At 53.1% G+C, this 54,971-nt stretch carries 67 protein-coding genes (2 of these 67 only partly in view); 56 read left to right on the top strand and 11 right to left on the bottom strand.

Translation table 11 applies throughout. The annotated features are described in order from the left end of the window. A protein-coding gene (locus BN2106_RS12620; RefSeq protein WP_050698930.1) for a shikimate dehydrogenase family protein crosses the window boundary here: on the bottom strand, window positions 1-50 show its start. The gene continues 835 nt to the left of window position 1, outside the view; the window shows 50 of its 885 coding nt (coding positions 1-50); the start codon lies at window positions 48-50; its stop codon lies beyond the left edge, outside the window. A 222-nt stretch (window positions 51-272) separates the two neighbouring features. On the opposite strand from BN2106_RS12620, the gene acpP reads away from it, so the two are divergent. The 39 genes from acpP (at window position 273) to nagA (ending at window position 22,679) form a co-directional block, all read left to right on the top strand. Beyond that, complete coding sequence (acpP, locus tag BN2106_RS12615) at window positions 273-500, top strand: acyl carrier protein (RefSeq protein ID WP_050698929.1); 228 nt, start codon at window positions 273-275, stop codon at window positions 498-500. Window positions 501-651: 151 nt separating this feature from the next. Then, window positions 652-846 (top strand): hypothetical protein, encoded by a 195-nt coding sequence (locus tag BN2106_RS12610; protein WP_050698928.1) that lies wholly within the window; start codon window positions 652-654, stop codon window positions 844-846. A 26-nt stretch (window positions 847-872) separates the two neighbouring features. Then, a complete protein-coding gene (proS, locus tag BN2106_RS12605; RefSeq protein ID WP_050698927.1) occupies window positions 873-2,309 on the top strand; it encodes a proline--tRNA ligase in 1,437 nt (478 codons plus the stop codon). A gap of 65 nt (window positions 2,310-2,374) precedes the next feature. Continuing rightward, window positions 2,375-2,881, top strand: coding sequence for a PH domain-containing protein (locus BN2106_RS12600; protein WP_207641723.1), 507 nt, complete (start codon window positions 2,375-2,377; stop codon window positions 2,879-2,881). Window positions 2,882-3,309: 428 nt separating this feature from the next. Beyond that, entirely contained in the window at window positions 3,310-3,534 is a 225-nt protein-coding gene (locus BN2106_RS12590) for a hypothetical protein (protein WP_154666522.1), read from the top strand. 432 nt (window positions 3,535-3,966) lie between these two features. Continuing rightward, on the top strand, window positions 3,967-4,278 hold the full coding sequence (gene rpsJ, locus BN2106_RS12585; protein WP_038325938.1) for a 30S ribosomal protein S10: 312 nt from the start codon (window positions 3,967-3,969) through the stop codon (window positions 4,276-4,278). A 69-nt stretch (window positions 4,279-4,347) separates the two neighbouring features. After that, entirely contained in the window at window positions 4,348-4,980 is a 633-nt protein-coding gene (gene rplC / locus BN2106_RS12580; RefSeq protein WP_050698923.1) for a 50S ribosomal protein L3, read from the top strand. Window positions 4,981-4,997: 17 nt separating this feature from the next. Beyond that, window positions 4,998-5,621, top strand: a complete 624-nt coding sequence (gene rplD / locus BN2106_RS12575) for a 50S ribosomal protein L4 (RefSeq protein ID WP_050698922.1) — start codon at window positions 4,998-5,000, stop codon at window positions 5,619-5,621. Next, window positions 5,621-5,911 carry a 50S ribosomal protein L23 gene (gene rplW / locus BN2106_RS12570; protein ID WP_050698921.1) on the top strand — a complete coding sequence of 97 codons (291 nt, stop codon included), beginning with the start codon at window positions 5,621-5,623 and terminating at the stop codon, window positions 5,909-5,911. Before rplD ends, rplW begins: the two co-directional genes overlap by 1 nt. A 94-nt stretch (window positions 5,912-6,005) precedes the next feature. Further along, entirely contained in the window at window positions 6,006-6,839 is an 834-nt protein-coding gene (rplB, locus tag BN2106_RS12565; RefSeq protein ID WP_050698920.1) for a 50S ribosomal protein L2, read from the top strand. 26 nt (window positions 6,840-6,865) lie between these two features. Continuing rightward, entirely contained in the window at window positions 6,866-7,147 is a 282-nt protein-coding gene (gene rpsS / locus BN2106_RS12560; protein WP_050698919.1) for a 30S ribosomal protein S19, read from the top strand. A 20-nt stretch (window positions 7,148-7,167) separates the two neighbouring features. Beyond that, window positions 7,168-7,509 carry a 50S ribosomal protein L22 gene (rplV, locus tag BN2106_RS12555; protein WP_050698918.1) on the top strand — a complete coding sequence of 114 codons (342 nt, stop codon included), beginning with the start codon at window positions 7,168-7,170 and terminating at the stop codon, window positions 7,507-7,509. Between the two features lie 19 nt (window positions 7,510-7,528). Further along, a complete protein-coding gene (rpsC, locus tag BN2106_RS12550) occupies window positions 7,529-8,194 on the top strand; it encodes a 30S ribosomal protein S3 (RefSeq protein ID WP_050698917.1) in 666 nt (221 codons plus the stop codon). Then, the gene (gene rplP / locus BN2106_RS12545; RefSeq protein ID WP_050698916.1) at window positions 8,194-8,619 is read left to right on the top strand and encodes a 50S ribosomal protein L16; all 426 of its coding nucleotides are present in this window, start codon (window positions 8,194-8,196) and stop codon (window positions 8,617-8,619) included. Before rpsC ends, rplP begins: the two co-directional genes overlap by 1 nt. Then, on the top strand, window positions 8,619-8,825 hold the full coding sequence (gene rpmC / locus BN2106_RS12540; RefSeq protein ID WP_050698915.1) for a 50S ribosomal protein L29: 207 nt from the start codon (window positions 8,619-8,621) through the stop codon (window positions 8,823-8,825). The genes rplP and rpmC overlap by 1 nt, the downstream gene beginning before the upstream one ends. Before the next feature lie 19 nt (window positions 8,826-8,844). Beyond that, window positions 8,845-9,102, top strand: a complete 258-nt coding sequence (gene rpsQ / locus BN2106_RS12535) for a 30S ribosomal protein S17 (protein WP_195891844.1) — start codon at window positions 8,845-8,847, stop codon at window positions 9,100-9,102. Between the two features lie 32 nt (window positions 9,103-9,134). After that, window positions 9,135-9,503: a 50S ribosomal protein L14 gene (gene rplN / locus BN2106_RS12530; protein ID WP_050698913.1), complete on the top strand. Its 369-nt coding sequence runs from the start codon at window positions 9,135-9,137 to the stop codon at window positions 9,501-9,503. Between the two features lie 15 nt (window positions 9,504-9,518). Further along, window positions 9,519-9,839 (top strand): 50S ribosomal protein L24, encoded by a 321-nt coding sequence (gene rplX / locus BN2106_RS12525; protein ID WP_050698912.1) that lies wholly within the window; start codon window positions 9,519-9,521, stop codon window positions 9,837-9,839. Between the two features lie 13 nt (window positions 9,840-9,852). Then, window positions 9,853-10,392 carry a 50S ribosomal protein L5 gene (gene rplE, locus BN2106_RS12520; RefSeq protein ID WP_050698911.1) on the top strand — a complete coding sequence of 180 codons (540 nt, stop codon included), beginning with the start codon at window positions 9,853-9,855 and terminating at the stop codon, window positions 10,390-10,392. A gap of 12 nt (window positions 10,393-10,404) precedes the next feature. Continuing rightward, window positions 10,405-10,590 carry a type Z 30S ribosomal protein S14 gene (locus tag BN2106_RS12515; RefSeq protein ID WP_050698910.1) on the top strand — a complete coding sequence of 62 codons (186 nt, stop codon included), beginning with the start codon at window positions 10,405-10,407 and terminating at the stop codon, window positions 10,588-10,590. A gap of 24 nt (window positions 10,591-10,614) precedes the next feature. After that, complete coding sequence (rpsH, locus tag BN2106_RS12510) at window positions 10,615-11,013, top strand: 30S ribosomal protein S8 (protein WP_050698909.1); 399 nt, start codon at window positions 10,615-10,617, stop codon at window positions 11,011-11,013. Window positions 11,014-11,029: 16 nt separating this feature from the next. After that, the gene (gene rplF, locus BN2106_RS12505) at window positions 11,030-11,578 is read left to right on the top strand and encodes a 50S ribosomal protein L6 (RefSeq protein WP_050698908.1); all 549 of its coding nucleotides are present in this window, start codon (window positions 11,030-11,032) and stop codon (window positions 11,576-11,578) included. 14 nt (window positions 11,579-11,592) lie between these two features. Further along, window positions 11,593-11,952, top strand: coding sequence for a 50S ribosomal protein L18 (gene rplR / locus BN2106_RS12500; RefSeq protein WP_050698907.1), 360 nt, complete (start codon window positions 11,593-11,595; stop codon window positions 11,950-11,952). Between the two features lie 57 nt (window positions 11,953-12,009). Further along, entirely contained in the window at window positions 12,010-12,477 is a 468-nt protein-coding gene (gene rpsE / locus BN2106_RS12495) for a 30S ribosomal protein S5 (RefSeq protein WP_154666566.1), read from the top strand. Window positions 12,478-12,492: 15 nt separating this feature from the next. Further along, window positions 12,493-12,672, top strand: coding sequence for a 50S ribosomal protein L30 (gene rpmD / locus BN2106_RS12490; RefSeq protein ID WP_050698905.1), 180 nt, complete (start codon window positions 12,493-12,495; stop codon window positions 12,670-12,672). Between the two features lie 19 nt (window positions 12,673-12,691). Further along, window positions 12,692-13,132: a 50S ribosomal protein L15 gene (gene rplO, locus BN2106_RS12485; RefSeq protein WP_050698904.1), complete on the top strand. Its 441-nt coding sequence runs from the start codon at window positions 12,692-12,694 to the stop codon at window positions 13,130-13,132. A gap of 1 nt (window position 13,133) precedes the next feature. Continuing rightward, complete coding sequence (secY, locus tag BN2106_RS12480) at window positions 13,134-14,468, top strand: preprotein translocase subunit SecY (RefSeq protein ID WP_050698903.1); 1,335 nt, start codon at window positions 13,134-13,136, stop codon at window positions 14,466-14,468. 15 nt (window positions 14,469-14,483) lie between these two features. After that, entirely contained in the window at window positions 14,484-15,116 is a 633-nt protein-coding gene (locus BN2106_RS12475; protein ID WP_050698902.1) for an adenylate kinase, read from the top strand. Window positions 15,117-15,118: 2 nt separating this feature from the next. Further along, a complete protein-coding gene (map, locus tag BN2106_RS12470; protein WP_050698901.1) occupies window positions 15,119-15,871 on the top strand; it encodes a type I methionyl aminopeptidase in 753 nt (250 codons plus the stop codon). A gap of 12 nt (window positions 15,872-15,883) precedes the next feature. Beyond that, a complete protein-coding gene (locus tag BN2106_RS12465; RefSeq protein ID WP_242846326.1) occupies window positions 15,884-16,171 on the top strand; it encodes a KOW domain-containing RNA-binding protein in 288 nt (95 codons plus the stop codon). Beyond that, window positions 16,153-16,371: a translation initiation factor IF-1 gene (gene infA / locus BN2106_RS12460; protein ID WP_050698900.1), complete on the top strand. Its 219-nt coding sequence runs from the start codon at window positions 16,153-16,155 to the stop codon at window positions 16,369-16,371. The genes BN2106_RS12465 and infA overlap by 19 nt, the downstream gene beginning before the upstream one ends. A gap of 64 nt (window positions 16,372-16,435) precedes the next feature. Beyond that, entirely contained in the window at window positions 16,436-16,549 is a 114-nt protein-coding gene (gene rpmJ / locus BN2106_RS12455; RefSeq protein ID WP_022174947.1) for a 50S ribosomal protein L36, read from the top strand. A gap of 153 nt (window positions 16,550-16,702) precedes the next feature. Next, window positions 16,703-17,071: a 30S ribosomal protein S13 gene (gene rpsM, locus BN2106_RS12450; RefSeq protein WP_050698899.1), complete on the top strand. Its 369-nt coding sequence runs from the start codon at window positions 16,703-16,705 to the stop codon at window positions 17,069-17,071. Between the two features lie 19 nt (window positions 17,072-17,090). Beyond that, window positions 17,091-17,498 (top strand): 30S ribosomal protein S11, encoded by a 408-nt coding sequence (rpsK, locus tag BN2106_RS12445; protein ID WP_050698898.1) that lies wholly within the window; start codon window positions 17,091-17,093, stop codon window positions 17,496-17,498. A 33-nt stretch (window positions 17,499-17,531) separates the two neighbouring features. Further along, window positions 17,532-18,152, top strand: a complete 621-nt coding sequence (gene rpsD, locus BN2106_RS12440) for a 30S ribosomal protein S4 (protein WP_050698897.1) — start codon at window positions 17,532-17,534, stop codon at window positions 18,150-18,152. A gap of 72 nt (window positions 18,153-18,224) precedes the next feature. Next, window positions 18,225-19,178, top strand: a complete 954-nt coding sequence (locus tag BN2106_RS12435; RefSeq protein WP_050698896.1) for a DNA-directed RNA polymerase subunit alpha — start codon at window positions 18,225-18,227, stop codon at window positions 19,176-19,178. A gap of 33 nt (window positions 19,179-19,211) precedes the next feature. Further along, a complete protein-coding gene (rplQ, locus tag BN2106_RS12430; protein ID WP_050698895.1) occupies window positions 19,212-19,553 on the top strand; it encodes a 50S ribosomal protein L17 in 342 nt (113 codons plus the stop codon). Between the two features lie 229 nt (window positions 19,554-19,782). Then, window positions 19,783-21,360, top strand: coding sequence for a leucine-rich repeat domain-containing protein (locus tag BN2106_RS12425; RefSeq protein ID WP_050698894.1), 1,578 nt, complete (start codon window positions 19,783-19,785; stop codon window positions 21,358-21,360). A gap of 182 nt (window positions 21,361-21,542) precedes the next feature. Beyond that, complete coding sequence (gene nagA / locus BN2106_RS12420; RefSeq protein WP_050698893.1) at window positions 21,543-22,679, top strand: N-acetylglucosamine-6-phosphate deacetylase; 1,137 nt, start codon at window positions 21,543-21,545, stop codon at window positions 22,677-22,679. A 646-nt stretch (window positions 22,680-23,325) separates the two neighbouring features. Here the strand turns inward: nagA and BN2106_RS16240 are convergent. Beyond that, window positions 23,326-23,661: a hypothetical protein gene (locus BN2106_RS16240; RefSeq protein WP_154666521.1), complete on the bottom strand. Its 336-nt coding sequence runs from the start codon at window positions 23,659-23,661 to the stop codon at window positions 23,326-23,328. A 77-nt stretch (window positions 23,662-23,738) separates the two neighbouring features. On the opposite strand from BN2106_RS16240, the gene BN2106_RS12410 reads away from it, so the two are divergent. Further along, window positions 23,739-24,047: a helix-turn-helix domain-containing protein gene (locus BN2106_RS12410; protein ID WP_330379845.1), complete on the top strand. Its 309-nt coding sequence runs from the start codon at window positions 23,739-23,741 to the stop codon at window positions 24,045-24,047. Window positions 24,048-24,222: 175 nt separating this feature from the next. Here BN2106_RS12410 and BN2106_RS12405 read toward each other — a convergent pair whose 3' ends face one another. After that, window positions 24,223-25,383 carry a 3-phosphoglycerate dehydrogenase family protein gene (locus BN2106_RS12405; RefSeq protein ID WP_050699468.1) on the bottom strand — a complete coding sequence of 387 codons (1,161 nt, stop codon included), beginning with the start codon at window positions 25,381-25,383 and terminating at the stop codon, window positions 24,223-24,225. A 61-nt stretch (window positions 25,384-25,444) separates the two neighbouring features. Then, window positions 25,445-26,530, bottom strand: a complete 1,086-nt coding sequence (serC, locus tag BN2106_RS12400; protein WP_050698891.1) for a 3-phosphoserine/phosphohydroxythreonine transaminase — start codon at window positions 26,528-26,530, stop codon at window positions 25,445-25,447. A 401-nt stretch (window positions 26,531-26,931) separates the two neighbouring features. Between serC and BN2106_RS12395 the strand changes: the two genes are divergently transcribed. The 9 genes from BN2106_RS12395 (at window position 26,932) to BN2106_RS12355 (ending at window position 35,832) form a co-directional block, all read left to right on the top strand. Further along, a complete protein-coding gene (locus BN2106_RS12395) occupies window positions 26,932-27,243 on the top strand; it encodes a hypothetical protein (protein ID WP_050698890.1) in 312 nt (103 codons plus the stop codon). 36 nt (window positions 27,244-27,279) lie between these two features. Then, the gene (locus BN2106_RS12390; protein WP_050698889.1) at window positions 27,280-29,292 is read left to right on the top strand and encodes a V-type ATP synthase subunit I; all 2,013 of its coding nucleotides are present in this window, start codon (window positions 27,280-27,282) and stop codon (window positions 29,290-29,292) included. 2 nt (window positions 29,293-29,294) lie between these two features. Beyond that, window positions 29,295-29,777: a V-type ATP synthase subunit K gene (locus BN2106_RS12385; RefSeq protein WP_050698888.1), complete on the top strand. Its 483-nt coding sequence runs from the start codon at window positions 29,295-29,297 to the stop codon at window positions 29,775-29,777. A 49-nt stretch (window positions 29,778-29,826) separates the two neighbouring features. Continuing rightward, the gene (locus tag BN2106_RS12380) at window positions 29,827-30,426 is read left to right on the top strand and encodes a V-type ATP synthase subunit E (protein WP_050698887.1); all 600 of its coding nucleotides are present in this window, start codon (window positions 29,827-29,829) and stop codon (window positions 30,424-30,426) included. A gap of 1 nt (window position 30,427) precedes the next feature. Then, the gene (locus tag BN2106_RS12375; protein ID WP_050698886.1) at window positions 30,428-31,399 is read left to right on the top strand and encodes a V0D/AC39 family V-type ATPase subunit; all 972 of its coding nucleotides are present in this window, start codon (window positions 30,428-30,430) and stop codon (window positions 31,397-31,399) included. A gap of 10 nt (window positions 31,400-31,409) precedes the next feature. Further along, a complete protein-coding gene (locus BN2106_RS12370; RefSeq protein ID WP_050698885.1) occupies window positions 31,410-31,727 on the top strand; it encodes a V-type ATP synthase subunit F in 318 nt (105 codons plus the stop codon). 75 nt (window positions 31,728-31,802) lie between these two features. Beyond that, window positions 31,803-33,572, top strand: a complete 1,770-nt coding sequence (locus tag BN2106_RS12365) for a V-type ATP synthase subunit A (protein ID WP_050698884.1) — start codon at window positions 31,803-31,805, stop codon at window positions 33,570-33,572. Next, entirely contained in the window at window positions 33,573-34,943 is a 1,371-nt protein-coding gene (locus BN2106_RS12360; RefSeq protein WP_050698883.1) for a V-type ATP synthase subunit B, read from the top strand. Window positions 34,944-35,160: 217 nt separating this feature from the next. After that, entirely contained in the window at window positions 35,161-35,832 is a 672-nt protein-coding gene (locus BN2106_RS12355) for a V-type ATP synthase subunit D (RefSeq protein ID WP_050698882.1), read from the top strand. A gap of 231 nt (window positions 35,833-36,063) precedes the next feature. Here BN2106_RS12355 and BN2106_RS12350 read toward each other — a convergent pair whose 3' ends face one another. The 6 genes from BN2106_RS12350 to BN2106_RS12325 form a co-directional block, all read right to left on the bottom strand. Then, complete coding sequence (locus BN2106_RS12350) at window positions 36,064-36,633, bottom strand: GrpB family protein (RefSeq protein WP_050698881.1); 570 nt, start codon at window positions 36,631-36,633, stop codon at window positions 36,064-36,066. A 49-nt stretch (window positions 36,634-36,682) separates the two neighbouring features. Further along, window positions 36,683-37,033 carry a helix-turn-helix domain-containing protein gene (locus tag BN2106_RS15640; protein ID WP_074017521.1) on the bottom strand — a complete coding sequence of 117 codons (351 nt, stop codon included), beginning with the start codon at window positions 37,031-37,033 and terminating at the stop codon, window positions 36,683-36,685. 71 nt (window positions 37,034-37,104) lie between these two features. Further along, window positions 37,105-37,569, bottom strand: a complete 465-nt coding sequence (locus BN2106_RS12340; RefSeq protein WP_050698880.1) for a GNAT family N-acetyltransferase — start codon at window positions 37,567-37,569, stop codon at window positions 37,105-37,107. 13 nt (window positions 37,570-37,582) lie between these two features. After that, window positions 37,583-39,553: a fructose-1,6-bisphosphatase gene (locus BN2106_RS12335; protein WP_456236315.1), complete on the bottom strand. Its 1,971-nt coding sequence runs from the start codon at window positions 39,551-39,553 to the stop codon at window positions 37,583-37,585. Window positions 39,554-39,598: 45 nt separating this feature from the next. Further along, complete coding sequence (locus BN2106_RS12330) at window positions 39,599-40,414, bottom strand: TIGR03915 family putative DNA repair protein (protein WP_050698879.1); 816 nt, start codon at window positions 40,412-40,414, stop codon at window positions 39,599-39,601. Between the two features lie 10 nt (window positions 40,415-40,424). After that, a complete protein-coding gene (locus BN2106_RS12325; protein WP_050698878.1) occupies window positions 40,425-41,735 on the bottom strand; it encodes a putative DNA modification/repair radical SAM protein in 1,311 nt (436 codons plus the stop codon). Window positions 41,736-41,901: 166 nt separating this feature from the next. Here BN2106_RS12325 and BN2106_RS12320 point away from each other — a divergent pair, with 166 nt between their 5' ends. From BN2106_RS12320 to BN2106_RS12310, 3 genes are all read left to right on the top strand, one after another. Beyond that, on the top strand, window positions 41,902-42,342 hold the full coding sequence (locus BN2106_RS12320; RefSeq protein ID WP_050698877.1) for a C-GCAxxG-C-C family protein: 441 nt from the start codon (window positions 41,902-41,904) through the stop codon (window positions 42,340-42,342). Next, complete coding sequence (locus tag BN2106_RS12315; protein ID WP_050698876.1) at window positions 42,343-42,807, top strand: helix-turn-helix domain-containing protein; 465 nt, start codon at window positions 42,343-42,345, stop codon at window positions 42,805-42,807. A 367-nt stretch (window positions 42,808-43,174) separates the two neighbouring features. Further along, window positions 43,175-43,936, top strand: coding sequence for a hypothetical protein (locus tag BN2106_RS12310; RefSeq protein WP_050698875.1), 762 nt, complete (start codon window positions 43,175-43,177; stop codon window positions 43,934-43,936). A 70-nt stretch (window positions 43,937-44,006) separates the two neighbouring features. Here the strand turns inward: BN2106_RS12310 and BN2106_RS12305 are convergent, their stop codons facing one another. Continuing rightward, complete coding sequence (locus BN2106_RS12305; RefSeq protein WP_050698874.1) at window positions 44,007-44,399, bottom strand: hypothetical protein; 393 nt, start codon at window positions 44,397-44,399, stop codon at window positions 44,007-44,009. A 460-nt stretch (window positions 44,400-44,859) separates the two neighbouring features. Here BN2106_RS12305 and BN2106_RS12300 point away from each other — a divergent pair, with 460 nt between their 5' ends. From BN2106_RS12300 to BN2106_RS12285, 4 genes are all read left to right on the top strand, one after another. After that, window positions 44,860-51,756: a glycoside hydrolase family 2 TIM barrel-domain containing protein gene (locus BN2106_RS12300; protein ID WP_050698873.1), complete on the top strand. Its 6,897-nt coding sequence runs from the start codon at window positions 44,860-44,862 to the stop codon at window positions 51,754-51,756. A gap of 339 nt (window positions 51,757-52,095) precedes the next feature. Continuing rightward, complete coding sequence (locus BN2106_RS12295; RefSeq protein WP_050698872.1) at window positions 52,096-53,091, top strand: sugar ABC transporter substrate-binding protein; 996 nt, start codon at window positions 52,096-52,098, stop codon at window positions 53,089-53,091. Window positions 53,092-53,105: 14 nt separating this feature from the next. Next, window positions 53,106-54,617: a sensor histidine kinase gene (locus BN2106_RS12290; protein WP_050698871.1), complete on the top strand. Its 1,512-nt coding sequence runs from the start codon at window positions 53,106-53,108 to the stop codon at window positions 54,615-54,617. Continuing rightward, on the top strand, window positions 54,614-54,971 hold the 5' portion of the coding sequence (locus BN2106_RS12285) for a response regulator (RefSeq protein ID WP_050698870.1). It continues 1,238 nt past the right edge of the window; the window shows 358 of its 1,596 coding nt (coding positions 1-358); its start codon is at window positions 54,614-54,616; its stop codon lies beyond the right edge, outside the window. Before BN2106_RS12290 ends, BN2106_RS12285 begins: the two co-directional genes overlap by 4 nt.

The raw sequence follows: 54,971 nt of genomic DNA, 5'->3' as shown, positions 1-54,971 counted from the left end.
CCAATTACAGCAAATTGCTCAATTTCTGAAATCCGTTCGATTCGATGCATGATGTACTCCTTTGAGAAAATTTATAAAAATCATGGAATCGTATTGACAAAGCCGTGGATTGCTAATAATATGTTGTTAAGTCAATGGGGCGCCGGTAAAATTTGCCGGACAGCCTGGGGCAATTGTATCATACTTCGCGCTGCTTTGTCCACTTTCGACACCGAAAGAACGGCGGCGCTTTTGCATGTATGCCCACTTACAAATCAGAAGGAGGAAAAGACATGGTTCTGGAAAAGGTAAAAGCGATTCTGAGCGAGCAGTTCGATGTAGAGGAGGATTCCATTACTCCCGAAACAACCATCGCTGACGATCTGGGCGCTGATTCCTTGGACGTTGTCGATTTGCTGATGTCTATTGAAGACGAGTTTGAAATCGAAATTCCCGATGAAGAAATTGACAACATTAAGACGGTCGGGGAGCTCGTCAAGTACATCGAGGGAAATGTATAACCCGCAATATCGGTTTGTAATGAAATCCGCTGTGTGATACACGGCGGATTTTTTACTTGAAAAGGGCAGGCCTTTCCTATATAATGAAATGTACAAAATAAACGTCCGGTGTTCCGATAAGACGGACGGTTCCGGCAAAAGGAGGGTTCATATGCGCGTGTACATACTGGCGGCTGCGCCCGGCGCTGTGGACGCGGTATTTTTGCTGCTGCAAAGCCTTTTGGGAATTGCCGCCGTCATGGGATTGATCGGGCTGGCCCTTTGGGCAGTCGGCAAATTTGCCGCAAAGAAAGGGCAGGAGCATCCGCGGGAAGACGGGGATGAAAAACACGATAAACAGGCGTAACTGCCTGTGACAGAGGAGTAGACAGTATGGCGGATCAAAAGAAGATGGTGGAGGCAATCACTCCCATGGAGGAGGATTTTGCCAAGTGGTACACCGATATTGTGAAAAAGGCAGAGCTGATGGATTACACCAGCGTGCGCGGCTGCATGGTCATCGAACCGTACGGCTTTGCTATTTGGGAGAACATCCGGGACAATCTCGACCGGCGTTTTAAAGAGCTGGGGCATGAGAATGTCTCCATGCCGATGTTTATCCCGGAAAGCCTTTTGCAGAAAGAAAAGGACCACGTGGAAGGCTTTGCGCCGGAGGTGGCCTGGGTGACCATGGGCGGCAGCGAGCAGCTTGAGGAGCGCCTCTGCGTGCGTCCCACCTCTGAGACGCTGTTCTGTGACCATTACGCCAAGGTGATCCACTCCTGGCGCGACCTGCCCAAGCTGTATAACCAGTGGTGCAGCGTGGTGCGCTGGGAAAAAACGACCCGTCCGTTCCTGCGCAGCGTGGAGTTCCACTGGCAGGAAGGCCACACCATGCACGAGACCGCCGAGGAGGCGATGCAGGAGACCGAGCAGATGCTCAAAGTTTACGCCGACTTCTGCGAAAGCGACTTGGCGATTCCGGTGATCAAGGGCCGCAAGACCGACAAGGAGAAGTTCGCGGGCGCAGAGGCGACCTACACCATCGAGGCGATGATGCACGACGGCAAGGCGCTGCAGAGCGGAACCAGCCACTACTTCGGCGACGGTTTTGCCCGTGCGTTCGACGTGACCTTTACCGGGCGCGACAATACGCTCCAGCATCCGCACCAGACCTCCTGGGGCATGAGCACCCGCATCATCGGCGGTATCATTATGACGCACGGCGACAACAACGGCCTGGTGCTTCCGCCGGCCGTGGCGCCGATCCAGGTCATGATTATCCCGATCGCCCAGCACAAGGAGGGTGTTCTGGATAAGGCCGGCGAGCTGCTGGCCCGCCTGAAGAAGAGCTTCCGCGTCAAGATGGACGATTCCGAGCAGTCTCCCGGCTGGAAGTTCGCACAGTATGAGATGAAGGGCGTGCCGCTGCGCCTGGAGATCGGCCCGAAGGATATCGAGAAGGGCCAGTGTGTCCTGGTGCGCCGTACGGACCGCGAAAAGGTCTTTGTATCGCTGGAACATCTGGAGGAGGCCATTGCGGAGCAGCTGGAGCTTGTGCGCAAGGGCATGTACGAGGCGGCGCTCGCCCGCAGGGAGTCCATGACCTACACTGCGGCAACGCTGGACGAGTTGAAGGAAATCGCGGAAAACAAGCCCGGCTTTATCAAGGCCATGTGGTGCGGCGATCAGGCTTGTGAAGAAAAGCTCAAGGACGTCGCGGGCGTATCCTCCCGCTGCATGCCGTTTGAGCAGGAGCATATCGCGGATACCTGCGTCTGCTGCGGCAAGCCTGCAAAGGAAATGGTTTACTGGGGCAAGTCTTATTGATCAGCCGCTGAACGGCGGCGCGGCGGGGAGTGGGAAGGAAGCTCCCCTGAAAGGGATGTATGAAGATGCGTAAGACCATTCCGCCGGAGGGAACAAAGTATTCCTCCAAAATTGACCGCTCTTTTTATGTCATCATGGCGGTCGCCGCCGTGATAGGCGTGGGCTGCCTGGCGTATTACCTGTTTGTGCGGCACCTGCTGCTCGTGGGCTTGATCGGCACCTGGGCGCTGATCGCAGTGCTGCTGATTTTTCTGCCGCAGTATAGGGCAACCTATTATATCATCGGCGAAGACCGGCTGTTCATCAAAAACGGCTTTTTTGAAAAGGTAAGTATTCTGTACCGCCAGCTGCTGGAGGTTTCGCAGGAGAAAGAAGATAAGCTGAACGGGTATTCTAAGGTTGCCTTGAGCAAAGACCGCGTCTATATCCGCTACCGGGTCAAAAAGAAGCAGTATCTGCTGGAGATTTCTCCGGAAGACAAGGAAGGCTTTTTAAAGGAACTGGAGGCCAAACGCATTGCAGTGCCCAGCCGCAAGGCGGAAGCCGGCGCGATGACCGCGGCGGAATCCTGAAAAAATGTGTTTTCCCGCTTTTCTGGACCTCCGGTCGGGGCGCGCCTACGGCGAGGACCATTTTCACTTTGTGGCAATTCTTAACATATGTCTTTCTACGTTTCTAAAGGCGGCGAGGATCATTTTCATCTTGCAGGTAATGGTCAAAATGTGTTTATCCACCTTTCTGAAAGGTGGCGGGATCAAAGGGCAGGGCCCTTTGCCGTTCTCCGCAGAGAACGGAACTCTTGTTCCTGAGAAGAGCGAGTGGGAACGAGTGATATGGTTTTTTTACGAACCTGTTATGCTACCGATTGGGCTTCTGGGCTGTTGCAGAACATAAACTGCAACAGCCCTTTCATGCATTTTGAAACAGAAAGGTTGTGCTGGAATTGAAACGGAACGCTTTATGGCTAGCTATTTTGTTCGGCGCCCTCGCAGCGGCCGGAATGACACTGAACCGGATGAAAAAACCGCCTAAAATCCGGCAGGGGGACGCACATGTCGCGATCATCGGCGGTGCAGACGGCCCCACCGCAATTTATCTGGCGGGAAAATCATCCCCGTGTATTTGGCGTGTGTTTTGGGTGCGGGCCTGTTTGGCAATTTCCCATTTCCAGCAGTGGCGCGTCCGGCGCTGGCGGGCCCGCCAAAAGCAGCGGAAAAACGCCTGAACCGCGCATTTTGCCTTGCTATTCGGCCCCTATTGCCGCTCTTTTTCTCTTTTCACGGGAGAACTGTCAGATTATCTAAAAAAACACCAGGAATTTCTTGCAAAAAAGAGAAAATAAGTCTTGCACTGTACCCGCATCTATGGTATTATAATTGAGCGTGACTGCGACAGATATGCGTTGAAGCGGGAGGTTGCGGCTGAAAGATGCCGGTTTTTCCGTGGAGTATGTCCGATTTTAAACCGGGCGACAGATATTTTGAGTAACGAGAGGATTGGGTTGCACTGCCTTTCTGCACTCAGACGTTTTTTTGCCTTCACCCGGATGCATCTTGCAAAAGATGGTCCGGTTTTTCAATGCCGGTTGGAGAAACACCCGGTTCCGTGTTAGGTTTTAAAAACGCCGCCCGCCAACTACAATAAGGAGGCGATTCAAGTGGCAGTCAAGGAAAAAATCAGGATCAGAATCAAGGGGTACGATCATCAGCTGGTCGACCAGAGCGCTGAAAAGATTGTACAGACAGCAAAGCGCACGGGCGCAAGGGTTTCCGGCCCGGTGCCGCTGCCGACGGAAAAGCAGATCATCACGATTCTGCGCGCCGTTCACAAGTACAAGGACAGCCGTGAGCAGTTCGAGATGAGAACCCACAAGAGATTGATCGACATCCTCAGACCCTCCAACAAAACCGTTGAGGCTTTGATGGGTCTGGAGCTCCCCGCAGGCGTTGAAATCGAGATCAAACTCTGATTTTAACCAACCAGCGGCCGAGGTCAAGTTGGCGAAAGCCAACCAATAACCTGTACAGGAGGTAAAATAATGCAAAAAGGTATCATCGGCAAGAAGATCGGCATGACGCAGATCTTCGACGAAAACGGGAAAGTGGTCCCGGTAACCGTCATCGAGGCAGGCCCCTGTGTCGTCGCACAGAAAAAGACTGTTGAAAACGACGGCTACGCAGCGGTTCAGCTGGGTTACGGCGATCTGAAGGCCCACAAGGTGAACAAGCCCATGAAGGGCCATTTCGCCAAGGGCGATGTCGCTCCCAAAAGAGTCCTCCGCGAGTTCCGCTTTGAAAGCACCGACTCCTACAATGTAGGCGACCTGGTGAAGGCAGACGTCTTTGCCAACGGCGACAAGGTCGATGTCAGCGGCACCAGCAAAGGTAAGGGCTACGCCGGCGCGATTAAGCGCTGGAATCTGCACAGGCTCAAAGAAACCCATGGTTCCGGCCCTGTGGCCCGCCATGCAGGCTCCAACGGCGCCTGTTCCGATCCGTCCAGAGTGTTCAAGGGCAAGAAGCTGCCGGGTCACCTGGGTGCGGAGAAAGTCACCGTCCAGAATCTGACTGTCGTCAAGGTGGACGTCGAAAACAACCTCATCGCCGTCAGAGGCGCGATCCCGGGTCCCAACGGCGGTACCGTCGTGATCCGCGACAGCGTGAAGGCGTAAGGGAAGGAGGAATTGGTATGCCTACAGTAGCAGTACTCAACACGGCCGGCAAAGAAGTCGAAAAGATGGACCTGGCCGAGGCTGTATTTGGAATTGAGCCCAATGTGAGCGTCATGCACGACGTAGTGAAAAACTACCTCGCCAACCAGCGCCAGGGCACACAGTCCGCGCTGACCCGCGCAGAAGTTTCCGGCGGCGGCAAAAAGCCGTGGAGACAGAAGGGCACCGGACACGCAAGACAGGGTTCCACCCGCGCGCCCCATTGGACGCACGGCGGTATCTCGTTTGCCCCGAAGCCGCGCAGCTACCGTTATACTTTAAATAAAAAGGTAAGACGCCTTGCAATGAAGTCCGCGCTGTCCAGCAAGGTTGCCGGTAACGACATGATCGTTCTGGACCAGCTGGCGATGGACGAATACAAGACAAAGACCATTGCATCCATGCTCAAGGCGATCGGCTCCGAGAAGAAGACGCTGATCGTTCTGCCTGAGCTGAACGGCAAGGTCGTCGCTTCCGCCGCGAACATCCCCGGTGTGAAGACCGCAATGGTAAACACCCTGAACGTTTACGACATCCTCAACGCCGACAAGTTTGTCGTTGTGAAGGACGCCGTCGCTCAGATTGAGGAGGTGTATGCATAATGGCAGCACAGGATATCGTTATCCGCCCCATTATTACAGAAAAAAGCATGACCGGCATCGGCATGAAAAAGTACACCTTTGAGGTTGCCAAAAGCGCCACAAAGATCGACATCAAGAGAGCGGTTGAAGAACTGTTCGGCGTGAAGGTCAGCAAGGTCAACACTCTGCATGTGAGAGGCCACCTCCGCCGCCAGGGCAGAACCGAGGGCTACACCCCGTCCTGGAAGAAGGCCGTCGTCACCCTGACAGAGGACAGCAAGACCATCGAATTCTTTGAAGGTATGATGTAATCTCCGGGCCGCGTGAGCGGCTTCCCGGGCCTTCGGCAACGTATGGGGCGTCGGCAGCGTCCCGCAAAGCCATCATGAGGAGTGTGAAACCGAAATGCCGATTATCAATTATAAACCGACAACCAATGCCCGAAGGGACATGTCCACCACGGACTACACTGGCCTTTCGAAAGTTGCACCGGAAAAGAGTCTCCTGGATTCCAAGAAGAACCACTCCGGCCGCAACAGCTACGGCAGAATCACCGTCCGCCACCGCGGCGGCGCAAACCGTAAGAAGTACCGCATCATCGACTTCAAGCGCCAGAAGGCGGATATGCCGGCCACCGTGCTCACCCTGGAGTACGACCCGAACCGCTCCGCGTTCATCGCGCTGGTTCAGTATGAAGACGGCGAAAAGAGATATATCATCGCACCGCACGGCCTGAAGGTCGGCGACGTGATCGTTTCCGGCACCGGCGCCGATATTAAGCCCGGCAATGCGCTTCCGCTTGCCAACATCCCGACCGGTACCTTCATCCACAACGTCGAGCTGTATCCCGGCAAGGGCGCGCAGCTTGCACGCGCAGCGGGCAACATGGCCCAGCTGATGGCGAAGGAAAACGGCATGGCGCTGCTGAGACTGCCTTCCGGCGAGCTCCGCAATGTGCCGGCAAACTGCATGGCCACCATTGGCCAGGTCAGCAACATCGATCATGAAAATGTCAAGATCGGTAAAGCGGGCCGCAAGCGCCACATGGGCTGGAGACCGACTGTCCGCGGTTCTGTTATGAACCCGAACGACCACCCGCACGGCGGTGGTGAAGGTAAATCTCCGATCGGCCATCCGGGCCCGATGACCCCCTGGGGCAAACCGGCGCTCGGCTATAAGACGCGCGCCCATCATAACCGTTCCGATAAGTTTATCGTGAGACGCAGAAACGGCAAATAAGGCGTACGGAAAGGAGCTTGTGAATTATGAGCAGAAGCATTAAAAAGGGTCCTTATGTACAGCCTGTGCTGCTGAAAAGGATTCAGGAAATGAATGCGGCCGGCGAAAAGAAAATCGTGAAGACCTGGAGCAGAGCTTCCGTGATCTTCCCGGATTTCGTAGGCCACACCTTTGCGGTCCATGACGGCCGCAAGCATGTTCCGGTGTATGTCACCGAGGATATGGTCGGTCACAAACTCGGCGAGTTTGCACCCACCAGAACCTATAAGGGCCACGCCGGTTCCAAAACCACATCGCCGGGTAGATAACGGCCGAAAGGAGTATATACATGGAAGCAGAAGCAAGGGCTTATCTGAAATACGCCCGCATTTCTCCCCGTAAGGTATCCATCGTGCTGGATCTGATCCGCAATAAGCCGGTGGACGTTGCAATGGCTATCCTCAAGAATACCCCAAAGGCCGCTTGCGAATACCTTGAAAAATTGCTGAAGTCGGCTATGGCAAACGCTGAGAATAACCATAACATGGATGTTTCCAGACTGTACGTGGCAGAGTGCTTCGTATGTCCGGGCCCGATCCTCAAGCGCATCCGCCCGAGAGCACAGGGACGCGCGTTCCGTATCGAGAAGAGAACTTCGCACGTGACCCTCGTGCTCAAGGAAAAAGAATAAGCAGAAGAGGAGGTAAACTATGGGCCAGAAAGTAAATCCACATGGCTTTCGTGTGGGCGTAATTAAAGATTGGGATTCCCGCTGGTTCGCGAAGGACAACGTTTTCGGCGATACGCTCGTTGAGGACTACAACCTGCGCAGAACGCTGAAGAAGCAGCTTGCAGCAGCAGGCGTTCCGAAGATTGAAATCGAGCGTGACGCCTCCAAGGTGCGCGTTCATATCCATTGTGCAAAACCCGGCATGGTCATCGGCCGCGGCGGCTCCGAAATTGAAAAACTTCGTGTGCAGTGCGAGAAGATGCTCAAAAAGCCGGTTACGATCAATATTGTTGAAGTGAAGTCTCCGGACCTCAACGCACAGCTGATCGCAGAAAACATCGCACAGCAGCTGGAAAAGAGAACTTCTTTCCGCCGCGCGATGAAGCAGTGCATCGGCCGTGCCATGAAGCTCGGCGCGAAGGGTATTAAAACCCAGGTGTCCGGCCGTTTGGGCGGCGCTGAAATCGCCAGAACGGAGCAGTACCACGACGGAACGATTCCGCTGCAGACCATCCGCGCGGACATCGACTACGGTTTTGCAGAGGCTGCCACAACCTATGGACGCATCGGCGTCAAGGTTTGGCTGTACAAGGGCGAGGTTCTTAACGACAACCGCAAGCCCCGCAGGGAAGGAGGCAGTAAATAATGCTGTTGCCTAAACGTGTAAAATACCGCAGAGTGCACCGCGGTCGTCTGACCGGTAAAGCATATCGCGGCAATAAGGTGACTTACGGTGATTTCGGCCTCCAGGCGATGGAGCCGGCATGGATCACTTCCAACCAGATTGAAGCAGCTCGTGTCGCCATGACACGTTACTGTAAGAGATTCGGCCAGGTCTGGATCAAGATTTTCCCGGATAAGCCGATTACAGAGAAGCCGGCTGAAACCCGCATGGGTTCCGGTAAAGGCTCCCCGGAGTACTGGGTTGCCGTTGTCAAGCCGGGCAGAGTTATGTTCGAAATTGGCGGCGTTCCGGAGGAAACCGCCAGAGAAGCATTGCGTCTTGCGTCCAACAAGCTGCCGATTAAGTGCAAGTTTGTTAAAAAGGAAGAAACGGGTGGTGAGCAGTAATGAAGGCCTCAGAAGTCAGAGATTTAACAACCGCGGAATTGGAAAGTAAGCTGAAAGACCTCAAGGCCGAGCTTTTCAACCTGCGTTTCCAGCTTGCCATTAATCAGCTCGATAACCCGATGCGTATTTCCGCTGTTAAGAAAGACATCGCGCGTGTAAAGACCGTTATTCGCGAGAATGAACTCAAGGACAGCGCGAAGGCGTAACGGAAGGGAGGATTAATCAGTGAGCGATAGAAATATGAGAAAAACGGCGGTCGGCAAAGTTGTCAGCAACAAAATGGATAAGACGGTTGTCATTGCCATTGAGGATAGCGTCAAGCATCCGCTGTATAAGAAAATTATCAAACGTACCGTTAAGCTGAAGGCACATGATGAGAACAATGAATGCACAATCGGTGACCGCGTGCGTGTGATGGAGACCCGTCCGCTCAGTAAAGAAAAAAGATGGCGTCTCGTCGAGATTATAGAGAAGGCCAAATAAGCTTTTTGGCTTAAGCGAAGGAGGAACGCACTGTGATACAACAGCAGACCTACCTGAAAGTAGCCGATAACACCGGCGCGAAGGAGCTTATGTGCATCCGCGTTCTCGGCGGTACCGGCAGAAGGTATGCAAATATTGGCGACGTGGTCGTGGCTTCTGTAAAGAAAGCGGCGCCCGGCGGCCAGGTGAAAAAAGGCGACGTGGTCAAGGCGGTTATCGTCCGCACCGCGTTCGGCGTACGCCGTGACGACGGCACTTACATCCGTTTTGATGAAAATGCCGCCGTTATTATCAAGGAAGACAAGAACCCGAAGGGCACGCGTATCTTTGGACCCGTGGCGAGAGAGCTGCGCGATAAGGATTATCTGAAGATTCTGAGCCTTGCCCCGGAAGTACTTTGATGGAGGTGTTCCCAAATGAATAACAAAGTTCATGTTAAAACTGGTGACACCGTCGTCATCATTACAGGTAAAGATCGCGGCAAAAAGGGCAAGATCCTGGCCGTCAGCCCCAAAGAGGGCAAGGTCATCGTCGAGGGCCTCAACATGATCAGTAAGCATGTGAAGGCTCGCAAAATGGGCGATCAGACCGGCATCGTTAAGGCTGAAAGCGCAATCTATGCCTGCAAGGTCCAGATTGTCTGCCCCCGCTGCGGCAAACCCACGCGTGTCGGCCACAAAATGTATGAGGACGGCACCAAGGAACGCATTTGCGTAAAATGCGGCGAAGCGCTGTAAGGGAGGATAAGACATGGCCAGACTTAAGGAAACTTATAGAAAAGACGTCGCTCCGGCACTGATGAAAAAGTTCTCCTACAAAAGCGTGATGCAGATCCCGAAGATCGAGAAAGTTGTCATCAACGTAGGAGCCGGCGAGGCGAAAGACAACGCCAAAGTAATTGACGCCATCGTGACCGATCTCTCCGCCATCACCGGCCAGAAGCCGATGATCTGTAAGGCAAAGAAATCCGTCGCTAACTTCAAGCTCCGTGAGGGCATGAACATCGGCGTAAAGGTAACCCTCAGAGGCGACAGAATGTACGAGTTCATCGACAGACTCTTCAACGTCGCCCTGCCCCGCGTAAGAGACTTCAGAGGCATCAACGCCAACTCTTTTGATGGCCGCGGCAACTACAACATGGGCATCAAAGAACAGTTGATCTTCCCGGAGATCGACTACGATAAGATCGATAAAGTCCGCGGAATGGACATCTGTTTCGTGACCACCGCAAACACCGACGAGGAATCCAGAGAGCTTTTGTCACTCATGGGTGCCCCGTTTGCGAAATAAGGAGGGATTATTGTGGCCAAGACTTCTATGAAAATCAAGCAGAGCAGACCGGCGAAGTATTCTTCCCGCGCGTACAACAGATGCAAAATCTGTGGCAGGCCGCATGCCTATCTTCGCAAGTTCGGAATTTGCCGCATATGCTTCCGGGAACTGGCCTACAAGGGCGAGATTCCGGGTGTGAAAAAGGCCAGCTGGTAAAAGCTTAGCAAAGGAGGTAACGGTATGCAAATTACAGATACAATTGCTGATTTGCTCACCCGTATTCGCAATGCGGTTTCCGCAAAGCATGATTCCGTTGACATTCCCGCTTCCAACATGAAGAAAGCCATTGTCCAGATTCTGGTCGATGAGGGATATGTAAAGAATTTTACGGTTGTAGAGGACGGCAAACAGGGCATCATCAAGGTGAACCTAAAATATGGCGAGGGCAAGACGCCTGTTATCAAGGGTCTGCGCCGGGTTTCCAAACCGGGCCTTCGCATCTATTCCAGCGCTGAGGAGCTGCCCCGGGTCATGAAGGGCCTGGGCGTCGCGATCATCTCCACTTCCAAGGGCATCATGACCGACCGTCAGGCCCGCAAGGAAAATGTAGGCGGCGAAGTCCTCGCATTTATTTGGTAATTAAGGGGGTGCAGAAATGTCTCGAATTGGAAGAAAACCCATAAATATTCCCGCTGGCGTCAATATCAGCATTGACGGCAACGTCATCACAGTGAAGGGCCCGAAGGCGACCCTGACCCAGGCGTTCCATCCGAATATGAACGTCGCGGTTGAGGGCAGCGAAATCCTCGTGACCCGTCCGAACGACGAAAAGCAAAACCGTTCTCTGCACGGCCTGACCCGCACGCTCATCGCCAACATGGTGGTCGGCGTAACGGAGGGCTTTAAGAAGGAGCTCGACGTCAATGGCGTTGGTTACCGTGTGCAGAAGCAGGGCAAAAATCTGGTGATGAACCTGGGCTATTCCCATCAGGTGATCGTACCGGAGATCGACGGCATCACGATTGAATGCCCGTCCGCCAACAAAATTGTAATCCTTGGCTCGGACAAACAGAAGGTTGGACAGTTTGCCGCGGAAGTCCGCGAGAAACGCCCGCCGGAGCCGTACAAGGGCAAGGGTATCCGCTATGCTGGCGAATTTGTCCGTCATAAGGAAGGCAAGGCCGGTAAGGGCGCTAAGAAGTAAGGAGTGAATGACAAATGGTGAACAAGGCTGATACAAACAAAGCCAGATTGAACCGCCACAAGAGAGTGCGCGGCAAGATTTCCGGCACCGCTGAGTGCCCGCGCCTGAATGTATTTCGCTCTACCACAAACATCTACGCCCAGATCATCGACGATGTAAAAGGAGTTACCCTGGTGGCAGCTTCTTCCCTGGACAAAGAGTTCAATGGTAATGGCGGAAACAAGGAAGCCGCAAAAAAGGTTGGCGAGCTTATTGCCAAACGCGCCGCAGAAAAGGGCATTTCCAAGGTCGTATTTGACCGCGGCGGCTATATTTTCCACGGCCGCGTCAAAGAGCTGGCCGAAGGCGCCCGTGAGGGCGGCCTCAAGTTCTAAGAAGGAGGAATACTTTTGGCTAGATTTGACGCACCCAGACAGCAGTCTCAGGATGAGATGAAAGAACATGTTGTTGCAATCAACCGTGTCAGCAAGACTGTAAAGGGCGGCCGTATCTTCAAGTTCGCTGCGCTGGTCGTGGTGGGAGACGGCAAGGGCACGGTCGGTTTCGGCATTGGCAAAGCGGGTGAAGTTCCCGAAGCGATCCGCAAGGGCATCGAAGACGCGAAGAAGAACCTCATTAAGGTTGCGCTGCGCGGCTCCACCATCCCGCACGAAATTATCGGCGAATACGGCGCAGGCAAGGTTCTGATGAAGCCCGCCGCACCCGGTACCGGCGTCATCGCCGGCGGCCCGGTTCGTGCAGTCGTCGAAGCTGTTGGTATCAGAGATATCCGTACAAAGGCTCTCCGTTCCAACAATCCGTGCAATGTAGTCCGTGCAACGCTGGCCGGTATGGCACAGCTGCGCACCGCCGAAGAAGTTGCCGCCATCCGCGGTAAGTCGGTGCAGGATATTCTTTAAGGAGGGGGGAGCAAGATGGCACAGCTCAAAATCAAGCTGGTGAAAAGTCTCATCGGCAGTAAAAAGGACCAGATTGCAACCGCCCAGGCGCTTGGTCTGCGCAAAATCGGCGATGTTACCGTACAGCCGGACAATGATCAGACCAAAGGCAAGGTGGCCAAGATTATCCACCTCATCGAGGTAGTGAACGCGTAAGCAAGGAGGTGCGAGTAAAATGAATTTGCATGATCTAACCGCTACGCCGGGCGCCACAAAGGCATCCAAGCGTATCGGAAGAGGACACGGCTCCGGCCAGGGCAAGACCGCGGGCAAAGGCCACAAAGGCCAGAAGGCCAGAGCGGGCCACGGCATGCGTCCCGGCTTTGAAGGCGGCCAGATGCCGCTGCAGAGACGTGTTCCGAAAAGAGGATTTAACAATATTTTTGCTAAAACCATCGTGGCAGTCAACGTAGGAACGCTGGAGAAGTTTGAAAACGGCGCGGTCGTTGACACACAGGCACTGATCGACGCTGGCATTGTGAAGCAGTGCTGCGACGGCGTCAAGATTCTCAGCAACGGAAAACTGACGAAGAAGTTAACCGTGAAGGTCTCTGCCTATTCTGAAGCTGCAAAGCAGAAGATAGAAGCCGCCGGCGGGAAGGCAGAGGTGATCTGAATTGTTCAAGACAATCAAGAATGCCTGGAACGTCCCGGATCTTCGTAAAAAAATTCTGTTTACCCTGTTTATCATTGTGATCTTCCGTTTTGGCGCGACCATCCCGGTTCCGTTCCTGGATGTCAACGCGCTGAAGGGGTTGATGGGCACGGTGGGCGAGTCCGGCAATGCGCTGGGCTACCTGGATATGCTCTCGGGCGGTGCGTTCGCAAACGCGACCATGTTTGCAATGGGCGTCACCCCATACATCAACAGTTCCATTATCATGCAGCTTTTGACGGTTGCCATCCCTCCGCTGGAGAGAATGGCGAAGGAGGGGGAGGAAGGACGCAAGAGGATTGCGACTATCACCCGCTATGTCACCGTCATCCTGGGCCTGGTCCAGGGTACCGCTTACTATTTCTATCTGCGCAACAGCACCTATCAAGGTGCTCCGATCGCTCTGTATACGAGCGGCTGGGAGCAGGTATTTGCAGCATTTGTGATCATCCTGGCATTCACCGCCGGTACGGCGATGATGATGTGGATGGGCGAGCAGGTCAACCAGAAGGGGATCAGCAACGGTATCTCCATTCTGTTGTTCTCCGGCATCGTGGCAAGACTGCCGCACACCATCCGTCAGCTCGGCCAGTATATCAGCGCTGCCATCGAGGACCCGACCAACTACGGCAAGTTCTATTTCCTTGTTCCGCTGTTTGTCGTGATTTTCCTCCTCGTCATCTGGGTTATTGTCTTTATGAACGATTCTGAGCGCCGCATTCCGGTCCAGTACGCCAAGCGCGTGGTGGGACGCAAGATGTATGGCGGCCAGAGCAGTCATATTCCGATCAAGGTTGCGATGTCCGGCGTTATGCCGATCATCTTCGCAAGCTCGATCCTTTCCATTCCGAGCACCATCCAGCTCTTCATGGGCGGCAACGCGGCGACCGGCTTCTGGAAGTCCTTCTTCGACGCGTTCTCCTCGACCGGCTGGCTGTACTCGGTCCTGTATTTCCTTCTGATTATCATGTTCGCTTACTTCTATGTGACGATCCAGTATAATCCGATTGAGATGGCCAATAATCTTCGTCAGAACAACGGTACGATCCCGGGCATCCGTCCCGGCAAGTCCACTTCCGATTTCATTGCAAAGATCCTTTCGAAGATCACGTTGATTGGCGCGCTGTTCCTCGCTCTGATTGCTCTGCTGCCGATTATCTTCGGCGCGGTCACCGGCATGCACAACCTGACCCTGGGCGGTACTTCCGTCATCATTCTGGTCGGTGTTGCTCTGGAGACGATGAAGCAGATGGAATCCCAGTTGATGATGCGCCATTATAAGGGCTTCCTTGACTGATAAGGAGGAAATCATATGAATCTGATTCTTCTCGGCGCTCCCGGCGCCGGTAAAGGCACACAGGCTGAAGTGATCTGTGAGCATTTGAACATTCCCGCGATTTCCACGGGTAATATTATCCGTGAAGCGCTGAAGAGCGGCACTGAGATGGGCCTGAAGGCGAAGTCCTTCATGGATGCAGGCAAGCTCGTGCCCGACGAAGTCGTAATTAGCATCATCCAGGAGCGTTTGGCGAAGGATGACTGCAAGAACGGCTTCGTGCTGGACGGTTTCCCGCGCACCATTCCCCAGGCCGAGGCTCTGGACAAAATGGGCATCGTCATCGACAAGGTCATCGATATTGAAGTTGCCGATGAAAAGATCGTGGAGCGTATGTCCGGACGCCGTGTCTGCGAGAGCTGCGGTGCCAGCTACCACCTGCTTTACAAAAAGCCGGAGGAAGAAGGCAAATGCGGCAAATGCGGCGGCACCCTCGTTCAGCGCAAGGATGACCATCCGGATACAGTGAAAGAGCGCCTCAATGTCTACCACGAGCAGACCGAACCTCTGAAGGACTACTACGAAAAGCAGGGCAAGCTATGCATCGTGGAAGGCCAGGAGGAAGTGGCGGATACCACCAAGCTGACGCTTGCTGCGTTAGAGGCGTAATCATGATCGTGCTGAAAACCAGCCGCGAACTCGCCATTATGCGGGAAGCGTGCAGGATCTCTGCAAAAGCACTGAAGCTGGCCGGCGAGGCGGTCGAACCCGGGGTTTCCACCTGGGAAATCGACCGTATCGTCCGCCGTGCAATCGAGGAAGAGGGCGCCAAGCCGAACTTCCTCGGGTACGGCGGGTTTCCGGGCAGTGCATGTATATCTGTAAACGACGTGGTGATCCACGGCATACCCCGTAAGGACATTATCCTCAAACAGGGCGACATTGTCAGCATTGACACCGGCGCCTTTTATGAGGGATTTAACGGCGACAACGCGTGGACGTTCCCCTGCGGAGACGTCAGCGAAGAAGCCCAGCGCCTTATGGACGCGACACGCGAAAGCCTCTTCGAGGGCATCAAGGCCGCACAGGCCGGCGCCCGCATCGGAGATATCGGCAGTGCGGTGCAGCGGTATGTCGAGGCTCGCGGTTACTCGGTGGTACGGGATTTTGTCGGCCACGGAGTGGGCGCGAAACTGCATGAAGACCCCAGCGTTCCCAATTACGGCACGCCCGGCAGAGGCGTGCGCCTGTTACCAGGCATGACCATTGCGATTGAACCAATGATCAACGCCGGTGTAAAGGAAGTCAAAACGTTGCAGGACGGTTGGACGACCGTCACCGTCGATGGAAAACTTTCCGCGCACTTTGAGCACACCATCGCCATCACCCCGGATGGACCGGTGATTATGACCATACCGGAATAAAAGGGGGATACCATGGATTTTCAGAGAGGACTCGTTGTCCGCGCCCTTGCGGGGCGCGACAAAGGCGGCTTTTTCACCGTGCTGGAGGCGGACGCCGATATGGCCGTGATTTGTGACGGCAGGCGGCGCAGCCTGGAACATCCCAAACGGAAAAAGCAGAAACACCTTTTGGCAACCAAAACGGTGCTGAACGAGGGTTCATTGCAAACCAACCGTGAAATTCGAGGCGCTCTCCGGCCGTTTGAAGCGGAGGGCCGTTTTCCACAAGAGGAGGGTACGATATGTCGAAACAGGACGTAATTGAAACTGAGGGTATTGTAACCGAGGCGCTTCCAAACGCAATGTTTAAGGTAGAGCTTCAAAACCACCATGAGGTGTTGGCGCATATCTCCGGCAAGCTCCGGATGAACTTTATCCGCATCCTGCCGGGAGACAAGGTAACGATCGAGCTTTCGCCTTACGATCTGACCCGCGGCCGCATCACGTGGCGTTCTAAATAAAGCGCGGGCTTTTTCAGCCGGCGCAGTTGTAAACGAGACGACTTCACTAAGGGAGGGCGCACAAATGAAAGTCAGACCTTCTGTAAAGAAAATTTGCGAGAAGTGCAAGATCATCAAGCGCAAGGGTAAAGTCATGGTTATCTGTGAAAACCCGAAGCATAAGCAGCGCCAGGGTTAAAAGCTTCCGCTTTTATCAAGGCCCGCCGGTTTTGGCGGGAACCGCGGAACCAGCACAATTTGTATCGGGATTGATACAAATTTGTACGGCCGCGTTTCGCTTTTGGGGGACTCCCCCTATCAACTGAATGATTAATTTGGAGGTGCAACCAGTATGGCGCGTATAGCAGGTATTGATCTGCCCAGAGATAAGCGCATCGAAATTGCTCTTACCTATATTTTTGGTATCGGCCGCAAGACCGCCACGGATATCTGCAAAGAGACGGGTGTAAACCCGGACATCCGTGTGAGAGACCTCACCGAAGACGATGCATCCAAACTGAGAGAATATATTGATAAGAACTGCCGCGTGGAAGGCGATCTTCGCCGCGACGTTGCGTTCGATATCAAGAGACTGATTGAAATCGGTTGCTATCGCGGAATCCGTCACCGCAAGGGCTTGCCGGTAAGAGGCCAGCGTTCCAAGACCAATGCGCGTACCCGCAAAGGTCCGAGAAAGACCATGGCCAACAAGAAGAAATAAGCAGGGAGGGATTTAAAAGATGGCAGCACAGAAGGGCGCTAAAAAAGGAACCACCGTTCGCAGACGCCGTGAACGCAAGAATATTGACCGTGGAGCTGCTCATATCCAGTCCACCTTTAATAACACAATCGTGACCATCACCGACACCCAGGGCAACGCGATCTCCTGGGCGAGCTCCGGTGAGCTGGGCTTCAGAGGCTCCAGAAAGTCCACCCCGTTTGCCGCGCAGACCGCTGCGGAAACCGCTGCGAAAGCTGCGATGGAGCACGGTATGAAGACGGTAGAGGTTTTTGTAAAGGGACCGGGCGCCGGCCGTGAGGCGGCGATCCGTGCGTTGCAGGGCGCGGGGCTTGAAGTCAGCATGATCAAAGACGTTACCCCGATCCCCCACAATGGATGCCGTCCTCCGAAGAGAAGACGCGTCTAATCAAAAACCGATTACAGGAGGTGCAACCATATTATGGCAAGATATACTGATGCTGTGTGCAAGCTCTGCCGCCGCGAGGGCCAGAAGCTGTTCCTGAAGGGCGCGCGCTGCTACACAGATAAATGCGCAATCACGCGCAGAGCATATGCGCCTGGCCAGCACGGCCAGGGCCGCAAAAAGACGTCCGAATACGGCCTGCAGCTGCGTGCGAAGCAGATGACCAGACGCTACTACGGCGTTCTGGAAGGCCAGTTCCACGATTATTACGAGATGGCAACCAAGAGAGAGGGCAAGACCGGCGACGAGCTGCTCACCATCCTGGAAAGCCGCCTCGATAACATCGTCTACCGCCTCGGCTGGGCGTCTTCCAGAGCGGAAGCCCGTCAGCTCGTGGTGCACGGCCACTTCAATGTGGACGGCAGAAGAGTGGACATTCCGTCCTACCTCGTAAAGCCGGGCCAGGTCATCGCGATCCGCGAAAAGAGCCGTCAGAGCGCCAAGATCAAGGCTGTGCTGGAACAGAACCGCCTTGTCCCGAAGTGGCTTGATGTGAACGGCGAAACCCTGGAAGCCAAGATTTTAGCGCTGCCGACTCGTGAGGAGATCGACCTCGACGTCGATGAGACCCTCATCGTTGAGTTGTACTCCAAGTAATGCCGTTGCCTAACAGCATCATTAACAGGATGGCAGACAGAATCATCCGCTTTATGTCAAGGAGGGTCGCTAATGATCGAGATTGAGAAGCCAAGAATTGAAACAGAAGTCCTGAGTAACGACGGAACTTACGGTAAATTTGTAGTGGAACCGCTCGAGCGCGGCTTCGGCACAACGCTGGGCAACAGCCTGCGCCGCGTGCTGTTGTCTTCCCTGCCGGGCGTTGCAGTCACCTCTATTAAAATAGACGGCGTTCTGCATGAGTTTTCCACCGTTCCCGGCGTCAAGGAAGATGTCACCGAGATCGTGCTGAACATCAAAGGATTGACCGCGAAGCTTCATTGTGACGGCCCGAAAACAGTGGAAATCTGTGCAGAGGGTCCGTGCGAGGTCACGGCCGACTCTATCAAGTGCGACAGCGAGGTTGAAATCCTGAACCCGGAAATGCACATTGCAACCCTGGGAGAGGGCGCGAAGCTGTACATGGAACTGACCTTGGACAAGGGCCGCGGATACGTCCCCGCTGAGCGGAACAAGCAGAATATGCCCGCAGGCGTGATCGGCGAACTTCCGGTTGATTCTATTTACACTCCTGTTTATAAAGTGAACTTCAACGTGGAACCGACCCGCGTGGGCCAGCGTATCGATTTTGATAAGCTGACGCTCGAGGTTTGGACCAATGGCGTGATCAGTGCGCAGGAAGCGGTCTCTTTGGCCGCAAGAGTCCTGACCGAGCACCTGAACCTCTTTGTCAACCTGTCTGACAAGGGCAGCAGCACAGAGATCATGGTGGAGAAGGACGACAAGGGCAAGGAAAAGGTGCTGGAGATGACCATTGAAGAGTTGGATCTCTCCGTGCGTTCCTTTAACTGCCTCAAGCGCGCTGGAATCAATACGGTTGAGGACCTCATTAACAAGTCTGAGGAAGACATGATGAAGGTGCGCAACCTGGGACGCAAGTCCCTGGAAGAGGTCGTGTGGAAACTGGCCTCTCTCGGCTTTAATCTGCGCAAGGAAGACGAATGAGCCTTGCAGCCAAAGGTAAAGGAGTGATATTCGATGCCCGGAACCAGAAAACTCGGAAGAGCAACCAGCCATAGAACTGCTATGCTGCGCGCGATGGTTACGTTCCTGCTTGAAAACGGCAAGATCGAGACGACCGTCACCCGCGCGAAGGAAGTCCGCTCCCTGGCAGAGAAGATGATTACAATTGCAAAGACAAACGATCTGCACAGCAAGCGCCTTGTTATGGGCTTCGTTACAAAGGAAGCTGTAACAAACAAGCTGTTTACAGAGATTGCCCCGAAGTATGTGGACCGCAATGGCGGTTATACCCGCATCACAAAGCTTGGACCGCGCCGCGGCGATGCTGCGGAAATGGCGATCATCGAGCTGATCTAATCGGGATTGCATAGTGAAGCCCTGCACGGTTTGTGCAGGGCTTTTTTTATGTTCCCAAAAAGTTATTACAAAGCGTTTTCAATTTGGTGACGAACAAGACAGATATTACCAGTGCAAATTACACAAGTGTAACCGCCCAAAACCTTGCATAATTTGACATGCTACGGTATAATAGGATTTACCAAAACAGATAAAACCTATGAAACATTTTAGACAAGGAGAGGAAAGTATGAGAAGAGCAAAAAAACTGCTTTCGCTGGCGCTGTCCGCCGTGCTGGCAGTTACGGCATTCACCAGTACGGTTGCTTATGCTGCGAAGATAGACGAAGCCTATGAGATCAAAAAGGTTGATGGAAAGTATGCGGTTATCACAATCTATGATAGCGGAGACTATTATAGATCCAAATCTTCCATCTCTATTCCCAATAAGATTGACAGCAGGACAGTTACTCGTATTGGAGACGGCAGTTCCGCTGTCTTGGATAATGGCGGTAGTGACAAAAACATTTATCTTCCGGATAGCATTGACTTGATTGCAGACGGCGCTTTTGAAGGTACAGATATTAAGAGAATCTCTATGGAAGAGGGCGTCAAGGAAATTGGAGAGCGCGCGTTTGCTGGTGCAGATGAAATGACCTCTGTTACTTTTGCGAACAGCATCACAAAAATTGGCTTGGAAGCTTTCAGCGGTTGTTCCTCCCTGCGTTCTGCGTCGCTGCCAACTAGTCTGACTAAAATTCCGGACAATGCCTTTGAGGGTTGCAGTGATCTTCGTTCCGTTACGATCGGTAGCGCAGTGACCAGTATCGGAGACAGCGCTTTTGAAGGCTGTGACGAACTGGATGAAGTTACGATTCCGCCGAATGTTACCCGTATTGGTTACGATGCATTTGAGGACTTCATTACGATCAAGGGTTATACGGGTTCGGCCGCTGAAAAGTATGCAAAGGAAAATGACATTGATTTTGTCAACCTCGGCAATTCCTACAGTGCGGCGGTTCGGTTGAGTGTCAGCTCTCTGAGCGTTGCGGTCGGCGCGACAAACAGCTTTACGGTTACCAACCCGACGAACGGAAGCTACAGCGTATCTTCCAATTCCAGTGCGGTCAGCGTAACCCAGAGCGGCTCCACCATCACGGTGCGCGGCGTTTCCGCGGGTTCCGCTACGTTGACAGTTACTTCTTCCGGTTTAGCTTCTGCAACAGTGGCCGTTACAGTGGGCAGCGGCGGCAGCAGCAATTCTGGCGTGCTTTCCCTGGACACCAGCTCCTATTCTTTTAATGTGGGCAATGTGTATTACCCACTCGCCAGAGTCAATTCTTCCGCGACGCCAACCTGCACCAGCAGCAACCCAAATGTGGTGGCGGTAAAGTTCCAGGCAGACCGTTCCAACCGCGCCGATCTGAAGGGCGGTTACACCAACGCGTACCTGTATCAGATTCAGGGTAAATCCGCTGGTACGGCAACGATTACAATTACAAGCGGCGCTTATACCGCTTCTTTCCCGGTAACGGTTTCTACTTCCCCGAACGGATCTGCATTCTGCAATCCGAGTGTGAACTTCGGTGTTTACAAGGGAAGCTACTATGATGTCCAGATGACGGTGACCGGTACCAATAACGCGCCGAGCTTTACGGTCGGCAACGGCAAGGTCTTCAAGACCCAGTATCTGGGCAAGAATGGCAATGTGTACTCCTATCGGGTGTGGGCAATCGGAAACAAGGGTGAAAAGACAGGACTTTACACTCAAATGCCCGGTGATTCCAAAGTCGTCCTCCATTGTGAAGGGCAGATTGCCTACGGCTGATTATAATTTGGATAAAAAAGAAGGCGGGTCGGATGGCCCGCCTTCTTTTTGTCTTTTCTGATCCTTTCTTAATTATGCAGGTGTCGGATTGTGTATTCTTTTGGAATTCCAGCTTTTATGAGTTGTATCGGCAGATACTATCCGCTATAATGAAGATACTATAGAACTATGAGGTGATTGCTGTGATTCTGAAGAATGCACAAATTATGGACGATACATTTACTCTGGTGGACGCCTGTCTGTCCGTGGAGGGAGACCGCATCGCGGACGTTGCGCCCGACCTGAGTGGGGAAGAAGAACTGGACCTGAGCGGCTGCTGCGTGGTACCGGGCTTTGTCGACATCCACATCCACGCCTGTGTTGGGGCGGATACCTGTGATGCATCCACGGCGGGTCTTGCCAAGATGGCGGGACATTTGGTCACAAAGGGCGTCACATCCTTCTGTCCGACGACAATGACGGTTTCCCACGAGGAGATTGCCGACGCGCTGGCAACGGTCAAGGCTTGTATGGACGACCGCCCGTTCGGCGCGGCGATTGCTGGTGTTAACATGGAAGGCCCCTTTATTTCTATCAATAAGAAGGGCGCACAGAAAGGCGAGCATGTCCGCAACCCGGATTGGAACGAGTTTAAAACGCTGTACGATGGCTGCGGCGGTATCATCAAGCTGGTCGATATTGCGCCGGAGTGTGAGGGAGCGGATGACTTTATTAAGAAGGCCAGCAAGCTCTGCACGGTTTCCATTGCGCATACAGACGCCGATTATGAACAGGCAAAGCATGCGTTTAATTTGGGAATTACCCATGCAACCCACCTGTACAACGCCATGAGCGGCATGACGCACCGCAATCCCGGTGTCGTTGGCGCGGTGTTTGACGACGAGCGTGTACATGCGGAGATCATCTGCGACGGTTTCCATATCAATCCCGCCGTCCTGCGCATCACATTCCGTCAGCTGGGGGAAGACCGTTCCATCATTGTCAGCGATTCGATGCGTGCGGCCGGAGAGCCGGACGGCATCTCGGAACTGGGCGGGCAGACGGTCTATGTCAAGGACGGACAGGCCCGTCTGAAGGACGGCACAATTGCCGGTTCGACGACGAATATTCATCAGGAGGTTCGTAACCTGGTCAATTTTGGCGTACCGTTTAAGCAGGTAATCAAGAGCGCGACGATCAACCCGGCGCGCGCGATCCATGAGGATGGCGAGATCGGCAGTATCAAGGTGGGCAAACGCGCCGACTTGGTGGTGCTGGATCAAAATTTAAAGATTAAATTAGTCATTGCACGCGGGAAAAAAGCGGTCGATAACCGCTAAAACGTGTTTATCCACCTTTCTGAAAGGTGGCGGGATCAAAGGGCAGGGCCCTTTGCCGTTCTCCGCAGAGAACGGAACTCTCTTCCTGAGAAGAGCGAGTGGGAACGAGTGATATGGTTGTTTATGGGGCAGGGGGTGCCTTTGGGGCCTTTTTGTACCCCGGCTCTCGCCGGGGGATTCGTCGCTTTATAAAAGCGACAGCAAAGACTTCTTTACTTTAAAAAAGTATAACAAATTTTATGAAAGCAATCTTTTGCATTGCGGAAGCAATGGGATTTTCTGCTTTTATAAAGCAAAAGTAAACTTTTATTTTCCGCTTATTCTGGTTTTTATAAACCGATGGCAAACTAATTGCGCGCGCAATCTTTATCGCTTACTCGCTTTTGCAAAAGCGGGAGAAAACCGCTGGTTTGCCCTCATGTCGGGCGGGCACTTCCTTTCCGTCTTGTCGAAAAGGAAGCAAAGACCGCGAAAGGGGGGCGCGAGAGTGGGCTCCGGGGTACTTCGACTCACGCCCCCCTTACAACCCTCGGTATCCCCATGGGGATGCTTTGCTCAGGGAGGGCGGCGTGCTTTTCATTGACGGCGGAGCTGGAGCTTTCTCTGCTACATAGGGATGCTTTGCCTAGGGTCGGCTGGGTGCTTTTCATTGACGGCGGAGCTTTAGCTGTTCTATGGGAAAGAAACTAAGTTTTATCCTTTGCCTAAAAGCTGAGCGGTCAGGATAGCGCCTGCGCGTATTCCGATTTCCAGATAAACCTCCTGCGCAGCGGATAGGGCCTGATAAAAAAAGGTCGACTTCAGGTGATTCCAGTTCACCGGGGTAAGCCTTTTGAATGATTTCAAAGACAGGTTGCTGGGAGGTATCCAATCGTTCACGGTAGCTTTGTTCTGTGATTTTTACAGCTTCTGTGCCGTAGAGCAGAAATTCACGGATATGCTGGAGATTCAAACGGGAAAACAGTTTTTCTATGTAGTCCATGATATTTTCCATGCCTTTCTTTTAGGTGTTTATATACATTTTTTAGCTTGATTGCATATCTAAAAAGTGAAAGTCAAGTGTTATACCATACTGATTTGTGTGATTTTGTATTTTTGGTTGAAATATTACATTTTATGGTGTGCTATATTGGTATAAAGAGAGGGTGGATGTATATGGGAATGGCGAAGAAAATCCGTGTGGTTTTGCTGGAAAGAAATATGACGATTAAAGAGCTGGCGGAAAAGCTTGGGACAAACGGGAACAATTTGAGCAATAAGCTTGCCAGAGATAATTTTCCGGAAAAAGAGCTGGTTCAAATAGCAGACGCTTTAGGCTGTGATTTTGAGGCGGATTTTGTTCTTCGGGATACGGGAAAGCGGATTTAAAGATTGTGAAACTTAGGCCTTTCGTCTCTGAATATTATATATGGATCATTCTGTCTTTGTAAGAGGAATAGAATCCCCAGATGAGCGTCGTTATGTTATAATAAAATAAACAAAAACCAGCCTGCGGTACATTTCCTTACCGCAGGCTGGTTTTTTTTATTATTATATTATGAAATCAGATCACACGGACCTTGACAATATCCGCGGACTCTTCCATCTTGGCGGCGTTGCCGTTGAGGTCACCGGTGACGTCGAGAATGGTATACGCGTAATCCTTGCGGGACTTGCTCTGCATATTCTCGATGTTAATGCCGAACTCCGCGAGCTTGCCGGCCAGCTGGCCGATGGTGTTCGGAACATTGCGGTGAATGATGCACACGCGGGTGAACGCCGGGTCGCGCGGCATGGAAACATTCGGCAGGTTCACAGAATGGGTGATATTGCCGTTTTCCAGGTAATCCTTCAGCTCGTCGGCTGCCATACGCGCACAGTTGTCCTCGCTCTCCGGGGTAGAAGCGCCGAGGTGCGGGATGGCGATGACGCCTTCCGCGCCGAGCATCTCGTCGGTCGGGAAATCGGTGACGTAGGCGGAAACCTTACCGTCCGCCAGTGCCTTCAAAATATCGCCGGAGTTGACCAAGTCGCCGCGGGCAAAGTTCAGGATGCGGACATTGTCCTGCATCTTGGCGATGCTCTCCGCATTGATCATCTCCTTGGTGTCCGGGGTGAGCGGCACATGCACGGTGATGTAATCGCAGTTCGCATAGATTTCATCCAGTGTCTGGGCGTGCTTGGTGGAACGGGAGAGGCCCCATGCCGCATCGACGCTCAGATACGGGTCGTAGCCGTAGACTTCCATGCCCAGGCTCTTCGCCGCGTTGGCGACCAGGATGCCGATTGCACCGAGGCCGATGACGCCGAGCTTCTTGCCGCTGATTTCCGGGCCGACAAACGCGCTCTTGCCTTTTTCGACCATCTTGGTCACGTCTGCGCCGTTGCCCTTGAGGGTCTTGGCCCATTCGATGCCGGAGATGACCTTGCGGGAGGAGAGCAGCAGGCCCGCAATCACCAGTTCCTTCACGGCGTTTGCATTTGCGCCGGGCGTATTAAATACGCAGATACCTGCTTCGCTGCATTTGTCCAGCGGGATGTTGTTGACGCCCGCGCCCGCTCTGGCGATCGCCAGAAGGCTTTGCGGCAGTTCCATGTCGTGCATGGAAGCGGAGCGGACCAGAACTGCTTCCGGATTCTCCACGTCTTCGCCGACGTTGTAGTTCGCGCCGAAGCGCTTGGTGCCCACGGGGGAGATTTTATTCAAACATTTAACGTTAAACATTGTAATCACCTGTACCATTCAAATTTAATGGGTTCCCATTTTCCTATACTATGCAGCCCTGTTACGCGTTCTCTTCTTCAAACTTCTTCATGAAGGCGACCAGCTTCTCCACGCCTTCCATCGGCATCGCGTTGTAGATGGAAGCGCGCATGCCGCCGACGGAACGGTGGCCCTTCAGGTTGACGAAGTCGTTTGCAGCGGCTTCTTTCACGAACTTGGCGTTCAGGTCTTCGCTGTCGGTGACGAACGGGATGTTCATCAGGGAACGGTCCTTCGCAACGACGGTGCCGCGGAACATTTTGGAGCTGTCCAGATAATCGTAAAGGATCGCGGCCTTTTTCTCGTTATATTTTTTCATCTCATCCAGACCGCCCATGGTGTTCTTGATCCAGTCGAGCACCAGCATGCACATATAGATGCTGTAGCACGGCGGGGTGTTAAACATGGAACCGTTGTCCACATGCGTCTGGTAGTTGAACATAGTCGGCGTGATATCCATCGCATTGCCGACAAGGTCCTCGCGGATGATTACGACCGTCAGGCCGGCAGGGCCCATGTTCTTCTGTGCGCCCGCATACAGGATGCCGAACTTGCTCACGTCGATCGGTTCGCTCAGGATGCAGGAAGAGATATCCGCCACCAGCGGCACATCGCCGGTCTCCGGCAGCTGGGTGAACTTGGTGCCGTAGATGGTGTTGTTCAGGCAGATGTGGAAGTAGTCCGCATCCTTGGTGAAGGTGGAAGGATCCAGCTCCGGGATATAATTGAAGGTCTGGTCCTTGGAGGAAGCCACGATGTTGGCCGTGCCGTAGCGGGCTGCTTCCTTATATGCTTTGGTGGCCCACTGGCCGGTAATGACGAAATCCGCCTTGTTGCTTTTGGTCATCAGGTTCATCGGCACCATCGCAAACTGAGAGGATGCACCGCCCTGCAAGAACAAAACCTTGTAATTGTCGGGGATATTCATCACTTCGCGAAGCAGACTTTCAGCAGAGTTAATAATGCCCTCGTAGACCTTGGAGCGGTGGGACATTTCCATCACAGATTGGCCGCTGCCCTGGTAGTCCAGCATTTCGTCCGCAGCGCGGCGAAGAACAGCTTCGGGCAGCATCGAGGGGCCCGCGGAAAAGTTGTAAACGCGTTTCATATGTAGTGCAACCTCCTATAAATTACTGCTTCTGTGAGCAGACTATAATGTTATTAATTATACCGCTTTAGTAAACTAAAATCAATGGAACGCACTCGATAAAATTACTTAAAAAACGGCGGGATTTTCCAAGGTTTTTTGTACGGAAAACCGGCGGATTCTGTTCGGAATTTCGTCATATTATCCGTTAAGGGGACAAAATCAAACACATTGTACAAAATGGAAAGATTTTTAGAAATAAGTTGGTTTATGTTGTTGCACTTTCCTCTATTTTCATGTACAATGAATATAATTTTGGGAATCCCAAAAGAATATGATTTTACAGATTTATCAAAAGCGCGCAGGGCCGCAGCTGTGCGGCCGGGTGAGCTCATAGTAACCGATACAGGGGGTGAAAATCAATGGCACAGCAGATGATCGACGCCGTGCGCGAGGCCGAGCAAAAAGCGGAACAGGCAGAGCGCGACGCCGCGCGAAGGGCGGAAGAAATTTTGAAGCAGGCCCGGAGCGATGCGGAAAAGATCGTGGCAGAGATCGCTGCCGACGCGCAAAGAGAAGCGCAGGCGGCGCTCAACACGGCTCAAAAGCAGAGCGAGGCGGAGACAATAAAGGTCCAGCAGAGCACCAAAGAGGAAATTTCAGCTTTGCAGGCCGGCGCGCGGAAAAAAGAAAAAGAAGCGGCTGCACGGATTTTAAAGGAACTGGTGGGTTAGCCGGTTTCCGTGTAAAGCAAAGGAGGTATGGCACTTATGGCGGTATTGCAGATGCAGCGCATCAGCATATACGGTCTCAAGAAACATCGCAAACATATCCTGGAAATGATCCAGCGGCGCGGCGTTGTGGAAATCAACGATGTTTTGCAGGAGGACAGCATTTTCCAGCAGGCGGACATGTCCGCGCAGAAAACGCAGTTTGAAAAGAACATCGCGGCGTCCAGACAGGCGCTGGAGGTTCTGAACCGGTATGCGTCGGAAAAGAAATCCCTGTTTGCCTCTCTGGAGGGGCGCAAGGAGATTGACGCGGCGGAGTACGACGCGTTTGCACAGGAGAGCGAAAAGGTTCTGCACATCGTTTTGCGGATCAATGAGCTTTCCAAGGACATCGCGGACGCCCGCGGCAGCATCCAGAAGCTGGAAACGCAGATCGAAGCGCTCACCCCCTGGGTGGCGCTGGACGTGCCCATGCGGTTCAAGGGGACGAAGGCGACGGCGGCTTTTATCGGCACGCTGGCTGGGGACCTGAACCAGGCGGCGCTGGAGGAGCGCCTCGCGGAGCTGCTACCACAGACGCCCATCCAGGTGGATGTGATCAGTTCTTCCCGCGAACAGACCTGTGTTTTCCTGCTGTGCCGGAAGCCCGACGCGGCAAACGTGGAAGACGCCCTGCGCACGCTGGGGTTTGCAAGGCCCGCGGCGCCCTCCAAAACGCCGCCCGCCGAACGCGTTAAGACGCTGGAAGGCCGCGTGGAGGAACAGCGAAAAATCATGCAGGCCGCGGAAGACGAGATCAAGGGGTATGCCGACCGGCGGGAGTCCATGAAATTCATGGTGGACTACCTGACGATGCGGCAGGAGAAGTACGAGGTCATCGGCCGCCTGATGCAGTCCCGGCGCACGTTCGTGCTGACCGGTTATATCCCGGCGCGCGACGCGGACAGGCTTTCCAAAGAGCTGGAGGAAAAATTCGACGCGGCGGTGGAACTGAGCATGCCCTCGGAGGACGAGGACGTCCCGGTCCTGCTGCAAAACAATAAGTTTGCGGAACCCGTGGAGGGCGTTCTGGAATCGTTCAGCCTTCCCGGAAAACATGAGATCGACCCCACGTCCATTATGGCGATTTTCTATTATTTTTTGTTCGGCATGATGCTGTCCGACGCGGCTTATGGGCTGATCATGGTCATTGGCTGCGGGCTGGCATTGTTAAAGTTTAAAAACATGGAGATCGGAATGCGCAAGTCGCTGCGGATGTTCTTTTTCTGCGGCATTTCCACCACCATCTGGGGGTTCCTGTTCGGCGGATTCTTTGGAGACGCGACAGCGGTAATTTCCCGCACATTCTTTGGAAAAGAGGTCGTCCTCGGGCCACTCTGGTTTGAGCCGATCAAGGAGCCCATGCGCATGCTGATGTTCTCGCTGCTGGTTGGCGTGATTCATCTGTTTGTCGGACTGGCGATGCAGTTTATCCAGCTCTGGAAGCAGAAAAAGTACAAGGACGCGCTTTACGACGTCATTTTCTGGTACATGCTGCTGACCGGTGCGATCGTGTTTATGCTGTCCAGCCAGATGTTTGTGGACATCGCCCAGCTCGGATTTATTCTGTCTCCCCTTGTGGGGAATGTGGCCGCCGCGGTGGCGGGCGTCGGCGCGGTCGGCATCGTCTTTACGGCGGGACGCGAATCCCGCAACCCGGCAAAGCGGCTGCTCAAGGGCTTGTACGGCCTGTACAACGTGACGGGCTACCTCAGCGACATTCTCTCGTATTCCCGCCTGCTGGCGCTCGGCCTGGCCACCGGCGTCATCGCCACGGTCATCAACCAGATGGGCAGCATGGGCGGCGGCGGAGTTGGCGGTGCAATCCTGTTCATTATCGTCTTTATTCTGGGCCATGTGCTGAACATCGGCATCAACCTGCTGGGCGCATATGTGCATACGAACCGCCTGCAGTTTGTGGAATTCTTCGGCAAGTTTTACGAGGGCGGCGGACGCAAATTCTCGCCCTTCGGCGTTCATACAAAATATTACAAAATCAGGGAGGAAAAATAATCATGGATAATTTTGGTGTTGTTTTGGCTTTGCTGGGTGCGGTTTTGGCGGCGCTTATGGCTGGCGCAGGTTCTGCGGTCGGCGTGGGACGCGCGGGCGAGGCTGCCGCGGGTGTTGTGACGGAGGACCCGTCCAAATTCGGTAAAGTTTTGATTTTGCAGCTGCTGCCCGGTACGCAGGGGATCTACGGCCTGCTGATCGCGTTTATCACCCTGTCCCAGATCGGTATTCTCGGTGGCAACGTGGAAATGTCCCTGGCAAAGGGTTTCCTGTATCTGCTGGCCTGCCTGCCGATGGCAATCGTCGGCTACTGGTCCGCGCTCAAACAGAGCCGTGCGGCGGTTGCGTGCATCGGCCTGGTATCCAAGCGCCCGGATCAGCTGGGCAAAGCGATTATCTTCCCGGCCATGGTTGAGACCTATGCGATTCTTGCGCTTCTCGTTTCCATTTTGGCAATCACAGGCATCGGCGGCCTGCCGGTGTAAGAACCAGCGCCCCGATTAGGAAAAATGAATTGGAAAAGGAGCGCTGCTCATGACTGGACTCGAAAAGATCATCAAACAAATTGAGGACGATGCCGCGGCGTCCGCTGCGGCTGTGCTGGAAGACGCGGAGAATCAGGCGTTTCAAATTCGGCAGGACGCAAAGGTTCAAGGTGCGGTGCAGGGGGAAGAGACCATCAACCGCGCGAAGGATGAGGCAAAGGCGATGCAGGAGCGCGCGGCATCCGCCGCTGCTCTGCAAAAAAGGAAGAGTGTCCTCGCGGCAAAACAGCAGATCATCGGCGAGACGATGGAACGTGCGCTGCAGGCTGCGGTGGAGCTGCCGCCGGAGGAATACTTCTCCAACATTTTAAAAATGGTAAAAAAATACGCCCTGCCCCAGGATGGGGAGATTTTGTTTAACCAAAAGGACTTGCAGCGATTGCCGAAGGAGTTTGCCTCCCGGCTGGAAAAGGCGGTCCCCGCCGGAGCGAAACTGACGCTCTCCAAGGAGACACGGAAGATCGACGGCGGTTTTGTACTGACCTACGGCGGAATTGAACAGAACTGCTCGTTCTCGGCTCTGTTCGACGCCGCGAAGGAAGGCTTGCAGGACGAGATTCACGCGCTGCTCTTCCCGGGAGGGCACTGATATGGCGGAAAAGCAGTATACCTATGCGGTCGCGCGCATCCGTTCCAAGGAACTGTCCCTGCTGAACGGTATGTTTCTGGAGCAGCTTTTGGCGGCGCGCACCTATGAGGAATGTCTCCAGCTTTTGGCAGACAAGGGCTGGGGAGATGGAAGCACGCAGAGCGCGGAGCAGATCCTCACGGGCGAACAGGAGAAGACCTGGGCGCTGATGGAGGAACTGGTGGACGACCTCTCCGTGTTCGACGTATTCCTCTATCAGAATGACTACCATAATCTGAAAGCGGCGATCAAACTGGTCTTTACCAACGCGGAAATGCCGGGGGCTTTTTTTACCCACGGAACCGTAGAATGGGAAACGATTTTGAAAGCCATTCAAGAGCAGGACTACTCCCTTTTGCCGGAGGCCATGCGTGCCCCGGCGAAGGAAGCGTTTGACCTGCTGCTGCATACGCGCGACGGGCAGCTTTGCGATGTGATTATTGACAAAGCGGCGCTCGACGCGATCCATGCGGCGGGGAAAGCCGCCGACAACGCGGTGATCAAAGAATACGCGGAATTGACGGTGGCCGCGGCGAACATCAAGGTTGCGGTACGCGCGCAGAAAACCGGCAAATCGCTGGACTTTGTCCGGCGCGCATTGGCGGACTGCGACACGCTGGATACCGCAAAGCTGGCGCAGGCCGCGGTAGAGGGACAGGAAGCCATTTACAGCTATCTGTCCGCAACGCCGTATGCCGATGCGGTGCAGGAGCTGAAGGAATCGCCCTCCGCGTTTGAGCGCTGGTGCGATAACCTGATTATCCGGCGCATCCGCCCGCAGCAGTACAATCCGTTTACGCTCGCGCCCCTGGCGGCCTATGTGCTGGCCAGAGAAAACGAGATCAAAACGGTGCGGGTGATTCTTTCCGGCAAGCTCAACCAGCTGCGGATGGAATCCATCCGGGAACGGCTGCGGGAAATGTATGTGAACTAGGGGGAGAGCCATGTATAAAATTGCAGTGATGGGGGACCGGGACAGTATTTACGGTTTTGCGGCCCTGGGGCTGGACACCTATCCGGTGGCGGACCCGGTTGAGGCGGCGCGCCGGCTGCGGTCCTTCGCGGAGCAGGACTATGCGGTGGTCTATATCACCGAGGCGCTGGCGGCTTCCCTGGAAACCGAGATCGACCGGTACCGCGAGCAGATGCTTCCCGCGATCATCCTGATTCCGGGCGTGTCCGGCAACACGGGCATGGGCGTCCGCGCGGTGAAGAAAAGCGTTGAGCAGGCGGTCGGCTCCGATATTATCTTCAATCAATAATATCCTGCCGGGAGGGCCCGGCGGGTTTCGTCAGCACTCTGGGGCGCAGTCCCACAGAAAGGAAAGATCAGAACAATGAGCAAAGGAACCATTAAAAAGGTTGCCGGACCGCTGGTCATCGCCGAGGGCATGCGCGACGCGAACATGTTCGACGTGGTGCGTGTCAGCGAACAGCGGCTCATCGGTGAAATCATTGAGATACACGGCGACCAGGCTTCCGTCCAGGTTTACGAGGAGACCTCCGGGCTTGGTCCGGGCGAACCGGTGGAATCCACCGGCGCGCCGCTCTCCGTGGAGCTTGGCCCGGGCCTGATCGGTAGCATCTTCGATGGAATCCAGCGCCCGCTGGAGGAAATCATGAAGGCGACTGGCAACAGCCTGAAACGCGGCGTGGAAATTCCCGCGCTGGACCATAAAAAGAAATGGCATTTTAAACCGCTGAAAAAGGCGGGCGACAAGGTGACGGGCGGCGACATCCTCGGCACCGTTCAGGAAACGGAGATCGTCCTGCATAAGATTATGGTGCCGAACGGCCTGATGGGCAAGCTGCGCTCCATCAAGGAGGGCGACTACACCATTGAAGAGACCGTTGCTGTGGTGGATACCCCGAACGGCTCGAGCCAGAATATTGCATTGATGCAGAAATGGCCGGTCCGCGTGGGCCGTCCGTATCAGCAGAAGCTTTCCCCGGATATGCCTCTGGTGACGGGCCAGCGCGTCATTGATACGCTGTTCCCGATTGCAAAGGGCGGCGTGGCGGCAGTTCCCGGCCCGTTCGGCAGCGGTAAAACCGTTGTGCAGCACCAGCTGGCCAAATGGGCGGAGGCGGATATTGTCGTCTATATCGGCTGCGGCGAACGCGGCAACGAAATGACGGACGTTTTGAACGAGTTCCCGGAGCTGAAGGACCCGAAGACGGGCTTCTCCCTGATGGAGCGCACCGTTCTGATCGCCAATACCTCCGACATGCCCGTTGCGGCGCGTGAAGCGTCCATCTATACCGGCATCACCATCGCGGAGTATTTCCGCGATATGGGCTATTCCGTCGCGCTGATGGCGGATTCCACCTCCCGCTGGGCGGAAGCGCTGCGCGAGATGTCCGGCCGTCTGGAGGAAATGCCCGGTGAAGAGGGCTACCCGGCGTATCTGGGCAGCCGTTTGGCGCAATTCTACGAGCGTGCGGGCCGCGTCGTTACCGTCGGCAGCGAAAACCGGGAGGGTGCACTCTCCGTCATCGGCGCGGTTTCCCCTCCGGGCGGCGATATTTCCGAGCCGGTTTCGCAGGCGACGCTGCGCATCGTCAAGGTGTTCTGGAGCCTGGACTCCGATCTGGCGTATAAACGCCATTTTCCGGCGGTCAACTGGCTGACCAGCTATTCCCTCTACGTGGACACCATGAGAAACTGGTTTAACGACAAGGTCAACCCCGATTGGATGAATCTGCGCGGCCGTTTGATGCGCCTGTTGCAGGAGGAAGCCGAGCTGAACGAAATTGTACAGCTGGTCGGTATGGACGCACTTTCCGCACCGGACCGCCTCAAACTGGAAGCTTCCCGTTCTATCCGTGAAGACTTCCTGCATCAGGACGCGTTCCACGAAACGGATACCTATACGCCGCTGCCGAAGCAGTTCACCATGATGCAGCTGGTGCTGGATTATTACGATCAGGCGGTGGAAGCGCTGGACAAGGGTGTTTCCGTGGACGATCTGGTCAAGCTGCCCGTGCGCGAGCGCATCGGCCGCTTCAAGTATATTGAAGAAAAAGACATGCAGAGCGAATACCAGGCAATTTTGAAAGCGCTTTCCAAACAGATTGAAGAGCTTTCGCAAAAGGAGGACTTCTAAATGCCAAAAGAATACCGGACGATACAGGAGGTTGCAGGTCCTCTAATGCTGGTGCGCGGTGTGGAAGGCGTCACATACAACGAACTGGGCGAAATTGAGCTGTTCAGTGGAGAAAAGCGCCGCTGTAAGGTGTTGGAGATCGACGGCGGCAACGCGCTGGTGCAGCTGTTTGAAAGCTCCACCGGCATCAACCTGAGCAACAGCAAGGTGCGTTTCCTGGGCCGCAGCATGGAACTGGGTGTTTCCGAGGACATGCTCAGCCGCGTGTTCGACGGCTTGGGCCGTCCGATCGACGGCGGCCCGGAGATTCTGCCGGACAAGCGTATGGATATCAACGGCCTGCCGATGAACCCGGCGGCGCGCAACTATCCGCAGGAGTTTATTCAGACGGGCATCTCCGCCATCGACGGCCTGAACACGCTGGTCCGCGGGCAGAAACTGCCGATTTTCTCTGCCAGCGGCTTGCCGCATGCCAATCTGGCGGCGCAGATTGCGCGTCAGGCAAAGGTGCGCGGAACAAGCGAACCGTTTGCGGTTGTGTTTGCCGCCATGGGTATCACGTTTGAAGAATCGAACTTCTTTATCCAGAGCTTTAAGGAGACAGGTGCGATCGACCGCACCGTCATGTTTGTCAACCTGGCGAACGACCCGGCGGTCGAGCGTATCGCGACGCCGCGTATGGCGCTGACCGCCGCGGAGTATCTCGCGTTTGAGAAGAATATGCACGTGCTGGTCATCCTGACGGACATCACCAACTACGCCGACGCGCTGCGCGAGGTTTCCGCCGCGCGCAAGGAGGTGCCGGGACGCCGCGGCTATCCGGGCTACATGTACACGGACCTTGCGTCTCTCTATGAGCGCGCCGGACGGCAGAAGGGCAAGAATGGCAGTATCACGATGATCCCGATCCTGACCATGCCTGAAGACGACAAAACCCACCCAATTCCCGATCTGACGGGTTATATCACAGAGGGGCAGATTATCCTGAGCCGTGAGTTGTTCCGTAAGGGCGTCACGCCGCCAATCGACGTACTGCCGTCCCTGTCCCGTCTGAAGGACAAGGGCATTGGCGAGGGGAAAACCCGCGCCGATCACGCGAACACGATGAACCAGCTTTTTGCGGCGTATGCACGCGGCAAGGAAGCCAAGGAGCTCATGACCATTCTGGGTGAAGCGGCTTTAACGGATATTGACAAGCTGTACGCCAAGTTTGCGGACGCCTTTGAGCAGGAGTATGTCTCTCAGGGATACGACGCAAACCGCGATATCGAAGAGACGCTGGCCATCGGCTGGAAGCTGTTGTCCATCCTGCCCCGCAGCGAGCTGAAACGTATCAAGGATGTCTTCCTTGATCAATACTATGCAAACTGAGTTTGCACGCACGGCCCGGCAAACTGAGTTTGCATGCACGGCCCGACAAACTGAGTTTGTATGCACGGCCCGCCCTGAACCATGGTGAAAATCGGAAATGCGTCTGGGCGGGACAGAAAAGGGCCGCTCCCGGCAAACTGCGTTTATATGGATAGCTCTTTGAAATTGGGAGCGACCAAGTAAGTGACCAATTGTATCGACAGGGGGGATGAAGACTTTGGCTGCCACCCATGTGAACCCGACGCGTATGGAATTGACGCGTCTCAAGAAAAAACTGATTACGGCCGTACGGGGCCATAAACTGCTCAAAGACAAGCGCGATGAGCTGATGCGCCAGTTTCTCGATCTGGTGCGGGAAAACAAAGCCCTGCGCGAGAAGGTGGAGGCCGGAATAGCCGCCGCCAACCAGAATTTTGTGTTGGCACGCGCCGGCATGCAGGACCAGGTGCTCGACGTAGCGCTGATGACGCCCAAACAGGAAGTTTTTCTGGAGTGCGGCAACCGCAATGTAATGAGCGTGGAAATCCCGGTGTTTACCTACCAGACGCGGACCTCAGACGCAAACGACATCTATTCCTACGGCTTTGCCTTTACGTCCAGTGATTTGGACGCGGCGGTAAAGTCTCTGGCAGATCTGCTGCCGGAGATGCTGCGACTGGCGGAATGCGAAAAGTCCTGCCAGCTGATGGCGGCGGAGATAGAAAAAACGCGCCGCCGTGTCAATGCGCTCGAACATGTGATGATTCCGCAGATGCAGGCGAATATCAAGTATATTACGATGAAGCTGGATGAAAACGAGCGAAGCACGCAGATTCGTCTGATGAAGGTCAAAGATATGATGCTGGAGGAAGCGCACCATTACAGCGAGCATATACCGGAACCGGCATAAAAGTTCCTGAATAAACAATAAACCGCACGGACTTGCTCCGTGCGGTTTTTATGTTGGTATAATATGAATAAAATAATACGAATTGTATATACAATCAGGCTTAAAATCAAAAGCGGCAGTCATTACGCAGAAATTCTCTAATATGCACGAAAAGTAGATGATCCGGTAAATTGCCAACGTTCAGACAAAGGCATAGAGCTCCAAAATCAGGTAATAAATTTACAGGAACCATTAGCAGTACCGGTCTGCGTAAGATTCCTTTGCCAGTTTGGTGAAGGTTTTGACAAAATCTGTTTTTCCTGCTGTGTAGGCGTCGCGATCGTGCTCATATTGTCTCCACAGACGCAGCTTTAGTGTTTCATAAGCTTTGGCGGTCTCTGGGTGATCGTTTAGATAATCTCGGAAATACAGCTCGTCGTGATCGCCTTTGTACCGCAGATGCAGGTGAAAGACCTTCTCTGCAAAGCCGTTGGGCGTATATCCCTTATTAAAAGATGCGCGCATGTTGTCCACATGCATTGGAAGATAACCGGCTTCTTTTAAAATAGGAGACAGGCGTTCCATCCGATAATCGTTTGTTATTTCAATCAGAATGTCAATGATCGGTTTTGCCCGGATACCGTAAATGGCGGTACTGCCAATGTGGCTGATGCGGATAACGGGATCCATGGGCAAAAGCGTTTGTAGACGCTGCACCTCTGCACGATACCAGCCGCGCCAATCGGGTTGAGGTTCTGTCAGGAAGATGGGAAACAGCTCCCAAAGTTCCTGCAGGGACATTTCGGCAAGATCTTTATTCATGAATGGTTCCTCCGCTGATGCCTATATGAAAATCGGACAGATAAACTGGTTAAGGTTTTCCGTCCTTCCGTTTTTGCAGTTTTGTGAAGTCCAATACGGCTTGACGGCTCCGTTCATTTAAGGAAAATACGTCGCTGCTGAATTGTTCAAAGGTACAATGCTTTGTCAGATAAATCGTTTCCGACGGTTTGTCCGCGTTCGCATGGCGGCCGATCAGATAATCCGCGGAGATATTATAGTAATAGGCAAGCTTGATAAAATGCCGGAGCGGCAGCGCGGCGCTGCCGGTTTCGTACCGGGAGTACTGCTGCTGCGATACCCCCAGAACCTGTGCGACAGTGCGCTGCGTCAGGTCGTTGTCTTCTCTTAATTCCTTTAATAGTTCGCGTGTTGTCTTCATATAAAATACGTTTATGCAATGATGCGCTTTCATCCTTTCAGAAATCGTGTCACTACACGGACTCATTTTGTTTATTGCGGAAGCCATAGTTCGTCCTGCATCTTGATAAACCCGTACTTTTCGTAGAGCGGCTTTCCCATGGCGGTCGCTTCCAGTGAGATCAGGCCGGCATTACGCCCCTTTGCTTCCCTAACCAGCAGATCCAGCGTCTTCCACGCAATGCCTCTGCGGCGATAGGATGGATGTGTATACATGTTCATAATATATGCTTTCAGGCCGGTTGGATTGTGATAGGTTGGCATTACACGGTAAAAACTGACGCCGCCCGCGCCTGCGACGATTTCTCCGTGAAAGACCAAATACGCGGCGTGGCTTCCGTCAGAGAGGCTGGACCGGTAATATTCCCGGGAGTTTTGTTCCACAAGCGCAAGGTCTTCCGCCTCTGAGAGCTGGTTTGCCGCTCTCAAAACCTGTATGCGCACTTTGGTCAGCAGTTCCACATCTGCCAAAGTACCCTTCTGATAGGTAAATTCCATCTGTTTCCACTCCTCAGCGCTCTTTCATTTGCCCGCTCCGGTACGCTTTCAACAGCTCCGTCAGCTCTTCAATCTGCCGGGCAATGTTTCTGCCATTGTCGGTATCGTTCACGGTCAGACGGTGCGGCATGATCTCAACAATCTGCATAGAGGGCGCGTTTTTAGAAAGATTCTGTTTTGCCAGCTCGTACGGCTTGTGCTGGGCCAGCGCCAGGTGATGCGAATTAAAGATCAGTGTATAACCGCCGATGCCTGTCTGTTTCTGGTACGCTTTAGAAATGCCGCCGTCGATGATAAACAACAGGCCGCCCGCCTTGATCGGACTTTCTCCCTGACGGATTTTGACCGGAACATGTCCGTTGACAATATGGGAACAGGTTGGGTCCAGGCCGAATTCCCGCAGAATTTTTTCACAGATGGAGCGGTCCTCAATCAGGCTATAGTAGGGGTTGCGTCGCTCCACATGGGTTTCCGGCTCCAGGATAAAGTAGCGCTCAAAGGCGGCAAGCTTGCTTTTGCCAAACAGGGGCGACTTCGGCCCGCACCAAAGGTACCACAAAAAGTCGCTGGCATTTTGCCGCTCGGCGGAGCCGGGCACGGCGAAGTAGGCGCAGTGGACCTGGTCGTCGATGTAATCCAGCAGCTCTCTGCCGCAGCGGGAAGTGTCACCAAACGGAATGCAGTCAAAGGCGCCGTCTTCCGTCATGGGAATGCAGCCGTGGTAAAGCAGATTGGAGTTTACACATTTGTACATGCCGCCGTGCGCATACAGATATTTGATATGTTTGGCCAGCCGTTCACTGTGTGCGAACGAGACGGCAAGCGTATGAATCAGATCTTCTTCCGCTTGCGTCAGTTCCAGCGGACATTCCGGAGAAACCGTAGGGAAGAGACGGTCCGTCAATTCATAGGTTTGCCCCTGAATCGAAATGGTTCCTTTACGAAAATCGATTTTATCCAGCAGGATGCGGTCTTCCATTTGATACTCGGGATGACGGGCGATGAGCTGTCCTTCCAGTTTAAACTGAATGATGGCAATTGCCTTGTGCATTTTGGCGGCCAGCGGAATGTCGACCGGGTCGTATGTATTTTCGTCCAGAATATGCGGGGTGAAAATAGTGCAGGGATCGTCCTGATAAACCTCCGCTGCAAACATGGAGAGTGCGCGCAGATTGATGCCGTAGCCGTCCTCCAGCAGGTCGAAGTTGTTATAGCTGATGCCCAGACGTACCACGTTGGCAACCAGCGCCAGGTTACCGGTTGCCGCACCCATCCAGGAGATGTCGTGATTGCCCCATTGAATGTCCACATCATGGTAACCCATCAGCTCGTCCATCACGATGTCCGCGTGCGGGCCGCGGTCGAAGATATCTCCGATGATGTGCAGCATGTCGATGCTGCATTGCCGGATCAGGCGGCTGATAGCGATAATAAAGGGTTCCGCCATATCGGTGCGGATGATGGAGTGGATGATTTCCCCGTAATACTGCTCCTTGGTTTCCTCCGTATCGGCGTGCAGCAGCTCGTCAATGATATAAGCGAATTGTTCCGGCATTTTCTTGCGCACCTTGGACCGCGTATATTTGGAGGAAACGGTTTTGCAGACCTGTACCAGCCGGTAAATGGTGATCCGGCACCACTCGTGGTAAGCGTCCGTTCCCTTCTCTTTGGCGGCCAAAACAGGTTCCGGCTTATAGATCAGGTCCGCCAACTCCTCACGGTCTGGAAGCCCCACCGATTTTTGAAAGAGCCATTCAATCTTATCGCGTATGATGCCGGAGGCGCTGTTCAGCAGATAACCAAAGGCTTCGTACTCCCCATGCAGGTCGCTGAAAAAGTATTCTGTGCCTTTGGGCAGATAACGAATGGCGTTCAGATTGATGATTTCCGAAGCGGCAGCGTCGGCGTTCGGATATTCCCTTGCCAGCAGGCGCAGATAGTGCGGGTCCACCATATGCGGCACCTCTTTTCCATTTTTCTCCATGCTAACACAGGCATTCTGAAAAAGCAAGAAAATGCGTGCGGCAGATCACGGCAGAAGCGTATCCGGTGCTTCTGCAAACGCCTTGGTGCCAGGTTTGCCGGAGGGAAGCGCCGGCTCCTGAAATTCCGTCATGTTTTCCCAGTAGCGGTTCGGCATGTGCGTCATACGGCACTTGGGATTGTAGCGGCCCTCAATCCCAATGGTGTCGTAAAAGCGTTTCCACAGCCTGCGGAACTGTGCCTCTGTGTTGTCCGCTTTTTCCAGCGAGAATTGTTCCAGCGGAAAGATCTCTGTTTTACCCGGTTGATGGACCAACGCCATTCGATGTGTTTTATCATAAATCAGAAAGGTTTCTGTGTTGTACCGGCTGCAAAAATGGTCGCGCAGCAGCGGCAGAACCCAGTTTTTCGGCGTTATGACGGAGGCGAGCGTCCCGTTTTGCTCGGAAAAGCGGACAAAACCGCACAGCAGATGTGCTTCATGCGTCGCAAACTGCACCGCTTTGCGCAGGGAATGGACCGTTTTGTCCGCCAGCCAGTTGACGACTCCCGCGCCGTGCCGGTACCCCATGCGGATGAAACGGTAGAGCAAAAGCTCTTTTTGTGGCAGGCAGGTTAGAAAGCCCAGCTGGACCAGTTCGCAGGCTTCCTCGGATATTTTGTTGACCAAAGATGCAAAGACGCGCTCCGCATGCACTGGATCGGTTTCAATCTGCTTTTCCGGGTACAAAGAGCACTGCGGTTCGTCGTATGGATAGATCAGGGTCGGAACTTCGCGTTTGGTATAGCTTTCAAAGACGCAGCAGAGAAAGCCGTCAAAGCTGCCGTCGTAACAATAGGAAAGGTTGGTTCTGGTATTCATCAGCTGTTCCTCATTGTATCAGTTTCCCGGAAAATCCCCCTGCGGGATGTCCCGTATGACTGGGTGTACCGGAGAAAAAAGAAAGTTGTTCCGGCACATCCTCCGCAAGCTTTTGCTTTTCCTCTGAGATGAGGGCACGGAGCACAGATTCCGGCGTGAATTTAAGCCCTTCACGCATTTTTCCAGAGCAGGTAATAAAATACTGCGCACGTTTAAGCACCACACCGATTTTTTTTAATCCTGCAAAATCAAGGGAGCCGCTCTGCCGTGCCTTCCGGATGCGCCGTGCGCTGCGCACGCCGATGCCCGGGACGCGCAGGAGCAGTTCCAGAGGTGCTTGATTGATTTCCACAGGAAATTGCTCCATATGGTTCAGTGCCCAACCGCATTTGGGGTCCACCAGCGGGTGGAAGCTCTGGTGCTCCTCATCAAGCAGCTCGTCTGCGGTGAAGCCATAAAAGCGCAGCAGCCAGTCCGCCTGATACAGGCGGTGTTCCCGCAAAAGCGGCGGCTTGGTCCCCATCGGCGGAAGCAGTGCGTTTTCCGATACCGGCATATAGGCGGAATAAAATACCCGTTTCAGCTGATACTTTTTGTACAGCCCTTCCGTCAGGCGCAGAATTTTCCAATCGGTGTCGGGTGTGGCGCCAATGATCATCTGGGTGCTCTGGCCGGCGGGAGCGAATTTCGGCGCGTGGCGGTATTGGATCAGATCATGCCGGTTTTCCTGGATTTTTCCGGAGATCAGGGCCATTGGTTTGAGAATCGACGTTTTGGATTTATCGGGCGCCAGCAGCTTCAGGCTGGTTTCGGACGGCAGCTCGATGTTGACACTCATACGGTCCGCCAGCATTCCCAATCGGCTCAACAGTTTTTCATCCGCGCCGGGGATGGCCTTGACATGGATATAACCGCGGAAACGGTATTCCTCCCGCAGCAGCTTCAGTGTCTGAATCAAAAGCTCGCAGGTGTAATCTGGATTTTTCAGCACGCCGGAGCTGAGGAAAAGCCCCTCTATATAATTGCGCCGGTAAAAGCCGATGGTCAGGTCCGCCAGCTCGCGCGGGGTGAACGCAGCGCGCGGCGTATCGTGCGACCGGCGGTTGACGCAGTATTTGCAGTCGTAAATACAGGAATTCGTCATCAGCACTTTGAGCAGGGAAATGCACCGCCCGTCGGATGCAAAGCTGTGGCAGATGCCCGCTTTAACAGCGCTGCCCAGACTGCCGGCTTCCCCGCCGCGGTCTACGCCGCTGGAGGTACAGGCGACGTCGTATTTTGCCGCGTCGGTGAGGATCGTCAGTTTTTCCAATGTTGTCATAAGAACCTCCAAATGGAGAATATAAAACATTTGTTCGATATTTAGTATAAGCGTTATATTTGATAAAGTCAAGAGGAAATTGCATCCAAACAGGGTTTGTGTTATCATATCGGTTAGGTTCACCATTGTTTTTCAAACCATACACGGCAAAAAGGAGCTGGCAGAAATGAGTGAAAAGGGCGAGCAGGCAAAGAAGCTGTTCGAGCAGGGCTACAACTGTGCGCAGGCGGTTGTCGGCGCGTATGCGGACGAGCTGGGGCTCGATTTTGATACAGCCATGAAACTGGTATCCGGATTTGGCGGTGGGATGGGGCGTATGCGCGAGGTCTGTGGCGCGGTGTCCGGGATGGTATTTGTGGTCAGTATGAAAAAAGGGTACAGCGACCCGAAGGCAGTGCAGGAAAAGAGAGAGCTGTATGCGCAGATTCAAAAGCTCGCACAGAAATACCGGGAGGAAAACGGTTCCATCGTCTGCCGCGAACTGCTGGCGGGTGTGAGCGATGCGGGAACAGACCCGAATCCCAGCGCCCGCACGGGGGAATACTATCAAAAACGCCCCTGCGGCGAGCTGATCAAATGTGCTGCGGAAATTTTGGAGGAACTGTAAATGAAAACCATTACTTTGTATCGGACGGAATGCTTTCACGCGGAGGACAGCGCGCTGTTGGGTGTGGATTACGCCTTGGTGCCGTGGGACGAAGAGGACGTTTGCTGCCGGGGAGAGGACGACGGTGGCAAAGATTATGTGCTGCCGGAAGGATATGAGCTGAGCGCACAGGATGGCGTACCGATTCTCTTGAATCCGGACGGTGCGCGCTGTGGGCTGCAAAGCCACAACGACTGTCCGCTTTTGGTGGATGAACAAAAAAAGCTTGCGATTTTGCTGGAACGGGATAAAAAGATTCTGCGTCAAAGGGAGCGGGCCAAACTGACCCGCGCGGAGCTTGCCGAACGGCTGGAAGTGCCGCAGGCGGAGCTGTACCAATGGGAACACTGCGAAACGGAGCCGAGCGTCCGTGTATTAAAACGCATAGCGGATATTCTGGAATGTGAAATTTTAGAGCTCATATAAAAATAGCTGATTCCGAGGAAACCTCCGCGCGGGACGATAGAAAAGCCACAGCAATCCATTTTTTGTTGCGCGTGGAGACCTAGGGATTTTCTATAAACCATGGGCGTAATAAAAAAACGCCTGCGTTGTTGCGCAGGAGAGAAAATAAAAGGCTGTGGGAGTGTGTTCCCACAGCCTTTTTGCGTTTATTGCGGGAAAGAGCTGATGGTCCGATTTCAGCTGCCAAGTTTTCATAATTATATGCAATCTAATATAATTGAATAAAAATAGTGAAATATGTTGACTGATTTCATATAAACTATTATAATGGAGCTGAATTGAGAATCCATGGAAGAATATGTGGAGAAAATAGTAAGGAGGGAACAAAATGAAAAAGAGGTTTTCACGTTCGTTGATCAGTATGGTTCTGTGTCTTGCAATGGTGATGGGGATTTGTGTTGTCCCGGCTTCGGCGTCGGCGCGGGAGGTGCTAGATGCTAATACTTGGGTAGATGGTACGAGTATCAGCGTTAGAACTTTCAGTGATGGAATTGGGTCGTTCTCTGGGGAATTAGTTGTGGGAGGTTATGACCCGAATTATGAGTACTCTGGAATGAAAGTATATGGACCAGCGGTAGGAAATAGCGGAGAAACCTTTAAACCCGGAACTTATAACGCTTTTCCGCTTTATGCCCCTTCGTCAGACTATATTTTGGAACTTCGCATAGAGTTTTTGATTTCTGGTGGATATGTAGGGAAAAGCATCACGGTAAGTTATGATATCAGTAAAAATACGCTAACGGTGTTACAGCCAACCAGTCGTACAATTATAGTGGATGGAGTAGAGATAGCCTTTACACATTTCGATTACTATAATGAATCTTTTTATGGCGAGATGTATGTAGATGCTACAAAGAACCCTGCCTATGAGCCACGCAATATCGTAGTAGAGTTTAGTCCAAATTTGGATTCCACTGGTGGAATGCCTCGTCCAGGACCGTTAGCGTCTTTTTCGCTAAATGGCAGGGTTGGAGATGTGACCAATATAACATTTAGGGTTACTTTATATGATTACGATTCTCAAAATGCAATACAGATTTATACGACATACGATGTAACACGAAATGATTTTATCCACCCGCCAATTTGATAGATATCATAAGCTGTCATGGCACAAAAACTCCAAAAGGCGGGAAGGACTGCAATCCTTCCCGCCTTTTTTAAGTCTTTTTGATAAACTCCGTGCGGCATACAGGGCACGTGATCTGTATTTTTCCCTTGCCTCTCGGCACGCGCAGGGTATTCCTGCATTTGGGGCAGTGGTAATACTTATGTGTCCGGGTGTCCTTTGCGCGGTGCGTCAGGCTTTGAAACCAATTTTTGACCGGAGTCCAGACCTGCAGGAATTTCACGTTTTCCTGGTAACGCTTGTTTCGGTTGCGCGAAAGCATACGGAATAAACAGAGGCCCAACACGGCCAGCGCAAGCAGCCGCAGGATCCATGCACCAGTGAGCGACGCCAAAAGGACGAGAAATAGATAGAAGATCATCAGCGCGATCCCAAGCTGATCCGTACCGTACCGGTCCATCATAAACCGTCTAAGCCAATCCATCGTTTGGTTAAACATTCCTTTCTGCGGAATACCGCTCCATAAGCGTACCCTTTTTTGCTGATGAATACAAGAAAGAAATTGTTAACAATCATTCATTTGCTTTATTGTATTAAATGGGTAAAATATTACTTATATAAAGGGAAGATGTCAGGCAAAAATTATGCAATTTGTATCAAAAAGGTGTTGCTTTCTTCCAAAATGGATTGTATAATATAGTTCAAGTATGTGGCATAAAATTAGATATTATACCGAACCGGCGTGAACCAAAGGAAAAGGTTGGTAAAATTTTGTGTGTTTTACACACAGATTTTCATAATTGAGGATTTGTATTTGGAAAGGAGAAAGATGCCCATGCAGTGAACGCGCCCCTAAACCCTTGGCTGGACGCTGCTGCTTCCATGCCGATCAGAATCTTTGGCAAAAGGTTTGAAAATTTAGGTGAATTTGAGAAGGAGGACCCATGAAGAGAGAAGGAAAGAAACAAATCAAACGCTCCGCGTCAATGGTATTGGCCCTGACGATGGTGCTCAGTTCCTTTAGTGGACTGGCCACAGTTGCTTCTGCCGCTTCCGGAGTACCATCCAATCCGGAATTTCAGGGGCAGGAGTGGTACGATCAGCTCCGGACTTACGAGGTAAACCGCGAGCCCGCACACGCACAGTTTATTCCGTATGAGAGCAAGGAAAAAGCCCTGCTGAACGAAGCGTCTGCTTTGGACGAGGATGCGAGTGAATCCGCATACTATCAGAAGTTGACCGGCACCGAGTGGGATTTTGCTTTGGTAACAACCCCGCTGGAAGCGAAGGCGAAGGACGACATCTGGCTGGCGGAGACGCTGAGCGATGATGTTAAGAGCGATTTCCAGAAGGAATATGTGCCGCAGAGCTGGCAGACCTATCGCAATGAGGATGGTTCCTTTAAGTATGATTCCCCGATCTATACGAACCAGTCCTATCCCTGGCAGAACTTTGAAGCAAGAAACGACAACGCGAACGGCTATGCGGCAACCGTGTACAACCCGGTTGGCTACTACCGTACAACGTTTGAAACTCCGGAGAGCTTCGACGGACGCAACACCTTCATCACCTTTGAGGGTGTAGAATCCGCATACTATGTATATGTCAACGGCCAGAAGGTCGGCTATTCGGAGGATAGCTACACCGCGCACGATTTTAACATCACGCCGTACCTGCATACGGATGGCACGCCGAATACCCTGGCGGTCAAGGTATACCGCTGGTCCGACGGCAGCTTCCTGGAGAACCAGGACTTTATCCGTATGAGCGGCATTTTCCGCGACGTCTATCTGTATTCCAAGGACGATGTGGAACTGCGCGACTACTTTGTACGTACCACCCTGAAGGATAAGGAAAATCCGAAAGAATCCGATGCAACACTGGATCTGGACGTTGACGTCAGAAGCCTGAGCAAGGACATTTCCGGCAATTTCACCGTATCCGCAACCTTACTGGGCATGGACGATCAGAAGATCAAATCTATGGATATCCCGGTGGAAGGCGTGGCGGCAGCCCCGGCGGAATTTGGGGATATGATTAAAACCACCGGTACCCGCGCAACCGGCAGCATGGAGATTACAAACCCGGAAAAATGGTTTGCCGATACGCCGAATCTGTACAAGCTCCTCATTGAGCTGAAGGGTGCGGATGGCAACGTCATTGAGACGGTTGTTCAGCGCGTTGGCTTCCGTGAAGTGGAAAAAGTGATTATCAACTCCAGCAACCAGCAGCAGATGCAGATTAACGGCGAAAAGATTGTCTTCCGCGGCACCAACCGTCATGAGACAGACCTGATGAAAGGCCGTGCGATCGGCAAGGACGAGATTGTCGAAGAGCTGGTCATGATGAAGCAGTTCAACGTCAATGCAATTCGTACCTCCCACTATCCGGAGAATAAGCTCACTTATGAGCTAGCGGATGAAATGGGTCTCTACATCTGCAGTGAAGCGAATATTGAGTCTCACAGTGATTTGGCATCTGCAAACCCAGTCTTCAATGACATGGTCATGGAAAGAACCCAGACCATGGTGGAGAGACTGAAGAACCATCCGTCCATCGTGATCTGGTCTCTGGGCAACGAAGCGACCTATGCGGATCCGGCCCACACAATGGATAAGAACTACTGCTTCTATAATTCTTCCCAGTGGATTTTAGAGCGCGATCCCAGCCGTATTCGTAAGTATGAGCGTGACAATAGAGGCAACGGCATTAACACGACTGACCCGACCGACCTTGATTACAGAAAACAGTGCCTGGTAGACATCTACAGTGTACAGTACTGGGGCCAGGGAAGCGCTGTTGGTTATGCGAACAATAAAAACAATAAATCCCCGTTTATCTGGTCTGAATATGCGCATGCCATGGGCAATGCTGTAGGCGGTCTGAAAGAATACTGGGATGAAGTTCGCTCCAAGCCCAACGTACAGGGCGGCTTCATTTGGGACTGGATCGATCAGTCCATCGCAACCCCGTATCCGGAAAACACCTATTCTTATGATGTTATTGATGTTAAGACCAAAACAAAGGCGTCCGTCAGCGGCTCTCTGGTAGAAGGCAGAAACGGCACGAAGGCTCTGGACGGCTCCATGTCTCTGCCTGTTGACGACAAGTTTAAAGCAAAGAGCGACGCCATTACGCTGGAAGCTTGGATTAAGCCCAATAAGGCTGGTGCTGGCGACGGTGCGATCCTCTGCAAGGGCGACGCAGACGGTTACAACCTGAAGTACAACGGAACAAACGGCAACACGAAGATTGAGTTCTTTGTGCAGGGCTGGAGCGGCGCGACGCTGATGGTGGACGTCCCGGCGGATTATGCGGACGGTAACTTCCATCACCTGGTTGGCACCTATGACGGCGATACCTATAAGCTGTACTGGGATGGCAAAGAAATCGGTACGGCGAGTTATCATCGCAATGGTCCGTTTGACAACAACGATATTCCGCTTGGCGTAGGCTATGACAGCAACTACAACAACCGGTATTTTGATGGTTTGATCGATGGCGTAGCGGTTTACAATTATGCGCTCAGCGCGGACGAAATCGCAGCTTCCTATGAGGGCAATACGATCGCCAAGGATGACGACAGTGTTGTTTATGCAATGGATTTCGATTCAGACGAATTTATCGAGAATACCACCAATTATCCGACTGAGGGCTATTTCTATGGCTACGGCGGCGACTGGATTGATGCGAAGACCAACGACAACTGGTTCTGCGGCAACGGCCTTGTCTATGCGGACAGAACCCCCAGCCCGAAGCTCTATGAAGTTAAGAAGGTTCATCAGGAAGTCAACTTCTATGACGACGGTGAAATTGAGAACGGTAAGGTTCGTGTGGTCAATGAATTTACCAACACAGACCTGAGCAAGTACGACGTCACCTGGGAACTGAAGGAAGACGATACGGTAATCAACAGCGGCACATTGGATCTGCACACGGCGGCGATCGACGAAGAAACTGTTACGCTGGATCTGGGCATTGATGCTGATTCCGTAAAAGAGAATTCTGATTATCTGCTGGACTTCAGCGTTAAGCTGAAGGAAGCGACCGAATGGGCGGATGTCGGCTTTGAGATTGCTCATGAGCAGTTCCAGCTGGATTACACTCCGGCTGTCGCGGCGGAAACGCTCGATACCAGCAAAATGAATCCGTTTGAGTCCATCACCGGGCTGGAAGACGATGCTACAGAAATCGTTATCACCGGCACGACAGATGAGAACAAACCCTACAGCATTACCATCGATAAGGAAACCGGTGAGATTTCCAACTATACTGTAAACGACATGGTTCTGATGGAAAAAGGCCCGGTCCTGAACCTCTACAGAGCACAGATTGATAATGACGGGGGCTTGGGCAACAGTCTGAAGGATATGGGAACCACCATGACGGATATCACGGTTGACGTTTCCTCTCCGGAACTCGCGGCAGCAGAGCGCAAGACGCTTCCGATTTCTGTTACCGGAAACCTGAGAATCAATGCAAGCAACCGCATCGACTATGTGATTTACAGCAACGGCGAGATTGTTGTGACAAACAATCTGCTTCCGAACAACACGCTGGTCGATTTGCCGAGAGTCGGTGTGAAGATGGAAGTCAATGCGGACCTGCAGAACATGGAATACTATGGCCGCGGCCCGGTTGAAAACTACGCGGACAGAAACACCGGTTCCTTTGTAGGTGTATACAACACCGATGAAAATGGCGAGAACCTGACTGTGGACGGACAGGAGTTCAAGTATCTCCACCCGCAGGAATATGCCAACAGAACCGGCGTGCGCTGGACCTCTTTGACGAACGACGACGGCGACGGACTGATGATTGCAGCGGACGGCATTATGGAAAGCGGCGCAACCCGTTACCAGCCGGAAGCAATGGGCATTGGAAACAGAGCATCCGGAGCCAATGCGAAAGGCAGACACATTTTCCAGATCGAGAAGAGCGATAACATCGTTCTGACGGTCGATAAGATGCAGCGCGGCTTGGGCAACAACAGCTGCGGCGGTACTACAGCGCTGCCCCAGTACCGTCTTGACAGCAGCGCGAACCACACGCATACCTTCCGCATCGTTCCGATCAGCACAGATACGGATAAGATGGCGGAAAGTAAACTGACTTACGATGTAGAGTTTGATGTTCTCAAATCCATTAAAGTAAATGGAAAAGCATTGGATGGTTTTGACGGCATCAAGAACGCTTACAACTACACCTTTGCAAAGGGTGATATTGTTGGTGTTCCGTATGTAGAGGCCGAAATGGTTTCCGCAGACGCCGGCACAATTGAAGTGCAGCAGGCAGACAGTGTTCCGGGTACGGCTAAGATTAAGGCAACCAATAAAGCCGGTGTTACCAGAGTTTACACCATTAACTTTGCTGAGGCCGAATACTTCTATGCCAGCGATATGGAATGGCTTGTCGACCAGTGCGGTTGGGAAACTAACCAGAGAGACCTTTCCAATAGCAAAGGTGCGATCAGCCTGAAGGTTGATGGCAAAGAGACAGAGTTTGCAAAGGGCATCGGTTCTCATGCGACCTCCACCATCAAGCTCAGCGTTGATGGAAAGGGCTTTAACCGCTTCCAGGCTTGGGTTGGCGTTGACAAAGCGCAGCGCGGCAATGGCAACTCCAGTATTGAGTTTAAAGTTTGGTTTGATGATGACAGAAGCAACCCGGTCTTTACAAGCGGAAGAATGGTTTCCTCCACCAATGCAAAGTTTGTTGACGTGGAAGTACCGGCTGACGCTAAGACTATGACTCTGTATGTCGATGAACTGGGCAGCAATGGCAACGACCATGCCGACTGGGCAGACGCGAAATTTATCGGCGGCACGGCGGATGAAAAAGTCATTGGCAGCATTGCGGCGTTGGAGAAGGTTTCTGTCCCGGTTGGCACGACCTTCGAAGCACTGACTGCAAAACTCCCGAGCATTGTGAAAACCACGCTCACCAACGGCGATCCGGCATACCTGCCTGTCACCTGGGAGCAGGGCAGCTACAACGGCGATGTTGCGGCGACCTACACCCTGACTGGTAAGCTGCAGGTTCCGGATGGCGTAACCAACAACGCGGGCGACGCGTCCATTGAAGTTGTTGTCGAAGGCAGTGCTCCGGAGAGCTCCGTCAGCCTGGATAAGACAACGGCAACCCTGGCGATTGGCGAAAGCGTTACCCTGACCGCAACGATCACCGGCGACGATGAGGATGCGATTGCATCCTGGACGAGTGACAATGAAGCGGTCGCCACTGTGGTGGACGGCGTTGTCTCCGCAGTCGCGGCAGGCGAAGCAACTATCACGGTTACCACTGAAAAGGGCCTCACCGCTTCCTGTAAGATCACAGTAATCGATGAGACGGAGCCCACAACTTCCTCCTTGTCTGTGAAGTACAGCGGCAAGTATGTGAACCTCCTGGTCAACGGCGAGCCGCAGAAGTTTGCCGACATCGTCGGTATGTTTAAGAAGAATGTGGATTCCGGCGCAGCGCTGGAGCTCACATTTGTTCCGGCAATCGAAGGCAGAACCATCCAGTCCGTCATGATTAATGGCGTTCCGGTGGAAGATTTCGCGGGTGCGGAAGAATTTGTTTATGATTTTGTCATGGGCAGAGAAGATACCACATTGAGCTTTACGTTTGCAGTTACGGACAGAACCGTCCTCAATACCCTTATCGAGTATGCGGACGAACTGGTCGCGGACGGCACAGTCGATGAAGCCATCAAAGAGGTTCAGAATTTGTTTAACGAGCGTTTGGCAACCGCTAAGGATGTCCAGGAAGACCTCAGCGCGGATCAGATGACCATTGACAACGCTTGGATCAAGCTCATGGACGTCATCCATGTGATCAACTTTGTCCCGGGCGACAAGACCAATCTGGACGACATAATTGCAAATGCGGAACTGATCAACAAAGATAACTTTACGCCGAAGAGTCTGGAGGCCTTTGAGAAGGCTCTGACGGAAGCGAAGGAAGTCAGCAAGGATCCGGATTCGCTGCAGAATGACATTGATACGGCGTATGATAAGCTGCACGACGCGCTGATGGCGCTGGTCGAAGTTGCAGATAAGGATACGCTGGATGAGATGATCGCGGGTGTAAAGAAAATCCTTGACAATATCGACGCTTACATGAATCCCCAGGCGGAGAAAGACGCCCTGAAGGCGGCTTATGACGCGGCGGTTGTAGTACAGGCGGATGAAAATGCCCAGCAGTCTCTTGTAGACGAGCAGGCCAATATCCTGCTTGAGTTAATGACCAAGATGATGCTGACTCCGGACAAGAGCGCTCTGGAAGATTTTGTGAAAGAAATGAACAAGATCGATCTCAGCAAGTACACCACTGCTTCCGCTAATAAGATGAGAGACTACCTGCCTCGTGCGGCAGCTCTTCTGGCTGATCCGGATGCAACACAGGAGCAGATTGATGAGATGTACAAAGAAGGACAGCTTATCAAGAGCCAGCTGAAGACTCCGAGCACCTCCGGCGGTTCCTCCTCCGGCAGCAGGCAGCCGTCCAGCGGCAAGACCGCCGGCGAAGGCACAGCGGTTGTCGGCGCTGTAACCGCAGCACAGACTGTGGCGAAGGTCGTATCCGATACCACCGTCAACTTTACCGTGAAGAGAGGCAGCGCGTACTGCTTCAAGATGACGGTTGTCAACGGCAACAACCTCGTTCCGAACTTTACGGTTGGCAACGGCAGCGTCCTCAAGACGCAGTATGTTGCCAAGATTGGCAACGACTATTACTATCGCGTATGGGCAGTCGGCGCACCGGGCACCAGCACGGGCGTATACACCGCTCTGCCGGGCGCTGCTGCAGTGAAGCACTGTACGGTAACAGTAGGCTGATTGCTACCACTGAAAATTACCGTAGAAGCGAATGACGTTGTACGTCCAGTGAAACACTGCACTGTAACGGTAGGATAAACAAACACAATCCACCGCAGTTGCGGGAAAATTTGGGAACCCTCGGGCCTACGGCTCGGGGGTTCCTTCCTTTCTGCCAGAAACAGGATGGGCATAATTTGCAAAAAGTGCAAGATAATGCCCGTACCAAATTATGAAAAATTTAAAAAAACCTATAATAGGGTAGATTTATACTAAATTAGGTTGGTTTGTCATAGTATTTGAAAAAATAATGATTGTTTTTGTGTGGAACGATCCAACCGCTCTGGAGGAGGACCGGATTTGAAAGTCATTTTTGCTTTGCTGACCGCGGTGCTTGTTATTCTGACCAGCATGGTCGGCTGGCTGTATTTTTCCCAATGGGACGCGGGAAAAAGCGTTTCCAAGCAGGAGCCGCCGCTCCGGCATATCCAATTGGTTACGCAGAATTCCAATGAACACTTCTGGTCCATGTTTAAGGATGGTGCTTTGGAGGCGGGGGAGGAACTCAATCTGTATGTGGAGTTTGTGGACGTGCCCACCAAAAATCCCGATACCATTGCGGAGACGGCAGAGCAGGCAATTTATGCATCGGTAGACGGGCTGGCGCTGCAGGCCGCTGACACCGAACGGACGGCATTGGTTTTGGAGGAGGCTTCAAAGGCCGGCATTCCAGTGATCACCTACGAAAATGACATCTTTCCGATATCGGATGTTCCAACCGTCGGGTCCAACGGATATGACGCGGGCTATTCGCTGGGGCAGATGGCGGCGGAAGCCTGCCAGGGAAAAGCAACCGTGGCGGTTCTCTTGGAGTCCACAGCGGCCGGTGCAAAGACAACCTACAAGAATTTAAAATTACAGGGCATTATGGACGCGCTGTCCGGATACCAGAAAATTTCCGTTGAAGAGACGTATTCCATCAGTGCGGACAGCTTTGAAGTAGAAAAGTTGTCCAACAGCATTCTAACCGAGCGGCCGGAAATCGATCTGATCCTTTGCGCGGGGGAAACCAGCACGCCGGGCGTTGCACAGGTATTGGTGGACGCCAACCGTGTTGGGGAGATTCGTGTGGTCGGCTATGGGGCCATGCCACAGACGCTGGATTATATTGAACGCGGTGTTATCTACGGAACGGTTTGTCCGGACGCCTTTGAAATTGGAAGCAGTACGGTGCACCAATTGAATAACCTGCTGGAAGGGGAACAGATCAGCAATTCCCTCAATACCGGCATGTATACGGTAACAGCCGGGAACCTGGAGGAATTCCGGGAGAAAACCACACGTCAGCTCTCCTGAAAGGAGGCGCCGCTTTGAAAAGAAAGATCAACTTTCAATACCGCACCAAGCTGATCGCGTTCCTCCTGCTGGCAGTCGGGATTGCCATGATGGCAGGCCTGTATACCTATCTTTCCGCACAGGTGCTGATGCGGGACAGCGTGGAGATGTTGGAAAAGAACTATCAGCTGACAAACGCCTATAAAGAGATCAACTTAATGCAGCAGGAGTTTGAGACGTATTTCTTTACCAGCAGCTCCGACAGCCTTGTTTCGTTTTATAACCATTCCGCCGCGGTCAGCAGCAATACGGACAAGCTGAAAAAAACGGCCTCTTACACGGAACGTGGGATCCGGATTAAAAATGTGGCGAATATGATGGCGCATTATGTGCAGCAGGCGGACGATGCCATCCGCGCCAAGCGTGGGCGCATGGTGGGCAGCTATACGCAGGGCTATGCCGACACAGTCAAAGAGAACCGCTACATTACCCAATACATCGAAAAAATGATGAGTGCCGACCTGATCAGCAGTTCGGAGAATTACGCGGCGATCAGCAGCAATGTGCAGACGATCACGGTATTTAATAATGTGCTGATCGCCGGTATCTCAATTTTCATGTTGTTTGCCATTGTCCTGTTCAGCGCACAGATGACGAAGCCGCTCAGCCGGCTGGCAACCTATGCGGAGGAAATCTCCAATGGGAATTTTGACGTGCAGATTCCGCAGAACAATACAAGTAAGGAAATCCATGTGCTCTACCGTGCCTTCCGTCTGATGGCGGCCAACATCAAAGAGCATGTGGATCAGATTCAGCAGAAGCGCCGGATTGAAAAGGCGCTGCACGAGCAGAAGATGAACAACCTGAAGATGAAAAACGCCCTGCGGGAATCGGAGCTTCTCGCGCTGCAATCTCAGGTCAACCCTCATTTTATTTTCAACACCATCAATATCGGTGCGAAGCTGGCGATGCTGCACGGCGACGAGGTAACTTGTGCCTACTTTGAAAACGCCGCGGATATTTTCCGCTATAATTTAAAAGGCCTGGACACCAATACGACGCTGCAGCAGGAGTTTGAGAATGTCAGCGCCTATATGAGTCTTCTGCAAACCCGGTTCGGCGACGCAATCCGTTTTGAAAAGGAGATTCAGGAAGGCTCGGAACTGCTGCACTTTGTGCTTCCCAGGATGACGCTGCAGCCGCTGGTGGAAAACGCGTATATTCACGGCATCAGTGAAAAAGAATCTGGCGGGGTCATCCGCCTGCTGGCCTGGGAAGAAGCGGAGCAGATCTGCATTGCCATCTGCGACAATGGAAAGGGAATGAGTGAGGAGAAGATTGAGCAGCTTTTGCAGGCGCAGCCTGGAAGCCCGGAGCAGCCGGGCCGCGCACCCAGGGGGCATGTTTCCGGAATCGGTGTGGACAACGTTCTGAAGCGGCTGCGGCTGTACTTTGGCCGCGACGATGTAATGGAAATCGTCTGCGAACAGGGAGAGACGCGCTTTACGTTAAAGCTGCCGAAGAGCAGGGAGGGGGATGAAGAATGATTCGCGTACTGATTGTGGATGATGAACCAATTGCGATTGATTCCATGGAATATATGATCCGTAAAAATATGGATGACGTCGAGGTGGTGGGAAAATCCCGTTCCGGCCGGGACGCGATTGAAAAAGCCTACAACACCCGTCCGGACGTCGTGCTGATGGATATCAATATGCCGGGGATCAATGGGTTGGAAGCGATGCGGCAGATCAAGGAAGCCAACCCGGTCATCCGTTTTATCATCGTGACGGCGTTTGATTATTTTGACTATGCGGTGGAGGCTGTCGCACTGGACGCGGAGGAATACCTGCTCAAACCGGTGCGCGAGGCCAAGCTGGTGGAAACGTTGCGCAAGGTGA

This window comes from Anaeromassilibacillus senegalensis, assembly GCF_001261775.1.
GTDB lineage: Bacteria > Bacillota > Clostridia > Oscillospirales > Acutalibacteraceae > Anaeromassilibacillus > Anaeromassilibacillus senegalensis.
Note: the sequence above shows the minus strand (reverse complement) of the source record. Positions and strands in the feature narration are given on the sequence as shown.

What these genes read in the sequence shown, in the direction of transcription:
- serC (WP_050698891.1), bottom strand. Translation starts at nt 26,530, where the DNA reads ATGAAACGCGTTTACAACTTTTCCGCGGGCCCCTCGATGCTGCCCGAA.
- rpsE (WP_154666566.1), top strand. Translation starts at nt 12,010, where the DNA reads ATGAAAGAACATGTTGTTGCAATCAACCGTGTCAGCAAGACTGTAAAG.
- BN2106_RS12325 (WP_050698878.1), bottom strand. Translation starts at nt 41,735, where the DNA reads ATGACAACATTGGAAAAACTGACGATCCTCACCGACGCGGCAAAATAC.
- BN2106_RS12375 (WP_050698886.1), top strand. Translation starts at nt 30,428, where the DNA reads ATGGCGGAAAAGCAGTATACCTATGCGGTCGCGCGCATCCGTTCCAAG.
- BN2106_RS12370 (WP_050698885.1), top strand. Translation starts at nt 31,410, where the DNA reads ATGTATAAAATTGCAGTGATGGGGGACCGGGACAGTATTTACGGTTTT.
- rpsD (WP_050698897.1), top strand. Translation starts at nt 17,532, where the DNA reads ATGGCAAGATATACTGATGCTGTGTGCAAGCTCTGCCGCCGCGAGGGC.
- rpsK (WP_050698898.1), top strand. Translation starts at nt 17,091, where the DNA reads ATGGCAGCACAGAAGGGCGCTAAAAAAGGAACCACCGTTCGCAGACGC.
- map (WP_050698901.1), top strand. Translation starts at nt 15,119, where the DNA reads ATGATCGTGCTGAAAACCAGCCGCGAACTCGCCATTATGCGGGAAGCG.
- BN2106_RS12300 (WP_050698873.1), top strand. Translation starts at nt 44,860, where the DNA reads ATGAAGAGAGAAGGAAAGAAACAAATCAAACGCTCCGCGTCAATGGTA.
- BN2106_RS12340 (WP_050698880.1), bottom strand. Translation starts at nt 37,569, where the DNA reads ATGGAATTTACCTATCAGAAGGGTACTTTGGCAGATGTGGAACTGCTG.
- rplR (WP_050698907.1), top strand. Translation starts at nt 11,593, where the DNA reads ATGGTGAACAAGGCTGATACAAACAAAGCCAGATTGAACCGCCACAAG.
- rplC (WP_050698923.1), top strand. Translation starts at nt 4,348, where the DNA reads ATGCAAAAAGGTATCATCGGCAAGAAGATCGGCATGACGCAGATCTTC.
- BN2106_RS12610 (WP_050698928.1), top strand. Translation starts at nt 652, where the DNA reads ATGCGCGTGTACATACTGGCGGCTGCGCCCGGCGCTGTGGACGCGGTA.
- rplO (WP_050698904.1), top strand. Translation starts at nt 12,692, where the DNA reads ATGAATTTGCATGATCTAACCGCTACGCCGGGCGCCACAAAGGCATCC.
- BN2106_RS12360 (WP_050698883.1), top strand. Translation starts at nt 33,573, where the DNA reads ATGCCAAAAGAATACCGGACGATACAGGAGGTTGCAGGTCCTCTAATG.
- rpmD (WP_050698905.1), top strand. Translation starts at nt 12,493, where the DNA reads ATGGCACAGCTCAAAATCAAGCTGGTGAAAAGTCTCATCGGCAGTAAA.
- BN2106_RS12395 (WP_050698890.1), top strand. Translation starts at nt 26,932, where the DNA reads ATGGCACAGCAGATGATCGACGCCGTGCGCGAGGCCGAGCAAAAAGCG.
- rplX (WP_050698912.1), top strand. Translation starts at nt 9,519, where the DNA reads ATGAATAACAAAGTTCATGTTAAAACTGGTGACACCGTCGTCATCATT.
- BN2106_RS12435 (WP_050698896.1), top strand. Translation starts at nt 18,225, where the DNA reads ATGATCGAGATTGAGAAGCCAAGAATTGAAACAGAAGTCCTGAGTAAC.
- BN2106_RS12315 (WP_050698876.1), top strand. Translation starts at nt 42,343, where the DNA reads ATGAAAACCATTACTTTGTATCGGACGGAATGCTTTCACGCGGAGGAC.
- acpP (WP_050698929.1), top strand. Translation starts at nt 273, where the DNA reads ATGGTTCTGGAAAAGGTAAAAGCGATTCTGAGCGAGCAGTTCGATGTA.
- rpsH (WP_050698909.1), top strand. Translation starts at nt 10,615, where the DNA reads ATGCAAATTACAGATACAATTGCTGATTTGCTCACCCGTATTCGCAAT.
- infA (WP_050698900.1), top strand. Translation starts at nt 16,153, where the DNA reads ATGTCGAAACAGGACGTAATTGAAACTGAGGGTATTGTAACCGAGGCG.
- rplB (WP_050698920.1), top strand. Translation starts at nt 6,006, where the DNA reads ATGCCGATTATCAATTATAAACCGACAACCAATGCCCGAAGGGACATG.
- proS (WP_050698927.1), top strand. Translation starts at nt 873, where the DNA reads ATGGCGGATCAAAAGAAGATGGTGGAGGCAATCACTCCCATGGAGGAG.
- rplQ (WP_050698895.1), top strand. Translation starts at nt 19,212, where the DNA reads ATGCCCGGAACCAGAAAACTCGGAAGAGCAACCAGCCATAGAACTGCT.
- BN2106_RS12380 (WP_050698887.1), top strand. Translation starts at nt 29,827, where the DNA reads ATGACTGGACTCGAAAAGATCATCAAACAAATTGAGGACGATGCCGCG.
- BN2106_RS15640 (WP_074017521.1), bottom strand. Translation starts at nt 37,033, where the DNA reads ATGAAGACAACACGCGAACTATTAAAGGAATTAAGAGAAGACAACGAC.
- BN2106_RS12320 (WP_050698877.1), top strand. Translation starts at nt 41,902, where the DNA reads ATGAGTGAAAAGGGCGAGCAGGCAAAGAAGCTGTTCGAGCAGGGCTAC.
- BN2106_RS12385 (WP_050698888.1), top strand. Translation starts at nt 29,295, where the DNA reads ATGGATAATTTTGGTGTTGTTTTGGCTTTGCTGGGTGCGGTTTTGGCG.
- rplE (WP_050698911.1), top strand. Translation starts at nt 9,853, where the DNA reads ATGGCCAGACTTAAGGAAACTTATAGAAAAGACGTCGCTCCGGCACTG.
- BN2106_RS12390 (WP_050698889.1), top strand. Translation starts at nt 27,280, where the DNA reads ATGGCGGTATTGCAGATGCAGCGCATCAGCATATACGGTCTCAAGAAA.
- BN2106_RS12350 (WP_050698881.1), bottom strand. Translation starts at nt 36,633, where the DNA reads ATGAATAAAGATCTTGCCGAAATGTCCCTGCAGGAACTTTGGGAGCTG.
- rpmC (WP_050698915.1), top strand. Translation starts at nt 8,619, where the DNA reads ATGAAGGCCTCAGAAGTCAGAGATTTAACAACCGCGGAATTGGAAAGT.
- rplF (WP_050698908.1), top strand. Translation starts at nt 11,030, where the DNA reads ATGTCTCGAATTGGAAGAAAACCCATAAATATTCCCGCTGGCGTCAAT.
- BN2106_RS12305 (WP_050698874.1), bottom strand. Translation starts at nt 44,399, where the DNA reads ATGGATTGGCTTAGACGGTTTATGATGGACCGGTACGGTACGGATCAG.
- rpsC (WP_050698917.1), top strand. Translation starts at nt 7,529, where the DNA reads ATGGGCCAGAAAGTAAATCCACATGGCTTTCGTGTGGGCGTAATTAAA.
- rpsM (WP_050698899.1), top strand. Translation starts at nt 16,703, where the DNA reads ATGGCGCGTATAGCAGGTATTGATCTGCCCAGAGATAAGCGCATCGAA.
- BN2106_RS12365 (WP_050698884.1), top strand. Translation starts at nt 31,803, where the DNA reads ATGAGCAAAGGAACCATTAAAAAGGTTGCCGGACCGCTGGTCATCGCC.
- rpmJ (WP_022174947.1), top strand. Translation starts at nt 16,436, where the DNA reads ATGAAAGTCAGACCTTCTGTAAAGAAAATTTGCGAGAAGTGCAAGATC.
- BN2106_RS12335 (WP_456236315.1), bottom strand. Translation starts at nt 39,553, where the DNA reads ATGGAGAAAAATGGAAAAGAGGTGCCGCATATGGTGGACCCGCACTAT.
- BN2106_RS12465 (WP_242846326.1), top strand. Translation starts at nt 15,884, where the DNA reads ATGGATTTTCAGAGAGGACTCGTTGTCCGCGCCCTTGCGGGGCGCGAC.
- BN2106_RS12310 (WP_050698875.1), top strand. Translation starts at nt 43,175, where the DNA reads ATGAAAAAGAGGTTTTCACGTTCGTTGATCAGTATGGTTCTGTGTCTT.
- BN2106_RS12405 (WP_050699468.1), bottom strand. Translation starts at nt 25,383, where the DNA reads ATGTTTAACGTTAAATGTTTGAATAAAATCTCCCCCGTGGGCACCAAG.
- BN2106_RS12330 (WP_050698879.1), bottom strand. Translation starts at nt 40,414, where the DNA reads ATGAATACCAGAACCAACCTTTCCTATTGTTACGACGGCAGCTTTGAC.
- BN2106_RS12425 (WP_050698894.1), top strand. Translation starts at nt 19,783, where the DNA reads ATGAGAAGAGCAAAAAAACTGCTTTCGCTGGCGCTGTCCGCCGTGCTG.
- BN2106_RS12600 (WP_207641723.1), top strand. Translation starts at nt 2,375, where the DNA reads ATGCGTAAGACCATTCCGCCGGAGGGAACAAAGTATTCCTCCAAAATT.
- rplP (WP_050698916.1), top strand. Translation starts at nt 8,194, where the DNA reads ATGCTGTTGCCTAAACGTGTAAAATACCGCAGAGTGCACCGCGGTCGT.
- rplD (WP_050698922.1), top strand. Translation starts at nt 4,998, where the DNA reads ATGCCTACAGTAGCAGTACTCAACACGGCCGGCAAAGAAGTCGAAAAG.
- BN2106_RS16240 (WP_154666521.1), bottom strand. Translation starts at nt 23,661, where the DNA reads ATGGACTACATAGAAAAACTGTTTTCCCGTTTGAATCTCCAGCATATC.
- rpsS (WP_050698919.1), top strand. Translation starts at nt 6,866, where the DNA reads ATGAGCAGAAGCATTAAAAAGGGTCCTTATGTACAGCCTGTGCTGCTG.
- BN2106_RS12475 (WP_050698902.1), top strand. Translation starts at nt 14,484, where the DNA reads ATGAATCTGATTCTTCTCGGCGCTCCCGGCGCCGGTAAAGGCACACAG.
- rplV (WP_050698918.1), top strand. Translation starts at nt 7,168, where the DNA reads ATGGAAGCAGAAGCAAGGGCTTATCTGAAATACGCCCGCATTTCTCCC.
- BN2106_RS12590 (WP_154666522.1), top strand. Translation starts at nt 3,310, where the DNA reads ATGACACTGAACCGGATGAAAAAACCGCCTAAAATCCGGCAGGGGGAC.
- rplW (WP_050698921.1), top strand. Translation starts at nt 5,621, where the DNA reads ATGGCAGCACAGGATATCGTTATCCGCCCCATTATTACAGAAAAAAGC.